General features: G+C 72.0%; 42 protein-coding genes and 2 pseudogenes. 18 read left to right on the top strand and 26 right to left on the bottom strand.

The features are described from left to right. Positions 1–100: 100 nt before the first annotated feature. Positions 101–853, bottom strand: coding sequence for an SDR family oxidoreductase (locus AB0F77_RS38160; protein ID WP_361957834.1), 753 nt, complete (start codon positions 851–853; stop codon positions 101–103). Between the two features lie 164 nt (positions 854–1,017). Here AB0F77_RS38160 and AB0F77_RS38155 point away from each other — a divergent pair, with 164 nt between their 5' ends. Continuing rightward, positions 1,018–1,608, top strand: coding sequence for a TetR/AcrR family transcriptional regulator (locus AB0F77_RS38155; protein ID WP_361957831.1), 591 nt, complete (start codon positions 1,018–1,020; stop codon positions 1,606–1,608). Positions 1,609–1,782: 174 nt separating this feature from the next. Next, complete coding sequence (locus AB0F77_RS38150) at positions 1,783–2,745, top strand: LysR family transcriptional regulator (RefSeq protein ID WP_361957828.1); 963 nt, start codon at positions 1,783–1,785, stop codon at positions 2,743–2,745. A 549-nt stretch (positions 2,746–3,294) separates the two neighbouring features. Here AB0F77_RS38150 and AB0F77_RS38145 read toward each other — a convergent pair. Further along, entirely contained in the window at positions 3,295–4,311 is a 1,017-nt protein-coding gene (locus tag AB0F77_RS38145) for an alcohol dehydrogenase catalytic domain-containing protein (protein WP_361957825.1), read from the bottom strand. 236 nt (positions 4,312–4,547) lie between these two features. Between AB0F77_RS38145 and AB0F77_RS38140 the strand changes: the two genes are divergently transcribed. The 4 genes from AB0F77_RS38140 (at position 4,548) to AB0F77_RS38125 (ending at position 10,740) form a co-directional block, all read left to right on the top strand. Beyond that, positions 4,548–6,794 carry an ATP-binding SpoIIE family protein phosphatase gene (locus AB0F77_RS38140; protein ID WP_361957822.1) on the top strand — a complete coding sequence of 749 codons (2,247 nt, stop codon included), beginning with the start codon at positions 4,548–4,550 and terminating at the stop codon, positions 6,792–6,794. Between the two features lie 110 nt (positions 6,795–6,904). Continuing rightward, complete coding sequence (locus tag AB0F77_RS38135; protein ID WP_361957819.1) at positions 6,905–7,465, top strand: TetR/AcrR family transcriptional regulator; 561 nt, start codon at positions 6,905–6,907, stop codon at positions 7,463–7,465. 217 nt (positions 7,466–7,682) lie between these two features. Further along, a complete protein-coding gene (locus tag AB0F77_RS38130; protein WP_361957816.1) occupies positions 7,683–9,605 on the top strand; it encodes an N-acetylmuramoyl-L-alanine amidase in 1,923 nt (640 codons plus the stop codon). A gap of 211 nt (positions 9,606–9,816) precedes the next feature. Then, positions 9,817–10,740, top strand: coding sequence for an NmrA family NAD(P)-binding protein (locus AB0F77_RS38125; protein WP_361957813.1), 924 nt, complete (start codon positions 9,817–9,819; stop codon positions 10,738–10,740). 54 nt (positions 10,741–10,794) lie between these two features. Here AB0F77_RS38125 and AB0F77_RS38120 read toward each other — a convergent pair whose 3' ends face one another. The 10 genes and pseudogenes from AB0F77_RS38120 to AB0F77_RS38075 form a co-directional block, all read right to left on the bottom strand. Beyond that, positions 10,795–12,186, bottom strand: coding sequence for an aldehyde dehydrogenase family protein (locus tag AB0F77_RS38120; protein WP_361957810.1), 1,392 nt, complete (start codon positions 12,184–12,186; stop codon positions 10,795–10,797). An 80-nt stretch (positions 12,187–12,266) separates the two neighbouring features. Beyond that, complete coding sequence (locus AB0F77_RS38115) at positions 12,267–14,045, bottom strand: asparagine synthase C-terminal domain-containing protein (protein WP_361957807.1); 1,779 nt, start codon at positions 14,043–14,045, stop codon at positions 12,267–12,269. A 226-nt stretch (positions 14,046–14,271) separates the two neighbouring features. Further along, positions 14,272–14,799, bottom strand: coding sequence for a hypothetical protein (locus AB0F77_RS38110; RefSeq protein WP_361957804.1), 528 nt, complete (start codon positions 14,797–14,799; stop codon positions 14,272–14,274). 88 nt (positions 14,800–14,887) lie between these two features. Continuing rightward, on the bottom strand, positions 14,888–15,802 hold the full coding sequence (locus AB0F77_RS38105) for a hypothetical protein (protein WP_361957801.1): 915 nt from the start codon (positions 15,800–15,802) through the stop codon (positions 14,888–14,890). A gap of 1 nt (position 15,803) precedes the next feature. Continuing rightward, entirely contained in the window at positions 15,804–16,889 is a 1,086-nt protein-coding gene (locus tag AB0F77_RS38100; protein WP_361957798.1) for a hypothetical protein, read from the bottom strand. Beyond that, the gene (locus AB0F77_RS38095) at positions 16,886–17,917 is read right to left on the bottom strand and encodes a hypothetical protein (protein ID WP_361957795.1); all 1,032 of its coding nucleotides are present in this window, start codon (positions 17,915–17,917) and stop codon (positions 16,886–16,888) included. Before AB0F77_RS38095 ends, AB0F77_RS38100 begins: the two co-directional genes overlap by 4 nt. Beyond that, positions 17,914–18,489 carry a cupin domain-containing protein gene (locus AB0F77_RS38090; RefSeq protein WP_361957840.1) on the bottom strand — a complete coding sequence of 192 codons (576 nt, stop codon included), beginning with the start codon at positions 18,487–18,489 and terminating at the stop codon, positions 17,914–17,916. Before AB0F77_RS38090 ends, AB0F77_RS38095 begins: the two co-directional genes overlap by 4 nt. Continuing rightward, a pseudogene (locus AB0F77_RS38085) lies at positions 18,393–19,571 on the bottom strand (SDR family NAD(P)-dependent oxidoreductase); the annotation flags it as partial. The pseudogene AB0F77_RS38085 and the gene AB0F77_RS38090, both read right to left, overlap by 97 nt. Before the next feature lie 25 nt (positions 19,572–19,596). After that, positions 19,597–21,228: an acyl-CoA dehydrogenase family protein gene (locus AB0F77_RS38080; RefSeq protein ID WP_361957792.1), complete on the bottom strand. Its 1,632-nt coding sequence runs from the start codon at positions 21,226–21,228 to the stop codon at positions 19,597–19,599. A 57-nt stretch (positions 21,229–21,285) separates the two neighbouring features. Then, positions 21,286–21,969 (bottom strand): helix-turn-helix domain-containing protein, encoded by a 684-nt coding sequence (locus AB0F77_RS38075; protein ID WP_361957789.1) that lies wholly within the window; start codon positions 21,967–21,969, stop codon positions 21,286–21,288. Between the two features lie 93 nt (positions 21,970–22,062). Here AB0F77_RS38075 and AB0F77_RS38070 point away from each other — a divergent pair, with 93 nt between their 5' ends. Then, on the top strand, positions 22,063–23,493 hold the full coding sequence (locus AB0F77_RS38070; protein WP_361957786.1) for an MFS transporter: 1,431 nt from the start codon (positions 22,063–22,065) through the stop codon (positions 23,491–23,493). Positions 23,494–23,622: 129 nt separating this feature from the next. Here AB0F77_RS38070 and AB0F77_RS38065 read toward each other — a convergent pair whose 3' ends face one another. Next, the gene (locus AB0F77_RS38065) at positions 23,623–25,002 is read right to left on the bottom strand and encodes an FAD-dependent oxidoreductase (RefSeq protein ID WP_361957783.1); all 1,380 of its coding nucleotides are present in this window, start codon (positions 25,000–25,002) and stop codon (positions 23,623–23,625) included. A 70-nt stretch (positions 25,003–25,072) separates the two neighbouring features. Between AB0F77_RS38065 and AB0F77_RS38060 the strand changes: the two genes are divergently transcribed. Then, positions 25,073–25,996 (top strand): AraC family transcriptional regulator, encoded by a 924-nt coding sequence (locus tag AB0F77_RS38060; protein WP_361957780.1) that lies wholly within the window; start codon positions 25,073–25,075, stop codon positions 25,994–25,996. Between the two features lie 42 nt (positions 25,997–26,038). On the opposite strand, the gene AB0F77_RS38055 is transcribed toward AB0F77_RS38060, so the two are convergent. Genes AB0F77_RS38055 through AB0F77_RS38035 form a run of 5 tightly spaced genes read right to left on the bottom strand, consistent with a single transcriptional unit; the run spans position 26,039 to position 29,861 of the window. Further along, on the bottom strand, positions 26,039–26,695 hold the full coding sequence (locus AB0F77_RS38055) for a helix-turn-helix domain-containing protein (protein ID WP_361957777.1): 657 nt from the start codon (positions 26,693–26,695) through the stop codon (positions 26,039–26,041). Beyond that, on the bottom strand, positions 26,692–27,000 hold the full coding sequence (locus tag AB0F77_RS38050) for a hypothetical protein (RefSeq protein ID WP_361957774.1): 309 nt from the start codon (positions 26,998–27,000) through the stop codon (positions 26,692–26,694). Before AB0F77_RS38050 ends, AB0F77_RS38055 begins: the two co-directional genes overlap by 4 nt. Before the next feature lie 56 nt (positions 27,001–27,056). Further along, positions 27,057–27,479 (bottom strand): tautomerase family protein, encoded by a 423-nt coding sequence (locus AB0F77_RS38045; RefSeq protein ID WP_361957837.1) that lies wholly within the window; start codon positions 27,477–27,479, stop codon positions 27,057–27,059. Further along, on the bottom strand, positions 27,419–28,282 hold the full coding sequence (locus tag AB0F77_RS38040; protein ID WP_361957771.1) for a hypothetical protein: 864 nt from the start codon (positions 28,280–28,282) through the stop codon (positions 27,419–27,421). Before AB0F77_RS38040 ends, AB0F77_RS38045 begins: the two co-directional genes overlap by 61 nt. Positions 28,283–28,307: 25 nt before the next feature. Beyond that, the gene (locus tag AB0F77_RS38035) at positions 28,308–29,861 is read right to left on the bottom strand and encodes a DHA2 family efflux MFS transporter permease subunit (RefSeq protein WP_361957768.1); all 1,554 of its coding nucleotides are present in this window, start codon (positions 29,859–29,861) and stop codon (positions 28,308–28,310) included. 116 nt (positions 29,862–29,977) lie between these two features. Between AB0F77_RS38035 and AB0F77_RS38030 the strand changes: the two genes are divergently transcribed. Then, the gene (locus AB0F77_RS38030; RefSeq protein ID WP_361957765.1) at positions 29,978–30,646 is read left to right on the top strand and encodes a helix-turn-helix domain-containing protein; all 669 of its coding nucleotides are present in this window, start codon (positions 29,978–29,980) and stop codon (positions 30,644–30,646) included. Between the two features lie 176 nt (positions 30,647–30,822). Here the strand turns inward: AB0F77_RS38030 and AB0F77_RS38025 are convergent, their stop codons facing one another. The 3 genes from AB0F77_RS38025 to AB0F77_RS38015 all read right to left on the bottom strand — a co-directional run bounded on the left by AB0F77_RS38025 (position 30,823) and on the right by AB0F77_RS38015 (position 33,421). After that, the gene (locus tag AB0F77_RS38025; RefSeq protein ID WP_361957762.1) at positions 30,823–31,458 is read right to left on the bottom strand and encodes a TetR/AcrR family transcriptional regulator; all 636 of its coding nucleotides are present in this window, start codon (positions 31,456–31,458) and stop codon (positions 30,823–30,825) included. A 36-nt stretch (positions 31,459–31,494) separates the two neighbouring features. Further along, positions 31,495–32,838: an MFS transporter gene (locus tag AB0F77_RS38020; protein WP_361957759.1), complete on the bottom strand. Its 1,344-nt coding sequence runs from the start codon at positions 32,836–32,838 to the stop codon at positions 31,495–31,497. A 232-nt stretch (positions 32,839–33,070) separates the two neighbouring features. Further along, positions 33,071–33,421, bottom strand: a complete 351-nt coding sequence (locus tag AB0F77_RS38015; protein WP_361957756.1) for a VOC family protein — start codon at positions 33,419–33,421, stop codon at positions 33,071–33,073. 242 nt (positions 33,422–33,663) lie between these two features. Here AB0F77_RS38015 and AB0F77_RS38010 point away from each other — a divergent pair, with 242 nt between their 5' ends. Continuing rightward, on the top strand, positions 33,664–34,026 hold the full coding sequence (locus tag AB0F77_RS38010) for a ferrous iron transport protein A (RefSeq protein ID WP_361957753.1): 363 nt from the start codon (positions 33,664–33,666) through the stop codon (positions 34,024–34,026). Between the two features lie 22 nt (positions 34,027–34,048). Here the strand turns inward: AB0F77_RS38010 and AB0F77_RS38005 are convergent, their stop codons facing one another. The 3 genes from AB0F77_RS38005 to AB0F77_RS37995 form a co-directional block, all read right to left on the bottom strand. Further along, a complete protein-coding gene (locus AB0F77_RS38005; protein ID WP_361957750.1) occupies positions 34,049–34,933 on the bottom strand; it encodes an SDR family oxidoreductase in 885 nt (294 codons plus the stop codon). 101 nt (positions 34,934–35,034) lie between these two features. Next, on the bottom strand, positions 35,035–35,775 hold the full coding sequence (locus AB0F77_RS38000) for an SDR family NAD(P)-dependent oxidoreductase (RefSeq protein ID WP_361957747.1): 741 nt from the start codon (positions 35,773–35,775) through the stop codon (positions 35,035–35,037). 149 nt (positions 35,776–35,924) lie between these two features. Continuing rightward, positions 35,925–36,767, bottom strand: a complete 843-nt coding sequence (locus tag AB0F77_RS37995) for an SDR family oxidoreductase (protein ID WP_361957744.1) — start codon at positions 36,765–36,767, stop codon at positions 35,925–35,927. Between the two features lie 131 nt (positions 36,768–36,898). On the opposite strand from AB0F77_RS37995, the gene AB0F77_RS37990 reads away from it, so the two are divergent. Continuing rightward, positions 36,899–37,492, top strand: coding sequence for a TetR family transcriptional regulator (locus tag AB0F77_RS37990; protein WP_361957741.1), 594 nt, complete (start codon positions 36,899–36,901; stop codon positions 37,490–37,492). Between the two features lie 200 nt (positions 37,493–37,692). Next, positions 37,693–38,889: a nucleoside hydrolase gene (locus tag AB0F77_RS37985; RefSeq protein WP_361957738.1), complete on the top strand. Its 1,197-nt coding sequence runs from the start codon at positions 37,693–37,695 to the stop codon at positions 38,887–38,889. Between the two features lie 74 nt (positions 38,890–38,963). Here AB0F77_RS37985 and AB0F77_RS37980 read toward each other — a convergent pair whose 3' ends face one another. Next, positions 38,964–40,778 carry an aminotransferase class I/II-fold pyridoxal phosphate-dependent enzyme gene (locus AB0F77_RS37980; protein WP_361957735.1) on the bottom strand — a complete coding sequence of 605 codons (1,815 nt, stop codon included), beginning with the start codon at positions 40,776–40,778 and terminating at the stop codon, positions 38,964–38,966. A 606-nt stretch (positions 40,779–41,384) separates the two neighbouring features. Here AB0F77_RS37980 and AB0F77_RS37975 point away from each other — a divergent pair. Continuing rightward, positions 41,385–42,680 (top strand): hypothetical protein, encoded by a 1,296-nt coding sequence (locus AB0F77_RS37975; protein WP_361957732.1) that lies wholly within the window; start codon positions 41,385–41,387, stop codon positions 42,678–42,680. A gap of 75 nt (positions 42,681–42,755) precedes the next feature. Here AB0F77_RS37975 and AB0F77_RS37970 read toward each other — a convergent pair whose 3' ends face one another. Then, entirely contained in the window at positions 42,756–44,177 is a 1,422-nt protein-coding gene (locus AB0F77_RS37970) for a cytochrome P450 (RefSeq protein WP_361957729.1), read from the bottom strand. 259 nt (positions 44,178–44,436) lie between these two features. Here AB0F77_RS37970 and AB0F77_RS37965 point away from each other — a divergent pair, with 259 nt between their 5' ends. From AB0F77_RS37965 to AB0F77_RS37945, 5 genes and pseudogenes are all read left to right on the top strand, one after another. Continuing rightward, positions 44,437–45,438: a 3-oxoacyl-[acyl-carrier-protein] synthase III C-terminal domain-containing protein gene (locus tag AB0F77_RS37965; RefSeq protein WP_361957726.1), complete on the top strand. Its 1,002-nt coding sequence runs from the start codon at positions 44,437–44,439 to the stop codon at positions 45,436–45,438. Positions 45,439–45,441: 3 nt separating this feature from the next. Beyond that, positions 45,442–46,356, top strand: a complete 915-nt coding sequence (locus tag AB0F77_RS37960; protein ID WP_361957723.1) for a hypothetical protein — start codon at positions 45,442–45,444, stop codon at positions 46,354–46,356. A gap of 7 nt (positions 46,357–46,363) precedes the next feature. Beyond that, positions 46,364–48,352, top strand: coding sequence for a fatty acid CoA ligase family protein (locus tag AB0F77_RS37955; protein WP_361957720.1), 1,989 nt, complete (start codon positions 46,364–46,366; stop codon positions 48,350–48,352). Next, positions 48,349–49,398 (top strand): NAD-dependent epimerase/dehydratase family protein, encoded by a 1,050-nt coding sequence (locus AB0F77_RS37950; protein WP_361957717.1) that lies wholly within the window; start codon positions 48,349–48,351, stop codon positions 49,396–49,398. The genes AB0F77_RS37955 and AB0F77_RS37950 overlap by 4 nt, the downstream gene beginning before the upstream one ends. Positions 49,399–49,473: 75 nt before the next feature. Beyond that, positions 49,474–49,567 (top strand): annotated as a pseudogene (locus AB0F77_RS37945) (ATP phosphoribosyltransferase); the annotation flags it as partial.

The raw sequence follows: 49,567 nt of genomic DNA, 5'->3' as shown, positions 1-49,567 counted from the left end.
ATCAACGTGCTGTTCGCGATGCTCCGCGACGGCACCTTCTACGAACCCAGAACCCCACGCCTCGCTTGACGAAAGACATAGAGGCACCCCCCCGGAGGACTCAGACCTGGAGCTGGCCGCCGTCCACGAAGTACTCCGCACCCGTGACGAACGTGCTGTCCGGGCCGGCGAGGAAGGCGGCCAGGCCGGCGACCTCCTCGGGGCGGCCCATGCGGTTCAGGGGGAGCTGCCGCGCGAGCACGCCGTGCAGCTCCTCCGTGCTCAGACCGCTCTGCTCGGCCATGCCCTCGATGCCGGGCGTGGCGATCGGCCCGGGTGTGATGACGTTGACGCGCACCCCGCGCGGCGCGAGTTCGGCGGCCCAGGTGCGGCCGAGGCTGCGGATCGCCGCCTTGGACGCGGCGTACAGCCCCATCCCCGCGTTGCCCTCGTGCGCGGTCGTCGAGCCGAGCAGGATCACCGACGCCCCCTCGGCCAGCAGCGGCAGCGCCTTCTGCACGGTCAGCAGCGTGCCCTTGGTGTTCACGCCGAACGTGTGGTCGAACTGTTCCTCCGTGGCGTCCGCGAGGCCGCTCAGCACGCCGAGACCGGCGTTGGCCACCACCACGTCCAGCGTGCGGCCGTCGCCGCGCACGGCGTCCACGACCCGGTCGAGGTCGTCGGCGCGCGACACGTCGCAGGGGACGGCGACCGCGCGCGGGCCGATCTCCGCCGCCACCGCCTCCAGTTCCTCCTTGCGCCGGCCGGTGAGGTACACCCGGGCGCCGTCGTCGGCGAATCGCCGGGCGATCGCCCGTCCGATGCCGCTGGAGGCACCGGTGACGAGCGCGGTCTTCGTGTCCATGGGAAGCATGTCGGGGTCCTTCGACGAGGGGGGACATCGGGGTCGGCATGCGCGCCCCCGGCGGCACAGAGCCATGGCCGCCGAGGAAAGTGCACGTCAGCGAGTTATTGACTCTCGCGTCCAGAACGTAACCCGTTCTGGACGCACCAGTCAAGAACCGATAGGGTGAGGGCATGGCACGACCCCGGAAATTCGACGAGGACGAGGTGCTGCGCGTCGCCAGGGACCGCTTCTGGACGACCGGCTACGCGGCGACGAGCCTGGACGACGTCCTGAAGGACACCGGTCTGGGCAAGGGCAGCCTCTACGCCGCGTTCGGCGACAAGCACGCGCTGTTCCTGCGCGCCTTCGACGGCTACTGCGCGGGCCTCGTCGAGGGCATCGGGGGGCGGCTCGACGGCCCGGACGAGGACGCCCTCGACCGGCTGCACGCCCTGGTCACCGCCGTCGCCGAGGCCACCGCGGCCGACACCTGCTTCCGGGGCTGCCTGCTGGCGAACGGCACCGCCGAACTCTCCGGGCGCGACCCCGAGGTACGGGCCGCCGCCCACCGCACCTACACCGCGCTGCGGGAACAGCTCGCCGAGGCCGTGGCCGCGGCCCAGCGGGCGGGCGCGATCGACCCCGCCGCCGCCCCGGACCGGCTGGCCCTGCTCCTGCTGGCGGTGCTCAGGGGCATCGAGGCGCTGGGCAAGGGCGCCGTCGGCGGCGACGCGCTGCGGTCGATCGCCGAGACCGCGCTGTCCCTGCTGCCGCGCCCTTGAGCACCCCCGCCCGACTGAGCACCGCCGCCCGACTGAGCACGGCCGCCCGGCGTCCCGTACCGGCCGGACTGTTTCGGCGGACGGAATTCGTACAGTTGTCTATGGACCGGGGGCGGGGACGGCCCGCCGACCGAACGTCGGCCCGGTCCGGTGACGACGGGACGGTGGCGCCCCATGGACATGCGGCAGATCGAGTTCTTCGTGGCGGTGGCCGAGGAACTGAACTTCACCCGGGCCGCCGAGATGAGCCATGTGTCGCAGTCGGGGCTCTCGGCGTCGATCCGCAGCCTGGAGCGCGAGCTGCGGCACCAGCTGTTCGACCGCTCGCCCCGCGCGGTGACGCTGACCGCGGCGGGACACGCCTTCCTGCCCCGGGCGCGGAGCATCCTGGCGGACTCCCGGGCCGCCGTGCGCGAGCTCGCGCGGGCGGACGACGAGGCGGCGGGCAGCCTGGCCCTGGGCAGCGAGCAGTGCCTCGGTGACCTGATCGACCTGCCGGACGTGCTCGCGGCGTTCCGGGCCCGGCATCCGGCGGTCGACGTCCGTGCCGAGCAGCTGGGGTCCCGGCTGGTCCTGGAGCGGGTGCGCCGGGGCGACCTGGACGCGGGCCTGGTCGCGGGGCCCGCCGGCCGGCTGTCCGGGGACGGCGGGATCGACGTGGTCGAGATCGCCCGGGACCGCTTCGAACTGCTCCTGCCGCCCGGCCATCCCCTCACGACGGAGGAGATCACCTGGTCCGCGCTGGAGGGCAGCGCGTTCGTGGACTTCGGCGAGGACTGGACGGCCCGCGCGCTGGTCGACGACGCCTTCCGCGAGCGCCGGCTGCCGCGCCGGACGGCGATCACCGCGGACGACGTCCACATGCTGCTCGACCTGGTACGGCGCGGTGCGGGACCCGCGCTGGTCCCGGCGTCGTACGCCGCGAAGCCCCAGGCCGACGGGCTGGTCCGCCGGTCCGTGCCGGACCCCGGCCCCACCTGGGCCGTACACCTCGTGACCGGAGCCGGGGCGGGCCGCCCGGCTCGCCTCTTCGCCGACCTGCTCCTCAGCGTGGACGCCCTGGACACGATGCGCACGATCATCGACCCGACTGCACCGCCCCGAACCCGATCGACCACGGGGTCCGGCCGTTCGTGACGGTGACGCGCCCGACCGACCGTGGCGACGGCGCGTGGCAGTCGGCCGTAACGGCGGGGCGCCGCAGTCGGCCGTAACGACGGCGCGTCACAGTCCGCCAAAAGGCGGGGCGCCGCGGCCGGCCGGAACGGAGAAGCTCCCCGGCCGACCGTGACAACAGGGCGCGCGGCCGGCCGCAACGGTGGCGCGCCCCGGCCGACGGTGACGGCGAGGCGCCGTGGTCGGCCGGGACGGCGGTACGGCCCTATCGGTGGTGGAGCGCCGTGTCCCGGTCCGCGGGCACGGAGCCCACCGGGGGAGGCGACGGGGGCTCACCCTCAGGTCCACTGGAACGCCCCCCCCGGGGCCGACCGAGGCTCACACCCGGGCCCACCGGAACGAACACCACCCGGGGCCGATCGGGGTTCACCCTCGGGTCTACCGGAACGGACCCCATCTAGGGCCGACCGGAGCCCACCCCGGGGCCACCGGAACGCCCCCCCGGGGTTCACAGGGGAGCCACCCGGGGCGCCACCGGGGCGGCGGACTGCCTGGGGCCCGTCGGGACGGCTACGCGTCGCGGTTTTCCAGGACGGCGCGGGAGCGGAGCGAACCCGCGGCGAGGAGGCCGAGGACCTCGGACGCCTGGGCGAGGGGGTAGCGGTCGACGACCGAGCGGACCTCGCCCTGGGCGGCGAGCCGCAGCACCTCGTTCATCTGGTCGCGGTTGCCGAGGATCGACGCCCTGATGGTCTGCGCCTTGTTGAACGGGAAGCCCGAGACCGACAGCGGGACCCCCGCGACGAGGGTGCCGCCCCAGGCCAGGGAGGCGAGGGCCTGCTCGGTGACGGTGTCGGACGGCGCGAAGGTGATCGCGGCGTCCACCGAGTCCGCGAGCACCCGGCCCGGGTCCTCGCGGGAGGCGTCCACGACCCGGGTGGCCCCGAGTTCGCGGGCGACACTCAGGTGGTCGGCGCTGCGGCCCACCGCGATCACGTCGGCGCCGGTCAGCCGCGCGAACTGCACGGCCATGTGGCCGACGCCGCCGAGCCCGAAGACGGCGACCGTGGCGCCGGGTCCGAGGTCGAGCTTCTGCACGGCCCCGTAGGCGGTGATGCCGGGGCAGAACAGCGGGGCCGCCTCGGTGAGGTCGAGCCCGTCGGGGACGTGGTAGGTGTGGGCCGCGTTGGACAGCATGTACTGGGCGTAACCGCCGTCGACGTGCTCACCGGTGATCCTGCGCAGGTGGCACAGCTGCTCGCGCCCGGAGGTGCAGTACTCGCACTCCTCGCACGTCCACCACAGCGGCTGCACGCCGACCCGGTCGCCCTCGGCGAAGCCCTCGACGCCCTCGCCGACGGCGGCCACCGTGCCGGTGACCTCGTGGCCGGGGACGATCGGGCTGATGCCGGGGACACCGCCGTCGACCCAGTCGCCCTCGATCATGTGCAGGTTGGAGCGGCACACACCGCAGGCGGCGACCTCGATCAGCAACTGGCCCGGTCCGGGGGCCGGGGTCGGGACCTCGCGCCACGACAGCGGGTTGTCGGTCAGGGGAGCGGGTTCGTCCAGAGTGATTGCGTACATGCAGCCATCGTCGGCGGCCCCCGGGCGGGCGTCCAACAGGGAATCCTCATGGCAGCGATCGAGAATCCCACTGGCACCCGCGGTACCCGCCCGGTCCCTGTCCACGGACGGCCGCTCCGCCTGTCCCGCCCCCGTGCCCTGATGTTCAATGGGACATGGGGCGACATACCGTCCCCCACCGAGCCGACAGGGCGACCCTTCGCCGGGCGTCACCACGGCGAACAGGCGGCCGCGAGATGACTGAAACCGATGGGATCGTCACCGGTCCCGTGGCAGGCGCGCACCGGGCCGCGGACGACGGCAGGCTCGCCGCGGTGCAGCGCAGTGCCGCGCTGACCAGGCTCGCCACCCGGACCCTGCGCGACCTGAACGCCTCGTCCGTCACCGTGTATCTGAGCGTGCCGGAGACCGGGACCCTGAACGCCGCCGTGGTCGTCGTGTCCCCGCTGGGCGTGTCCACGCTGGACAAGGTGCCGATCGACGACGACGTCTACTCCACGTCCGCGTCGTACCGCTCGGGCGCGGTGGTCACCCGGCACTCGATAGACATTCTGAGCAGGCATCCCGAGCTGGCCGTGTCCATGTCGTTCCCGTGGACCGTCTCCTCGGCCCCCCTGCTGTCGGCGACCCGCAGGTTCGGGGCGATCACGGCGTACTGGCCGGAAACGCTGCGCACGCTCTCCGAGGAGGAGCGGACCTATCTGCTCGGCGTGGCGGACGCGATCTCCCGCCGGCTGGACCGGCTCGCGGAGGCGGGCACCCCCGTGACGCCGGGTGCCATCCCGCTCGTCGTACCGGGCGACACCCCCGACGACGCGACGCCCGAGAAGGCAGCGGAGCTGTCCGCCTCGCTGACCGCCCCGCTGGTCTACCAACTGCACAAGCTGGCCGTGCTGTTGACGACCGTGGAGCACACGCGGGACGCGGCCGTCCTCGCACTCGAACGGATCATGCCCGTCTTCCACGCCGAGGCCATGGCCATGAGCCTGGTCGAGGCCGACCGGCTGCACGTGGTGGGCTCGGCCGGCTGCTCGCGGGAGTTCCTGCGCACGCTGGACGGACTGCCGCTGAGCGAGCGGACCCCGGAGACCCGGGCCGTCGCCGTCAAACGGCAGCTCACGTTCGCCGGGACCGACGAGCGGACCCGGGGCAGGCTGCGGGAGCCGCGCCCGGGACTCACGGACGCCGACACGACCTGGGTGGTGCTGCCGCTGATGAGCAGCGGCCGGGCGGTGGGCACGTGTTCCCTCGCGTTCACCGGTTCGAGTCCCACGACGGTCGCGGCCCATGTGGTGCTGACCGCGCTGACGAACCTGCTCGGGCAGGCGTTCGCCCGCACCCGGGCCCACGACGCGCAGCACACCCTGGCCGAGAAGCTCCAGCAGGCGCTGCTGCCGAAGATGCTGCCCCGGCCGCCCGGCATCCTCGCCACCAGCCGGTACGTCCCGGCCACGGCCGGTCTCGAACTCGGCGGCGACTGGTACGACTTGGTGCAGCAGCCCGACGGCAGCGCGGTCGCGGTCGTGGGGGACGTCCAGGGCCACGACACCACGGCGACGGTGGTGATGGGCCAACTGCGCAGCGCGGTACGGGCGTACGTCGCCGAGGGCCACGATCCGGTGACCGTGCTGAGCCGCACCAACCATCTTCTGCTGGGCCTTGACACCGGTCTGTTCGCGACCTGCTGCTGCGTCTGGATCGACCCCGCCACCGGCGTCGCGCACATCGCCACGGCCGGAAGTCCCGCGCCCTTCCTGCGGAGTCCGGGCGGGGCCGTCCGGCGCACCGTGCTGGACGTCGGCGTACCGCTCGGGGTGGAGCCGGACCCCGTCTACCGGGTCACCGAAGTGGTCCTGGAGGCGGGCACGTTCATCGCCCTGTACACGGACGGGCTGACCGACCCCGACGACCGGGCGGCCGGGGCGGTGGAGGCGGTCCTGCGCACGGCGCGGGACACCGAGCTGGAGAGCCTGGCGGACCGGATCGTCGAGGCGCCGGGCCGGACGCGGCCGCACTTCGACGACGCGGCCCTGCTGCTCCTGTGCTACGAGGGCTCGCCGGAGACGACCCGCCCCAACACCCGGCAGTACGCCGTCCAGCGCCGCGATCTTCAGGGGGTGGGCCGGGTGCGGGCGCGGCTGCGCGACTGGCTGGACGCCTGGGACCTGGGGCCGATGACCGACGCCGCGGAGCTGCTGGCCTCCGAGGTGGTGACCAACGCGCTGGTCCACGGCGACAGCGATGTGCATGTGTACGTGCGCAAGTACGCGGACCGGCTGCGGGTGGAGGTGCGGGACAGCGACCCGCGTCCGGCGCGCCCGGTCGACCTGCCGCGCATGGAGGACCAGGCGGAGGGCGGGCGCGGACTGCTGATCGTGTCCGCGCTGGCCTCGCAGTGGGGCAACTCCCCGAGCGGGCGCGGCAAGACGGTGTGGTTCGAACTTCCCGTGCCCGTGCTGTCGGAGGTGCTGCAGCCCCGGTGAGACGACCGTCCGGCCACCCGGCCGGGTGACGCCCGACAATATGGCCGGGCCACATGTGTGCGTCGCCTACACTGCGGAGGGCCCCGCCCTGACGATCAGCGAGGTGACACATGGCCGCCCAGCGTGCGGACGCCCGGCGCAACTACCTCCGCATCCTGTCCGTGGCACAGGAGGAGGTCGCCGCGCACGGCGCCGGGGCGTCCCTGGAGCAGATCGCCCGTACCGCCGGGGTGGGCTCCGCGACCGTCCGCCGGCACTTCCCCACCAGGAACGCCCTGCTGAGGGCGGTCTTCCGGGAGCGGCTTGAAGGGCTGGCCGCCCTGGCCCGCGAGGCCGCCGGACGCACGGACACCGACGCGGCGCTGCTGGACTGGCTGACCGCACTCACCTCGTACGCGGTCTCGGCCCGGGGCCTGGCCGCGGCGCTGGCCTCGGACCCCGCCACGGAGGCCGGCCACACGGACGCCTGCTCCGCCGTCGTCACCGACGCGGCCGGACCGCTGCTGCGCCGGGCCGCGAGCGAGGGCCTGGTGCCCGCGGACCTGACCGTCACCGACGTCCTCACCCTCGTCGCCGGGATCGCCCTCGCGACGGAACACCGGCCGGATCCGGCCACGGCCGCCGACCGACTGCTGCGTCTGGTGGTCCGGGGCATCGGCCCGCGCGGCTGACCGCGGCACAACACGGGACATGTGCCTCTTCTGTCAAGGAAGCGACCGCGTACGGGAGTTGAGCGAGGGGCAGCAGTAGAGTCGGGCTCGCACACGGGTACGGCCGGTTCGCCGTCGCCGTGTGCCCCGTCGCGGCACCGGCCTGACCGACCGGCCGCCCCGTTCCATTCGGAGCGACAACTGCCGCGTCATCACGTCCACTTCGAAGAGGTACACGTTGCACATGCGTCGTTCCAAGAGATGGCTGACCGCCGGCGCCGCGGGGGGTGTGCTGGCCGCGAGCGTCTACGCGCTCCTGCCGTCCACGGCCCAGGCCACCGACGGGGGACCCCGGCAGACCGGCCTCCAGGCCGACTTCACGGCCGCCGCGGCCACTTACCACGTTCCGCAGAGCGTCCTCATGGGCGTCGTGCACGAGGTGTCGGGCTGGCGGACCCATCAGGGACACAACGACAGCGGCGGCTTCGGCATCGCGGGACTCACGGACGTCACCCCACGGATGATGGCGGACGGGGCGGCGGGCGCGGGCGGGCGCGCCGACCTGGCGGCGATGGCCGACCGGCCCGAACTGCACACGCTGCGCACGGCGTCCGAGCTGACCGGCATCCCCGCACAGAAGCTGAGGACCGACACCCGGTCCAACATCGAGGGCGCCGCCGCGCTGCTCGCCTCGTACCAGAAGCGGCTCACCGGCGGCCTGTCGGCGGACCCGGCGGACTGGACGGCGGCCGTCGCCGAGTTCAGCCAGATCAAGACCGAGAAGGCCGCGACCGCCTACGTCGACCGCGTCTTCGGCACCATCCGCTCCGGCGCCCGTGCCGAGTCGGACGGCGGGACGGTCCGGCTGACGGCGGACCCGGCGGCGCAGCCCGACCACGGCCAACTGGCCGCGCTGCGGCTGAAGGACGAGCCGGCGTCGTCGTCCGGGGCCGAGTGCCCGGCGTCGATGGACTGCGCGTTCGAGCCGGTGACCATCACCCGCAGCAACGGCCAGGTCTCCGACCGGCCGGCGGACGGCATCCAGATCGACCGCATCGTCATCCACACCGCGGAGGGCTCCTACGAGCAGGCCCTGGAGACCCTCCAGGCCGCCGGCGCCACCGCGTCCGCGCACTACCTGATGGCGACGGACGGCCGGACCACCCAGCTCATGGCGAACAAGGACCTCGCGTTCGCCGTCGGCAACTACCACTACAACATGCACTCGATCTCGATCGAGCACGAGGGCTTCACCGCCCAGGGCGCCACCTGGTACACGGACACCACCTACCGGCAGACGGCCCGGCTGGTGAAGTATCTGGCGCAGCGCTACGGCGTGCCGCTCGACCGGCAGCACGTCCTCGGCCACGACAACATACCGGGCTCGCTGGACTCCAACCTCGCGGCGCAGCACTGGGATCCGGGCACGGCCTGGGACTGGAACCGCTTCATGCGGCTGCTCGGCGCCCCCACGGACACGGGCCGGCACGGCGTCGGCGCGGTGGGCTCCGTCGTGACGATCGCCCCGGACTTCAGGACCAACGAGCAGACCTACACCGTCTGCCCGGTGGACGACCCGACCCTGCCGGCCGGTACCCCGTGCTCCGCGTCGACCCAGCGGTCCAACTCCCTCTTCGTGCGCAGCGCGCCGGACGAGACGGCTCCGCTGCTGCTCGACCCGGTGGTGCACCCGGGCGACACCGAGGGCACGGACGGCATCAGCGACTGGTCCGACCACGTCCAGGCCGGGCAGCAGTTCGTGGTCGCCGACGTCCGGGGCGACTGGACGGCCATCTGGTACGACGGGCAGGAGGGCTGGATCCACAACCCGGGCGGCTGCAACACCGTACCGGCGCACGGCGTGACCGTGCTCAAGACCGCGGGCACCACGGCCGCCCCGGTGTACGGGCAGGCGTACCCGGCCGCGTCGGAGTACCCAGCCGGGCTGTCGCCGTCGACGCAGAAGCCGCTCACGGCCGCCAACTACCGCATCCCGCCGGGCCAGGCGTACGTCGCGACCCAGCCGCCCGCCGCGGCGGACGACTTCTTTCCGTCCAACGGGGCGGTCGTCAAGGGCGGTGCGACCTACTACCAGGCGCAGTTCAACCACCGCACGATCTATGTGAACGCGGCGGACGTCACGGCCACCGAGGCCCCCTGACGCAGACAGGCGCACACGTCCGAGGGGCCCGGGTCGTACGACCCGGGCCCCTCGCTCGTGCCGCCTCCGCACGCGGCGGAATGGGCGCGGATTCAGGGCTTTGCCAAACGGCGGGCCCCGCCGTATCGTGCGGGACAGGAAAGCGGTGGGCCCCGCCGTTTCTGCGGATCCCCTCCCACCCCGCCGTCCCGCCCCCTCCCCGAGGAGCAGCATGTCCACAGACTCCGCGCCCGTCCTGGTCACCGGCGCCACCGGCCGGCAGGGCGGCGCGACCGCCCGTGCCCTGGTCGCTGCCGGGATACCCGTGCGGGCCCTGGTGCGCGACCCGGACTCCGAGCGGGCCGGTGCCGTCGCGGCGCTCGGTGTCGAGCTGGTCACCGGCGATCTCTACGACCGCGACTCCCTGGTGCGGGCCGCCGAGGGCGCCCGCGCCGTGTTCTCGGTGCAGATGCCCGATCCGACCGCGGACGGCTTCGACTTCGCCGGGGAGATCACCCAGGGCGTCAACCTCATCGAGGGCGCGCGGGCCGCCGGAGTGCCGCAGTTCGTGCACACCTCCGTGACCGGCGCCGGGCAGCACACCCGGGTTCCCGGCTGGGCCGAGGGCCGCTGGGCGTCGATGGAGCCGACGCTGGGCGCCAAGAGCGCGATCCAGGAACGGCTGCGGGAGGCCGGTTTCCCCCGCTGGACGCTGCTCAAGCCGGGCTTCTTCATGGACAACTTCCTGCCGTCCACGGCGTTCCTGTTCCCGCGCGGCGTCGCGGGCGGCCTGGTGAGCGTCCTCAAGCCGGACACCCGTCTCTCCCTCGTCGCGGTGGACGACATCGGCGCGGCGGCGGTCGCGGCCGTCACCGGACCCGACCGGTTCCACCGGGTCGAACTGGAGCTGGCGAGCGACCACTTGTCGATGCGTCAGATCGCCGAGGTGCTGTCCCGCGCCCTGGACACCCCGCTGGCCGCCCCCGACATGACGGCGGAGCAGGCGCTGGCCGCGGGCATGCACCCGATGGGCACCGCCCACGAGTGGCTGAACGCCCACGGCCAGCCGGCCCGCCCCGAGTTCGCCCGCGCCCTCGGCATCCCCCTCACGAGCTTCGAGGAGTGGGCACGCGCCCACCTGCACCCCGCGGCCTGACCCCCGGCGGCCCCGTGTCGTCCGGCGCACCCCCAGCGGCGCGGGGGCCGTCGGTCAACTGTCGTGAGCCAGGCGGGCGGTGATCGTCTTGGGGCGCTGGTACTCGTGCAGCGCCAGTGTGCTCAGGTCGGTGCCGTGGCCCGAGGCTCCCCGGCCGCCGTGCGGGAGTTCGGCGGTCTGGACGAGGTGGCAGTTGAGCCAGGTCTCCCCCGCGTTCAGCCGGCCGGCGAGTTCGAGGCCCGTGCTCAGGTCGCGGGTCCACACGCTCGCCGCCAGCGCCTGCGGGACCGAGTCGGCCAGCGCCACGGCCGCGTCCGGGTCCTCGGCCCACTGGACCGTGAGCAGCGGCCCGAACACCTCCTCCACCACCGCCGGGTCGTCGTCGGGGAGGTCGGCCAGGATGCGGGCCGGCCGCCAGAAGCCGTTCTCCTCGCCGGGGCCCGGGGCGATGTCGGCGGCGAAGTTCCGCCCGGCCGCGGACGCCTTGACGATGCCGTCGTAACGGGCCAGCTGGTCCGGGTTGTTGAGCGGCCCGAAGTCCCGTCCCGCGACGCATGCGCGTGCCGCGGCGGCCAGTCGCTCCACCGTGTGCTCGTAGTTCTCGCGCAGGGTGATGACCCGGGCGGGCGCGGCGCAGCTCTGTCCTGCGTTGTAGGTGCAGGCGCGGGCGAGCCGGTCCCAGGTGTCGCCGGGTGCGTCGGGCAGGACGAGCGCGGGCGCGTTGCCGCCGAGTTCGAGGCTGACCCGGCGCCCCGCCGCCCGCGCCGCCACGTCCGCGCCGGCCGTCGCGCTGCCGGTGAACGCGACCATGTCGACGTCGGCCCCGACCAGCAGCCGGCCGGTGTGCCGGTCGCCGGGCAGCGTGGTGAGGACACCGGGGCCGAGCGCCTCGGCGGCGTGCTCGGCCAGGAGCCGCAGGGTGTCGGGGGTGGTCTCGGCGGGTTTGGCGACCACCGTGTTGCCGGCGGCGAGGGCGGGGGCGCACCGCCAGGCGGCCATCATCAGCGGGTAGTTCCAGGGCACGACGACCCCGATGACGCCGAGGGGTTCCCAGCGCACCCAGCTCTCGTGGCCGTCGACCAGCCGTCCGGCGGCCGGGGCCGACTGGGCGCGGACGGCGGAGGCGTAGAACCGGAAGAGATCGGCGACCTGTTCGACCTCGCCGGACGTCTCCCCGTCCGGCTTCCCGGTCCCGGCGGCCTCCCGCGCGACGTAGGCGTCGGCGTGCTCCTCCACCAGCGCGGCCAGCCGCTCCAGTCGGCGTGAGCGCTCCCTCGGGGTGAGACCGCGCCAGCCGGGCAGGGCCGTGCGGGCGGCGGCGACGGCGGAGCGCACCTCGCCCTCGCGGGCGACGGGGACGGTGCCGCGCGCCCGGCCGGTGCGGGGGTCGACCAGCGTGGTGGTGAGTCCGGCTTCGGGGGTGGTTGTCTCGGCGGTGGTGTTCACGGTGCGGTTGCCTCCATGGTGTGCGTTCACAGGAGATCGGCCGGATCGGCCTTCACACGGCCCCTTCGCATGAACTCGGTTCACAGGCCGTACGCCCGCAGCCAGAGCTCCAGTGTGAGCACCAGCCACAGCTTGCCGCCCTGCCGCGGCAGCAACGTGCCCTCACCGCGCATCCAGGTCCGTACGGTGTCGGGCCGGAACAGCCCCCGCTGCCGCGCGGCCCGCCCGAGCAGCAGATCACCGCCCAGTTCCCGCAGCGGCCCGCTCAGCCACTGCTGCACCGGCACCCGCATCCCGCTCTTGGGCCGGTCCACGACGGTGGCGGGCAGCAGGTCCCGTACGGCCTCCTTCAGCACCCATTTCTCGGCGGTGCCCCGGAGTTTCAGCGCGGGCGGGGTGGCGAAGGCGTGGTCCACCACCCTCCGGTCGAACAGCGGGGCGCGGCCCTGGAGCCCATGGGACGCGGTCAGCCGTTCGACCTTGGTGAGGATGTGGTGGGCGCCCTTGGTCCGCAGGTTGCAGTGGAGCAGCTGGTTGAGGAGGTGGGTCATCCGGTCGGGGCCCGTCAGATAGGGCTCGACGAAGCGCTGCGGGGCCGGCGCGGACTCCAGCGCGGACAGCGCGTCGGCGGTCAGCAGATCGGGCAGGTCGGTCCAGCACTTGCGGTAGGAGCGCAGATAGGCGGTGGCCCGGTCCTCGTACCAGGGCGCCCCGGCCGCTCCCGGGGCGCCGGCGTGCATCTCCTGCACCAGCATCGGGAGGTTCTTCGGGCCGCCGAACACCGGGTCTCCGCCCTCCCCGTTGAGCACGGTCCGCAGTCCGTCCCCGGCGACCGCCTCGGCGAGCATCAGGTTGGGCACCGTCAGCGGGTCGCCGACCGGGCTGTCGAGCAGGGCTGCCGTGTCGGCGAGCCGTGCGGCGACGGCCGCGCCGGAGACCGTCAGCACCCGGTGCCGGGTGTGGCAGTGGGTGGCGACGAGGCCCGAGTAGCCGAGTTCGTTGGGGAGTTCGTCGCCGAAGCTGATGGAGTAGGTGTGCACGGGGTGGCCGTGCAGCTTGGCGGCGAGCGCGGTGACGAGCGAGCTGTCGATCCCGCCCGACAGCAGTACCCCGACCGCCTCGGCCTCGGGCAGCCGCCGCGCGGTGGCCTCTTCGAGCAGCGCGCGCAGGGCGAGGACGTGGTCCTGACCCCCACCGGGCCCGTACGCGGGCGCGGGCGGTTCGTCGAGCCGTTCCCGGGGTTCCCAGTGGACGGTCTCGGTCACCGTGCCGTCGGCGGCCAGCCGCAGCACCCGGCCGGGCAGCACCTCCCGCACGCCCTCCAACAGGGTCTCGTCGCCCGGCAGATAGGCGAAGGTGAGGAAGGACCGTACGGCGGACAGGTTCATCCGGGTGGCGAGCGCGGGCCAGCGGCGCAGGGCGCGCAGCGAGGTGGCGGCCGCCCAGGCGCCGGCGGCACGGGCGTAGAAGAGGGTGCGGGCGCCGACGTGGTCGCGGATCAGCACGAGGTCGTCGCCGTCGAGGACGGCGAGCGCGAACATGCCCTCGGCCGCGGCGACGCCCCGGACGCCGAGCCGGGTCCAGCAGCGCAGCAGGAGTTCGCCGTCCTCGCAGCCGGGCGGGGCGGGGGCGCCGTCGGTGGCGAGGGCGGCGAGGAGTTCGGCGCGGTTGTGCAGGGTGACCTCGCCGACCGCACGTGCCCCGTACGCCTCGAACGGGCCCCGGGCGTGGCCGGGTTCGTCGTGCACGAGGCCGAGTCCGGGCGCCACGGCCGGGACTCCCATCGCGGCGAGATGCGTGTCGGACGGGCCGCCGGAGTGGTCGGTTCCCGCCGCGAGGCAGACGCAGAAGCGCGCCATCGGAATGTCCTTTCGTGGTGCCGCGTGCCCACGCGCGCACGAGTCCGCGCACACGTGTCCGTCCGGTGGCCGCCGGACCCGGCCTGCCCCGTCGAACCGGTCGAACCGGCCGGACCGCCGGTCCACCCGGTGAGCCGAACCGCCGGTCCGCCCGGTGGCCCGGACCGCCGAGTCGGACCGGCCGACCCGGCCGGCATGGTCCGCCCGGTGAGCATGGTCCGCCCGGTCAGCCGAAGTCGTCGTCGCTCCAGCCTCCGCCGTCGTCGCCCCAGTCCCCGCCGTCCCAGTCGTCGTCGCCTCCGTCGGCGCCCCCGTCGTAGCCGGCCTCGCCGCTTCCGGAGGCCGAGTTCTGGGCCTGCCGGCGCAGTTCGTCTTCCTCCTCGGGGGTGAGGGAGAGCGGCGGGAGCTGGGAGGCGGTGACGGCGAGTCCGGCGACGCCGATCGCCGCGAGGATCACGCCCATCCGGCCGCCGAACGAGGTCCGGTTGACCATGAGGGTCTCGCCGCGCTCCCAGAGGGTGCGGCCGTAGCCGATGTCACGGCCGTAGGTCACCGTGCCGTCGGTGAGCACGCGTTTGACGATCCTCCGGCCCAGCGGTTCGTCGGTGCCGGAGCCCCCTCGGTCGTCGCGCCAGTGCACACGCCCGTCCGGGCCGCGGCGGCGCCACTCCTGCCGGCCGTCCTCGTAGGTGCGGTGGACGCTGCCGTCGGCGAGCAGTTCGTCCGTGTAGCCGATTTCACGTGGGCGGATCATGCTCTTCGGTCCTCGGGTCCGGGGTGCTCGGGCAAGGGGGCCTCGGGTCGGCGGGGCGTGGACACACGGTCCTCGGGTCGCGGTCGGGTCATGCGTCGGGCCAGGTCAGGAACCCGGCGGTGCGCAGATCGCGCAGCTCGTCCCGGACGGAGTGGCGGACGGACCGGGGCCCGCGCGCGAGGCGCAGCACGGCGCGCAGGAGCCGCGCGGGCGGTACGGCGGCGACCTCGGCGAAGCGGCCCGCGGCGAGCCAGTCCACCTCGTCGGGCCGCAGCCCGTGCGGCAGCGGGCCGAGCGCGGGCGGCGGGCCGGGCCTGCGCCCCGACACCAGGTGCAGTGCCCGGGCGTGCCGGGGCACAAGGCCGAGCGAGGCGACGCGGACGGCCATCGGGCCCAACTGCGCGCGCACTCGGGCGGGCAAGGCGATCCCGGCGGGGCTCGCGTCGTGCAGGACGTGCACGGTGGCGCCCTCGGTCCGTTCCAGTGCGGCCGCCAACCGGGGGTCGAGCGGCAGGTCGTCCGGTGCGCTCAGCACGGGGCAGGCCGCTTCCAGGTGCACGTGGTTGGCCAGCAGCATCCGGGCGATGGAGCGGTCCTGGCAGATCAGCAGCCGGGGCAGCCCGTACGCGTACAGGTCGGGCTCCCGCGCCTCCCCACCGATCGTCGCAACGGCGACGCCCCCGGCGGCCCCCGCGACCTCGGCGGCTGCGGCAGCTTCACCGCCCTCGGCAGCCTCACCGGTCCCGGCAGCCTCGTCGGCGAGCATCCCCGCCGGTTCACGGCCGCGCAGCACCTCGGTGAACCGGGACAGCCGCAGCGGCGGGGCCGGGCTGTACGGGACGCGCCGCACCGGCGCGGGCCTCGGGCGCAGGACGCGGCAGGTCTCGTAGTAGAGCTGCCGTTCGGTGAAGCGCAGGTTCCCGGGGGAGGCCGCGCGTCGGGCGGCGAGGTCGACGGCCCGCTCCAGCAGCAGCCGGCGGGCCGTGTCCATGGGCGTCCGCACGTCAGTCACCGTCCTTCGCCGCCGACTCGGAGGGCCAGCTCATGAAGCCGACGGCGGCGGCCTCGCGCCGTTCCGGGTCCGCGTCGTGGGCCTGCCGTACGGCCCGTTCGACGGCGGCCTCCACGAGGGCCGGCGGCGCCGCGGCGACGGGGCTGTACCAGCCCTGGCGCAGCCACGCGGCTTCCCTCGGGGCGAGCCGGGTCGTGCGGCGCAGCCACTCCGGTTCGTTCTCCAGCATGCGCACGGGCAGGGTCTCGTGCAGGGTGACGGCGCGTCGGTTGCCGAGGACCGCGCACACCGGGAGCCCCGCGTCCACCACCACCCGCCGGGGCCGGACGGCCCGTGCGTCCTCGACGAGTTGCAGTCCGCGGGCGCCCGCGTCGTGGAGCACCACCACGGGTCCGGTGCCGGACAGGTCACCGAGTCCGGCGGCGAGCCTCAGGCCGAGACGGCGTGGGAACCCGTTGAGTGCCAGGAAGACGCGAACGGCACGGTCGGGGCAGAGGAGTTCGACCGTCTCCTCCGACGGGCCGCCGTCCAGGCCCCCCGCTTCCCCGGGGTGCTGCTCGTCGTCCACGATCCCGGGCGGCAGGCTTCCGTACACCTGCGTCCACCGCGTGCTCATCATCGACCGGAAGGTCGCCTGCGCGGGTGTCACGGAGGCGCCGGCGCTTCGTGCGGGCCGTCGTGGTTCGCCCTTGGAGACCGCGTACACCAGGAGGGCGACGATCGCGGCGGCCCACCAGATGAGACCGGCCGGCGGGACGTCCCGCAGCCGGAAGCCGAGTGCGACGAGCCCGGCGACGAGGACGACGGCCACCGTGCGTCCGATCCACTGCGGGCGTCCGCTCCGCGGGGTCGCGGGCCAGGTGCGGTTGGCGGTCCTGGCCAGGTACCGGAGCTGGGTGACGGTGACCTGCCGGCGCCCTCCGCCGGTGGCCTTGTCGGCGATGCGCAGGATCCGGGTGTCGTGCATGCCGCGGCCCTGCGTCCGGGGATCGAGGGCGTAGGGGCGTCCGCACCGCGAACACACGTTGCCCCGGCGTTCCTTGAGCAGCAGGGAGGCCCGGCAGTGGGGGCAGGTCATCCGTGCTCCTCGGGCCAGGTCAGGAATCCGACGGAGGCGGCCCGCCGGCGCTGCGGATCGTCCGCCGTGCCGGCTCTCTCGACGGCGCGGGAGACGACGGCCAGCAGTCTGGCGGGCGGTACGCCGACGAGCGGGAACCCCCATCCCGCGGCCAGCCACTTGAGCTGGTCGGGGCTCAACTCACCGTTCTTCTCCAGTGCCTTGATGACGTTCTCGCCCGGTGCCTCGCCGCGCACGGGTACGGCGCGCGCGAGCCCGTGCACGGCGCTCAGCGGCAGTCCGATGTCGACGACCGGGCGGCCGGGCTGTGCGGCGCGGACGTGCCGGGCCAGCGACAGGCCCTGGGCGTCGGCGTCGTGGAGCACCAGTACGGGGCCCCGGCCGGGTGCGGCGGAGACGGCGGCCACGTCGGGGGCGAGGGTGACCCCGTGGCGGGCGGGCAGTCCGGCGGCGTCGAGGAAGACGGCGACGGAGCGGTCGGGGCAGAGCAGGACGGGCCCGTCGGGCCGGACGGCCGGGTCCGGTGCGGCGGGCTCCGGGTAGCGGCTGTCGTCGAGCACCCCGGACGGCAGCGAGCCGTAGACGCTCCGCCACTCCGCCATCGGTCCGGTGCCGAAGTCGGCGCGGGGGAGCCGGGGCCGGCCCCGGCCCACGCCGCGTGCCTCCGCGACCACGAAGCCGAGCGCGCCGAGCAGCAGCAGGCCGCCGACGACGGCGATGGCGACGGTGCCCGAGCCGAGGCCGACGAGTCCCACGATGAAGCCGATGACGGCCAGGGTCCCGGCGCAGCCCATCTCGACCCGGGTGTCCCGCAGCGACCTGCGGGACAGGGCGTACCACAACTGGCCGGTGGTGCACGGCACCTGGCCGTCCTGGGTGAGGGCGCCGACGACCCGGCGGACCCGGAGGTCGCTGAGCCGGAGCGGGTTGGTCTTCGGGTCGAGGGCGTACCGGCGCCCGCACTTGCCGCAGACGTTGCCGGGGCGTTCCTTGCGCAGCAGGGACTGTTCGCAGTGCGGGCAGATCATCGCCTGCCCTCCAGTGCCTGCGCGAGCCGGCGCAGCCGGGCGGCCAGCCGTTCCCGCACGGTGGTGGTGCCCGGCCCCCGCAGCCGCTGCGCCCGTTCGATGTCCCGCAGGGCGGCGGCGAGCCGGAGGTAGTCGGTGACGGCGAGGGTGTCCGTGCGGACGCCGCCGGTGGTGGCGGGGTCCGCCGCGTCGGTGCCCCGGCGTTCGGCCTCGGGGGCGGTGACGGCGTAGTCCTCGTGGTCGATGCCGTAGCCGGTGTTGGCGGCCAGGATGGTCAGCGGGGTGGTGGCGCGGTTGGCGAAGGAGTGCGGCATCATCTGCGGAATCCGGATCAACTCGCCGGGTACCAGGGGGACTTCGACGACCGTGTCGCGCTCGCCGTCGTACAGTCCGCAGGCCGCGTGGCCGAGGCTGAGGACGAAGTGCTCGCCGCCGTGGGCGTGCGGGGTGAAGGCGCTGCGCGGGCCGACGATGCCTAGTTTGACGGTGGCGTTGGAGGGCCGCTCGGGAGACGTGGCGGCGTCCCCGACGAGGTAGTGCGCGAACTGTCCGTCGTCGATGAACCGGAGCAGGTCCCGCTCGGGTCCGAGGTCCCGGGCGCCGTCGCGGTCGGCGAGGCCCACGGATCCGTCCGCCCGTATCCGGTACAGCCGCACACCGCGCGGCAGTCGCTCCGTCCTGCGGCGGCGGTCCGCCGCGTCCGATGCCTCCGGCTCCCCCGCGCCGGACGCGTCGTCACGTGTGCTGCCGAACAAGCGCGCCTCCCCCAAGTGCCGCTCATGTACGCGTTCGTATGGTAGGCCGCGGGTCCGGAACACGCCCGGGTCGCGCGGGGACCAACATACGGCCCGGGGACGAACGGTGGGTGAACGGACCCGGTTCGGCCGACGGTCGGGCCGAGGAGTTCCTCGCTGCGCTCCCACAGCCCCCGGGCGAGGTCCGCGTCGAGCGCCTGGGGGTTGGTGCGGCGGGCGGGCCTGCGCTTCTCGTAGTGGACGCCCGACTGCCAGTCCGTCCCTGGGCGTGTCGTGGCCGGCCGGACGAGCCGGTCCGCGCCCTGCTCGGGGGTCGCCATGACGAGTCCGCGCAGCCTGCTGTTGTAGATGTGCTTCCAGAAGGTGTCGCTCTCGGTGGCGAAGTTCGTCGCGACGAAGCCGGGGTGGAAGGCCGCGGTCGCGATGCCCCGATCCCGGTAGCGGCGGTGCAGCTCCCGGGTGAACAGGATGTTCGCCGACTTGCCGTTGCCGTAGGCGTGTTGGGCGGTGAAGTCGAGGTCGAGGTCGAGGTCGTCGAGGTCGAGGCCGCCGAACCGGCGCGCCCCGGTGCTCGCGGTCTGGATCACGGTGGCGCGGGCGTCGAGCAGCCGGTCCATGAGGAGCGCGGTCAGCAGGAAGGGCGCCAGACGGTTGACCTGGAAGGTCTTCTCGAAGCCGTCCGCCGTGCGGGCGCGGTCGCCGAAGACGCCGCCGGCGTTGTTCGCGAGCACGTCGATGCGCGGCAGGGAGGCGTCGAGGTCGGCCGCGAGTCTGCGGACGTCGTCGAGCCGGGCGAAGTCGGCGAGGTGGTGCTCGACACCGAGTTCACCGGCGAGGACGCGGGTCCGCTCGGGCGAGCGGCCCACGACGACCACCCGGTGGCCCTCGGAGTGCAGCCGGCGCGCGGCGGTCCGGGGCCGTGGATCAGTCCACGAGGGCCGCCCGGCCGAGGATCGTGTCGGTGTCGAGCCCCCTGGGCAGGGTGCCGTAGACCGCTCCCCCGCGTCCGTCGAGGCGGGTGGCGACGAACGCCTCGGCCACGGACGGGTCGCCGTGCCGCAGGAGTTGGGCGGCCTGGAGGAGCACGGCCGCGTCCTCGACGAGCGACCGCGCCCGGTATTCGAGGAAGTCGCCGTCGGCGAACTCCTTCACCAGGCGCGCGGCCCGGTCGTCGAAGCGGGCGTCGGCGCCCTTCGCGCGGTCCAGTTCGGCGAAGAAGGCGTCCACGGTCTCCGGTTCACGCCGCATCGCGCGCAGCGCGTCCAGCGCCGCCACGTTGCCGGAGCCCTCCCAGATCGACACGAGCGGTGCCTCGCGATAGAGCCGGGGCATGCCCGACTCCTCGATGTAGCCGTTGCCGCCGAGGCATTCCAGCGCCTCCGCGGTGTGGGCGGACCAGCGCTTGCACAGCCAGTACTTGGTCACGGCGAGCGCGAACCTGCGGAAGGCGGCCTCGTCCGTGTCACCGCGCGCGGCCCGGTCGACCGCCCCGGCCAGCCGCAGGGTGACGGCGGTGGCGGCCTCGGACTCCACGGCGAGGTCGGCGAGGACGTTGACCATGGCGGGCTTCCGGATCAGCGGGCCGCCGAACGCCGCGCGGTGGGTGGCGTGGTGGACGGCCTGCGCGGTGCCGGTCCGCATGCCGGCCGCCGCCCACAGGGAGCAGTCGAGGCGGGTCATGTTGACCATCTCGATGATGGTGCGCACCCCTCGCCCCTCCTCGCCGACGAGGTGCGCACAGGCGCCCTCGTACTCGATCTCCGCGGAGGCGTTGGACCGGTTGCCGAGCTTGTCCTTGAGGCGCTGGAGCAGGACCGCGTTGCGGGTGCCGTCGGGCAGGACGCGGGGGACGAGGAAGCAGGACAGGCCGCCCGGCGCCTGCGCCAGGGTGAGGAAGAAGTCGGACATCGGCGCCGAGGTGAACCACTTGTGGCCGGTGAGGCGGTAGGAGCCGTCCGCCCGGGGGGTGGCGGTGGTCGTGTTGGCGCGGACGTCCGAGCCGCCCTGCTTCTCGGTCATCGACATCCCGGCGATGAGCGCCGCCTTGGACTCGGGGGCGCGCAGCTCCGGGTCGTAGCCGGTGGTGGTGAGCAACGGCTCGTAGCGGGCGGAGAGTCCGGGCGCGGCCCGCAGCGCGGGGACGACGGCGTAGACCATGGCGACGGGGCAGAGGTGGCCGTAGTCCGACGTGCTCCAGGCCATCATCTTGGCGGCCCGTGCCACATGGGCGCCGGGCCTGTCCGACGCCCAGGCCGTGCCGCCGAGCCCTTCGGCGAGCGCGACGCGCATGAGGTCGTGGTACGAGCGGTCGTACTCGACCTCGTCGACACGGAAGCCGTAGCGGTCGTGCGTGCGCAGCACGGGCGGGTGCTCGTTCGCGATCCGGCTCCAGTCCTGGACCTGCTCGCTCCCGGCGAGCCGGCCCAGCTCGCGCACCTCCCCCTCGGCCCAGCTCGCGCCCTCGCGGTGCAGCCCCTCCAGCAGTGCCGGGAAGGTCGACAGGTCCCTCCCGAGCACGGGCGGGACCTGGTTGACGACCTCGTGGGTGACGGACATGGCGGGCCTCCTCACACCTTCACAGTCACTCCTGACTGCAACGGGAGAGTTTCACGGTCACTCATGACTGTCAACGGTGGGCCCCTGTGACGCCTGCGGCACGCGCGCCGTCGGGAACACCTGGAGGAACACGTCCAGGAGCTCGCGCGGACCGTCCAGTTCGACCAGACCGCACCGGGCGGCCTGCATCAGCGCGACGAAGGAGGGCAGGTCGTCCGCCTTGAAGGTGATCACGAGATCGGGCTCGTCCGGGGCCGGACCGGTCCCGGCGTCGAGCCGGCCGTCCCTGACCGCGGCGTGTACCACGATGTCGTCGGCGCGGATCTCCCAGGACGCGGTCAGCCCGACCGCCCGGCCGGCGTCGAAGACGGCCCGCAGGGCCACGACGAGCACCGAGGGCGTGACCACCTCACCCGGCCGGGGCTCGCCGAGCCGGGCGGTTCCCCAGCGCCCGAGGGCGTGGACGGCGGGTTCGAGTTCCCGGCCGGCGTCCGTCAGGGCATAGACGACACCGCGCTGCGGGGCGGGCGCGATGCGGCGCTCGGCGATGCCCGCCTCCTCCAGCTCCTTGAGCCGGGTGGAGAGCACATTGGTGGGGATGCCCGGCAGGCCGTCGAGCAGATCGCTGTAGCGCTGCGGCCGCACCGTGAGATCACGAATGATCAGCAGCGCCCACCGCTCGCCCACCAGTTCCAGTGCGCGTGCCAGACCGCAGTATTGCCCGAAGTTACGACGTTTCATGTAGCAACCATAGCCGACTTCCCATAGACCTATTTACTTCGAATCGACAATCAAGCTTGCAAAACTGAAGTATCGCTGCCTATCGTCGCCGCCATGAACAAACACAGCCAGGAGGCCGCCCCCGTCCGGGCGGCGGAGCGGGCCGACACGCGCGGTCCGCGGGCGGTCCTCGCGGTCCTGTCGCTCGCCGCGTTCATGGCGAGCCTGGACGTCTTCATCGTCAACGTCGCCTTCGACAGGATCGGCGAGAGCTTCGCCGGCTCGTCGATCGGCGACGTGAGCTGGGTGCTCAACGGGTACGCGATCTTCTACGCGGCGCTGCTCGTACCCCTGGGCCGGCTGGCGGACAAGGTCGGCCGCAAGCGGATGTTCCTGCTGGGCCTGGGGCTGTTCACCGCGGCGAGCGTCGCGTGCGCGGCGGCTCCCGGACTGTGGTGGCTGGTGGTGTTCCGGGTCCTCCAGGCCGCGGGCGCCGCCGCCCTGACGCCGACGTCGCTGGGGCTGCTGCTGGCGGCGGTGCCCGCGGAGAAGCGGATGCCCTACGTCCGGCTCTGGTCCGCCGTGGCGGGCGTCGCGGCGGCGGCCGGACCCGTGCTGGGCGGTCTGCTGGTCACCGCGAGCTGGCGCTGGGTGTTCCTGGTGAACCTGCCGGTCGGTGTCGTCGCGCTGGTCGCGGCCGCCCGGATCGTCCCCGACTCGCGCGACACGGCCGTCTCCGAGGTGCCGGACGTCCTGGGCTCCGGGCTGCTGACGGTGGGCATCGGCGCCCTCGCGCTGGCCCTCGTGAAGGGCGGCGACTGGGGTTGGGGCGACGCCGGCACGGTCGCCTCGTTCGTCGTCGCGGCCGTGCTCCTGGGGTGGTTCGTCCGGCGCGCCGAGCACCACCCGGTGCCGCTGGTCGAGCCCGACCTCTACCGGGTGCGCAGCTTCGCCGCGGCCAACGTCGCGATGATCACCTTCAGCATCGGCTTCGCCGGCTATCTGCTGATGGTGGTGCTCTGGATGCAGAACGTCTGGCACTGGGGGACGATCACGACCGGGCTCGCCGTCGCGCCCGGCCCCGCCATGGTCCCCGTCGTCACGGTGCTCGTCCAGCGCTTCGGCCGCCGGGTACGGCCCGGTGTGCTCACCGCGCTCGGCTGCGCCGCCTTCGCGGCCGGCAACGTCCTCACGCTCGTGGCCGTCGGCCCGCACGGTGCGGACTACGCGGGCGGGATGCTGCCGGGGCAGCTGGTCTCCGGTCTCGGCATCGGGCTGGCGCTGCCGACGCTGCTGTCCTCCGCGACCGCCGGGCTGCCGGCGCACCGTACGTCGACCGGCAGCGGTGTCATCAACATGACGCGGCAGATCGGCTTCGTGCTCGGCGTCGGTGTCGTCGTCGCGGTCCTCGGCACACCCGGCACGTACACCGCCGCGCACACGGCGTTCGTGCACGGCTGGTGGACCATGGCGGCCGTCGAACTGGTCGCCGCGGTCGCCTGTCTGGGCCTGCTCCCCCGCCGGGCACGGCCGGCCGGGGTGTGAGCCGGGGCCGGGCGCGGCAGCGGAGCGCGGCGGAGGGGCGCGCGGCTCACGACCGCGTGCCCGTCGCCCCGTACGGCGGGCGCCCCGGTCAAGTCCTACGGCGCCCTCGGCGCAAGTCCTACGGCACCCTCAGCGGACGAGGGTGGCCAGGACCTCGTTGAACGCCTCCGTGGAGCTCGGGTGGGTCCAGATCGAGTCCCGCAGCGTGCTCGCCGTCACCCCGCTGCGCATCGCCAGCGCCACGGTGTTCACCAGTTCCTGCGCGTCCACGCTGAGCAGCGCCGCCCCGAGGACGTGGTCGGTCTCGGCGTCGACGACGAACTTCATCATCCCGCGCGTGTCGTCGACGATGCCCGCGCGCGGCATGGCCATCATCGCGGCGACCGCCTTGGCGTACACCCGTACGGACCGGCCCGCGGCCCGTGCCTCCCGCTCGGTCAGCCCCACCCGGGCCAGCGGCGGCGTCATGAACAGCGTGAAGGGGACGGCCACCCGGTCCGCCGTGGAGCGCTTCCCGTCGCCCATCAGCTGGTCCTTGACGATCCGGTGGTCGTCGAGGGAGATGTACGTGAACTGGGGGCCGCCGTTGACGTCGCCCAGCGCGAAGATGTGCGGCCGGCTGGTGCGCAGGTACTGGTCCACCTCGATGGCACCGCGGTCGGTGGTGCGCACCCCCGCGGCCTCCAGCCGCAGCCCCCGGGTGCGCGGCGCGCGCCCGGCCGCGGCGAGCACCGCGTCGGCCTCGACGGTGCCCGGTGTGCCGTCGCCCGTCTCGTAGTGGACGACGGCCGCGCCGTTCTCGTCGGTGACCTTGAGGACGCGGGCACCGGTGACGAAGGTGATGCCGTCCTCCCGGAGGATCTCCTGCGCCGCGCGGGCCACGTCCTCGTCCTCGCGGGACAGGATGCGGTCGGACCGCTCCAGCACGGTGACCTCGACCCCGTACTGCCGCAGCAGCGCCGCGAACTCGATGCCCTGGTAGCCGCCGCCGATCACGGCCAGGCGGCGGGGCATGTCGGGCGAGCCGATCAGATCGGTACCGGTGACCAGGTGGCCGCTCTCGCGCAGGCCGGGGATGTCCGGCACCACCGTCTCGGCGCCGGTGTTGACGGCGATGGCGTCCGCGGTGATCTCCAGCCGGTCGGAGCCCGCCACGACCTCCACCCGCTTCTCGTCGAGGAAGGCCGCGGTGCCGGTCACGACGGTCACCGAGTCGAGGGAGTCGAGCATGTCGAAGTTCTTGTCGCGCATGTCGGAGGTCAGCGACGCCGTCCAGGCCACGGACGCGGCGTACCACGCCTCGGGATCCGCGCCCTCGGGCCGGGCGGACGCCCGGTGGATGAGCGCCTTGGTCGGTACGCAGCCGATGTTGATGCAGGTGCCGCCGTACATCAGGGCGGACTGCTCCACCATCACCACCCGCCGCCCCGCACGGCCCATGGCCGCCGCGAGCGTCTTGCCTCCCTTGCCGAAGCCGATGACCAGCAGATCCGCGTGCAACGTGTCCATGGAGCTAGACTCGGCCGAACCGCTCGATCCGACAAGACGACAAAGGATCAATTGTCGTCGAGATGGGCTCATGGACGCGATCAGCACCCTCATCCGCATGGCCCGCCTGGAAGCGACCGTCGACGTCCGCTGCCTCCTCACCGGCGCCCATGTCCTGGACAACCCGCCGCGCCCGCCCGGGGAGGTGCCGTTCCACGTCCTGCTGGACGGCCGCTGTGTCGCCGAGACCGACGACCGCACGGTCGAACTGCGCGCGGGCGACGTCCTCGTGCTCCCCCGCGGGGGACACCATCGTGTGCGCGTGGTCGGTGACGACCCTCCGGTGGCCGCCGAGCGGTACGAGGGCGTGTCGACCGCCGTGCTGCGCAGCGCCGGCCCGCCCGCCGTGGACCTCTTCTGCGGGCACTACGCGTACCGGCCGGGGGCCGGGGAGCTGCTGTTCGACGGACTGCCCGACATCGTGCACGCCTCCTTCGGCACCGGCGCGCGGTCGCCGCTGCGTCTGCTGGGTGAACTGATGCGCGGCGAGGCGGGTTTCGACGGCCCCGGCGCGGGCGCCCTGCTGGCCTCGCTCTGCGAGGCGCTGCTCGCGCTCGTCCTGCGGGGAGCGGGTCCTGGCCGCGGGGAGGACGTCCCGGGGCCGGTGCCGTGGACCGCCGTGCTGGACCCCGGTCTGCGGGCCGTGGTGAGCGCCGTGGTCCATGAACCGGACCGGCCCTGGACCATCACCGGCCTCGCCCGCGTCGCGGGGGTGTCCCGGGCCACGCTGATACGGCACTTCTCCGCGGCGACCGGGATGGGGGTCGCCGACTTCCTGACCAGGACCCGGATGACGGTCGCGGCCGATCTGCTCACCACGACGGCACGCAGCCTCGACGGCATCGCCACGAGCGTGGGTTACCGGTCGTCGTCCGCCTTCGGCCGGGCCTTCCGGACGGCCACGGGTGTCAGTCCGGCCCGCTTCCGGAGATCCGCGGCGCTGCGTGACCGCTGAGCGGCGCCCGCGGCCGTCCTCGTCGGCCGCCCGGCGGACCGCTCAGCCGCCCGGCAGGCTGAACGTCTCGAAGAACAGCCGCGCCGTGTCCGGTTCCCCGTCCACCACGAGGTCCCCGGCCGCCACCTCGCGGTCCACGGTGGTGCGGCCCCTGGCGAGTGAAGTGAAGGTGTCCGTACCGCACTTCAGGCGCAGGTCGGGCTTCATCGGGGCCGCGCCGACCCGTACCTGCACCTGTCCGCCGTCCCCGCGCAGCCAGAACTGCTCGTCGTCCACGTCGAGTTGGGTGAGCGTGTCGAAGCGCACCGCCTCGTCCGGCGCCGTCAGGCGCATCGCCACCAGTCGCCAGGCGACCCGGTCGGTGTACGTCGGCGGGGGTGCCTCCAGGCCGGCTCCCCACTCGGCGAGTCCCGTCAGGACCGGCAGCAACGCCTGCCCGCGGTCCGCGAGTTCGTAGGCTCCGGCGACACCCGTGCGGCCCGCTCCGGTGAGCATGGTGCGCCGTACCACCCGGTGCTTCTCCAGGTGTTTGAGCCGCGCCGCCAGGAGGCTCGTGCCCAGGCCCGGGAGGGCGTCGAGGATCTCGCCGTAGCGGCGTGGGCCGAGGGTGAGTTCCCGCAGGATCAGCAGGGTCCACCGCTCGCCCAGCACGTCGAGCGAGCGGGCGATGAAGCAGCGCTGTTCGTAGGACCGGGTCACGGGGTCCTCACCGCGTCGGTGCGGTCGGCCGGGCTCGCGGAGGTGTGTACGACGACCGCCGACGGCGTGGAATGGACGACGCCCCGCAGCGGGTCGTGGACGATCGCCTGCACCTGGACCCGGCGGGTGTACGCCTCGGCGCACTGCTCGGCCCGGCGTTCGCACTCGGCGTCGGCTCCCGCCCGGACGGCGGCGTAGGCCTGGTCGGAGCTGCTGATGCCGTCGACCACGTAGAACAGGCGCACGAAGCGTCCCTCGTCGCAGGTGAACCGGACTTCGACGAGCCACCTGATCACATCACTCATGAGGCTCCCCTCCCGAGGAGGGCGCTGGAGGGCACTTCTGTTTCAGACAGCCCACGCTACTCCTTTTCGAACCAGCCGCCACCCCTCGGGGAATCGGACGTGCCGAGGGCGGGTGACGCGTAGGCGACCGGACGGTTCTCCCGCACCCAGAGCGCATGGGCTTCGCTGCCGAGGGGCGGGGGCGCGAGTCCGTCCGTCCGCCAGAGGTCGCGGGGCGTCTCGTCGATGTGGAACTCGCAGTAGAGGCCGCGGTCGGTGGTGTGGGGGGCGAGGAGGCGTGCGAAGGACTCGCACATCCATGCGCGCCGGGCCGGGTCCCGGGGGTGCAGCGCGATGTGCTCGATCACGACGCGCACGGCGTTCTCCTCGGCCTTCCCTCCGACGTAGAAGGAGTCCTTCTCGATCTCGTGGAAGAGGGTCATGACGTAGAACTCGGGAAGTCCGACGACGCTGTAGTAGGCGGTGATGTCGGCGGCCAGTCTTTGTTTCTGCTGCGGGGTGTAGGTGTCGGGCGAGTGATGGACGTGCCAGAGCGGCATGGTTCTCCCTTGTCGTGCTGGTCGTGGGCGCGGCCGGCGGCCAGTCGCCGCAGGGACGTGATGTGGAGGGTGAAGAGGAGGGGGACGGCGGCCGTGGGGATCAGGGCGAGCGGGAGTTGGGTGATCGCCTGGGTGGAGGGGGTCACGTCGATGACCTGGTTGCCGATGAGGACGGCGAGGGTCAGCGCCGTGACGAGATCGGTCATGCCCAGCACGTTGAACCACACCGCGGTCCGCCGGCCGGTGCCCTTCGCGACGCGGCGTGCGACGAAGGGCGCCGCGATGCCGGTCGCGATGTCGCCCAGACCCGCGGGCACGGCGAACAGCGCCGGCAGGTGGCCGAGGGCCATCATGATCAGGAAGGCCGCCCCGACCACGCGGAGCGTGTGCGGCAGTTCGAGGCGGCTGAGCATCCCGGGGGCGGCGAGGGCTCGGGCCACCACGGGGACCTGGGTGGCGGCCGGCATGACGGTCAGCGCGGCGGCGAAGGCGATCGGCAGGACGGGCGGCCGGCCGGGTTGATTGAGGTACCCGCCGTTCGCGGCGACGACCCCGCTGGTCGTGAACCATCCGCCGAGCAGCACCGCGCAGGCCGCGCCGAGCCCCGCGGCACGCCGTCGGCCGCGACCCGACAGCCGCGCACCGCGGTACAGCACGAAGCCGGTCAGCCCCACCGCCCCGGCCATCGCGGCGAGGACGAACACCCACAGGTAGAGGGGCACGTCGTGGACCGTTCCCGTCACCGTCGCCTCCGGGTCTCCTGGTGGGTCATCGGACCGTGACCTCCCGGCCGTCGGTGGTGTCGGCCGGCTCGCCGGTGTCGACCGGACCGGGCCGCCCCGGGGGCTGGGCCGGCAGGAAGGCGGCGGCGAGCAGCGCGCCGGCGACCGCGACGAGTCCGGCGACGACGCACCCGAGGCTCAGGCCGTCGTGGAAGGCGCCGCTCGCGGCCTGGTGGACGGCGTCGGCCAGGGCCGGCCGGCCCTGGGCGGCGAGTCGGCGGGAGATCCCGAACGCCGCACCGACCGACTGGTGGGCGAGGTCCGTCAGCCCGGAGGGCAGCGCCGGGAGGGCGCCGTCGAGCCGGGAGTCGTACAGGGTGGCGTAGACGCTGCCGATGACCGCGACGCCGAGGGTTCCGCCGAGCAGGCGGGTGGAGTCGTTGACCGCCGACCCGACGCCGGCCTTGTCGGCCGCGACCGCCCCCATGATGGACTCGGTCGCGGGCGCGGAGGTCAGGCCCATGCCGAGGCCGTAGACGACCATCTGGACGGCGATGATCCGGTAGTCGAACGTCGGGCTGATGGTGGCGGCGACCCAGAAGTAGAAGGCCGCCTGGAGGGCGAGCCCCGTCGTGACGATCGCCTTGGTGCCGACCCGGACCGCCAGCCGTGTCCCGAGGGTCGAGCCCACGGCGACGGAGGTCGCGACCGGCAGCAGGTGGACGCCGGTGGACAGGGCGCTGTATCCGCGGATGAACTGGAAGTACTGCGTGATCAGGAAGATGAAGCCGAGCAGGGTGAAGAAGGCGATGGTGACCGCGGCGCTGGCGGCGCTGAAGCGCATGTCCTTGAAGAGCCGTACGTCGAGCATCGGTTCGGCCGCGCGGCGCTCGCCGACGACGAATGCGATCAGCAGGAGCGCGGACCCGGCGAACCCGGCGAGTGACGCCGCGGACGTCCAGCCGCGGTTCGGGGCCTCGATGACGGTGTAGACGAGGAGTCCCATGAAGCCGCCGGACAGCACGAGGCCCAGGTGGTCGAGGCGGTGCTGGACGAGGTTCCGTTCCCTGGGGACGAACAGGGCGACCAGGGCGATGACGGCCAGCGACACGGGGCCGAGGACGTAGAAGGCGCTCGCCCAGGTGTAGTGCTGGAGCAGGAAGCCGCCGACGATCGGCCCCAGCGCGATGGCGACGCCGGCCGTGGCACCCCACAGGCCGATGGACAGCGCCCGCTCCTTGCGGCTGGTGAAGGCGCCGGTGAGCAGCGCGAGGGTGCCGGGGAAGGTCATCGCGGCGCCCAGGCCCATCACGGCCCGGGCCGTGATCAGTTCCGCCGGGGAGTCGGCGTACCCACCGGCGAAGCTGGCCGCGCCGAACACCAGCAGACCGGCCATGAGCATGCCCTTGCGGCCGAAGCGGTCGGACAGGCTCCCCGAGGTGAGCAGCAGGGCGGCGAACACGAGGTTGTAGGCGTCCACGACCCATTGCAGTTCCGCGGTGGAGGTGCCGAGCTCGATCGAGAGGGTCGGCAGCGCCACGTTGACCAGCGTGGTGTCGAGGTTGATCACGAACGAGGCCGTGAGGAGGGCAACGAGCATGAGTGTTTTCGATGGCGCACGAGTCGGGCTTGTCATGGTGGAAGATTACACACAGCTGGTTGATTTTTTCTACCAACCGATTTAGCTCCACCACTCAGGTGCCGTACGCTGGGCACATGCGGAGTTATGGTCAGTACTGCTCGATCGCCCGGGCCCTCGATGTCGTGGGGGACCGCTGGACGCTGCTGATCGCCCGGGAGCTGCTGCTGCAGGGCCCGTGCCGGTTCACGGACCTCAGGAACGGGCTGCCGGGCATCGCGGGGAACCTGCTGTCGGCCCGCCTCAAGGAGCTCGAGGCCGCCGGTCTGATCACCCGCGAGGACGCGCCGCCGCCGATCGCCACCGTCCTGTACGCGCTGAGCGAGAGCGGTCGGGAACTGGAACCGGTGCTGAAGGCGCTCGGGTTGTGGGGGCTGCGGTTCATGGTCGACGAACGGCCGGACGACGCGTTCCAGGCACAGTGGCTGGCCTACGCCCCGCCATGGTTCACCATCGATGCCGATCCGGACGCCCCGCCGGCGGTCATCCAGCTCGTCGCCGCGGGCGAAGCGGCCGTCGTGGAGCTGCGGGACGGCGAGGTCCACACCCGCCTCGGCCGCGCCACCGACCCGGACCTCACCCTGGAGGGACCTCCCCGCGCGGTCCTCGGACTGCTCGGCGGCCTGATCGACCTGGGGATCGCCACCCGGCTGGGCCTCTCGGCCACGGGCCGACGCGACCTGCTCACCCGCCTGCGCCCGACCACCGGGTACCGGACCCGCACGCAGACCGGGACGGACCAGTAGCCGGGACATGACGACGGGCCGGCGCCATCAGCACCGGCCACGTCGCGCAACCACCGACGGCGAGGAACCCGATTCGGCGGTCGCCCCGCTTCCCGGACAACGCACCCGGAGCCCGCGCTGGACGGGCTCCGGGACTCTCTACGGCCAAGGCGCCGTACGACTAAGGCGCCGTACGACTAAGCGGCGGGGTTCCTCGGCGCGGGGGCGGGTGTGGTCTTCGGGGCCGCGTCGTAGAGGGCGATCGCCGCGTCGCGGGCTGCGGTGGCTCCCGAGGGGTCGTGGTCCATCCGGCCCGCGAGCACGGCGCCGTCGTACAGCATGTGCAGCTGGTGGGCCAGGTTCTCGGGGTCGGCCACGCCCGCCTCCGCGGCCAGCTCGGTGAGGAAGCCGCGCATCCAGCCGCGGTGGTGGTCGGAGGCCGCCTGGACCACTCCGCCGGGAAGGGACTCGGCGCTGGCGGCCACGAAGGCACAGCCGTTGAAGCCGGGGCTGGTGACCCGCTCCCCCACCTCGTCGAACACACCGATCAACCGCTCCCGGGGGGTACGGAACCGGGTCATCGTCCGCTCGACGCGCTCCCGGACGAGCTGGTGCCGGCCGTCGAGGTAGGCACTGACGAGTCCGTCCTTGTTGCCGAAGGTGCTGTAGAGGGACGCCTTGGCGACATCCGCCCGTTCGATGATCCGGTCGATGCCGACGGTGTGCACGCCCTCGGCGTAGAAGAGCTCGCTCGCGGCGGTGAGCAGCCGCTCCCGTGCGGACGGCCTGGCAGGGCGGGTGGAACGGGTTGTCTTGGCGTTCTTCGTCGGCATGGCACTCATCCCCAGCATCTGCTCAGACAGGTCTGACTAGTCTAGGTCGCCGCGCCGCCGCTCGGCCGCGGCGGCGACCGGGGCGTGCGAGGCCCGCCCGGCTTCGGCGGTGCCACGGCCCGCGCCCGCGCTCCGGTCCTGTCGCCCGGAGGAGCCCTCGATCACGACCCGCGGGCCGGCCGGCTGGAGCCGGCCACCGCCGAGCAGCAGTCCGGCGAGGGCGAGCAGGGCCAGCACGATGACGGCGACGCCGTACTCCCGCGCCGTGGTGACGAGACCGCCGCCATGGACGACCAGCACACCGCCGATGACCGCCGGGATGCCCATGCCGAGGTAGGTCACCACATAGAGCAGCGACAGCACACCGCCCCGTTCATGTGCCTCGACCACGGGTACGACCAGCCGGATGCCGACCTGGAAGCCGGCTCCGAAGCCGATGCCCGCCAGGGCGGTGCCCACGAAGAACCCGCTCACCGACGCCGCACCGCCCCCGCCGTCGCCGACGGACACCAGGACGACGGCGACCCCGACCACCAGGGCGGGGACACCGACCAGCATCACCGTGCGGGCCGGGGCCTTGCGCAGCAGCAGTACGGCGATCGCCCCGGCTCCCGCGAGGGTGGTCAGACCCAGCCCGCCGTACACCGCGTCGTGGGAACCGACCAGGACGCCGGTGAGCGCCGGGGCGAGGGCGCCGTAGAAGCCGGCCAGTGCCCACACCGCGAAGATCACGGGCGCCACGACGGCGAACGGTCCGCGCGCGGGGCGCGGCAGCTTGACGTCCGGCCTCAGACTGGCGAGGGCGCCGGGCTTGCGGGTGACCGTCTCGGGCATCCGGGTCAGCGCCAGGCCCTGGAGGACGAAGACACAGATCAGCACCACATAGATCAGGTGTGTCGGCCAGGACAGGTACTGCACGGCCAGGCCGGACATCAGGGCGCCCAACGATGTACCGAGGACGGGCGCGAACGAGTTGGCGAGCGCGCCGCGCGTCCGGTCGAGGTCCAGCATGCCGGCGCCGATCGCACCGACGGCGGACCCGGTGGCGACGCCCTGGACGATCCGGGCGGTGAGCAGGGCACCCACGCTGCCCGCGGAGGTGAAGACCACCATCGCGACGATCTGCAGGGCCAGTGCGGCGAAGAGCATGGGGCGGCGGCCTATGTGGTCGGAGACCCTGCCGACGATCAGCAGCGACACGAGGACGGCGATGGCGTACGCGGCGAAGACGACCGTGGTGGTGATCGGGGAGAAACCCCATTCCCGCTGGTAGACCGCGTACAGCGGGGTCGGCGCGGTGGACGCGGAGAGGAACGCCAGGACGATGGAGACCAGTAGGGCGAAGGAGGCCGTGGGGCCGAGACGGAGACGGTGGGGCATGGGTGGCTCCTGATCACGGGGAACGGGATGGAGGGCGCGAGGATCGGAGCAGAGGCTATACAGACCAGTCTGTCTAGGTCAAACATGACTGCATTTCAACAGTGCACATGACTTTCAGCACCTGAACAGACCTGTCTGTTTCTGCGCATACGACGGCCGGGGTCCCCACTCTCGAAGGGGACCCCGGCCGCGAAAGGCACGAGAAGGCGCGATAAGGCGCGAAGAGGAAGGATCAGCGGGCGATCACGTCGAACTCGTTGCCCTCCGGGTCCGCGAACGTGGCGTAGTGGATGCCCGCGTCGACCTCGTTGAGCTTCTTGGCGCCCAGATCGACCAGCCGGGCCACGTCGGCGTCGAAGTCCCCGGTGACGAAGTCGAAGTGCATGCGGTTCTTGACCGTCTTGTCCTCCGGCACCTGGCGGAAGCCGATGCTGGATCCCGGGACGGCCGGGTCGGGGGCGACGGTCGCACTGGCCGCGTCCGCACCGTCGAGGACGCTCCGGCCGAGCACCTCGGCCCAGAAGGTCGCGACGGTCTCGGCATCACGAGCGTCGAAGGTGACAGCAAACGGGGAGAGGGACATAGCGCTCCACTTTCTGTGTTTTCCACGGCGAGACCCGCCCAGGGAGCACTGGTGCCGACCGGCCCGGTCCGCCGAACCGGCACGGTCACCCGCTCCGGCGGGTCATGGAGACGACCGTAAACAGAGAGCTTCATTTTTGCAAGTGAAGTTGTGCATGCAGCGAGCGCATCGGAACGGCAAGCGGTCTGACCTTGTTCTTTATCTTCTGGCGCTCCTGAAGTGGTGGGGGCAGAGTGGGCGGCATGACAGACAGTTCCGGTTCGGCCCCCGTGGGCGTCGATGACCGTCAGGCTATGGAGCACATCCTCCGTCGCCCCTTGAGCCAGACGTGGCCGGCGGGTGCGCCGGCGCCGGGGAGCCGCGTCACGGTCGTCCGCGACCAGGACTGGGACGGTCCTTGGCAGGTCGAGTTTGCCGGAACGATCGATGCCATGGGTGCGCCCGAACCCAACGAGCATGCCCAGGCGCTCGATGGAGAGTTGCTGTACTGGGTCGCCTTCGACACGCCGCAGTACGACAGCAGCGGGGGTGGCCCCTATCGCAAGGCCCAGATCTGGGGTCGTTATCTACGCCCGTATGAGCGGGCGCCGGACCAGGTCATGTGAGGCAGGCCGTCAGGGGCGTTGTTCAGGCCGGGCGGTCGGTGGTGGATGCGTGGGGTTCTTGGGGTTCGACGCCGGCGAGGCGTTTGCGCAGGGCGGTCACCACGTGGTGGTAGCTGTCGCTGCCGAGGATCACCCTCAGGGGTGCCGGGTGGGTCCCGGCCGTGGTGATGATGGCGGCGGCGACCAGTTCCGGGTCCCCGGGCGACGGTGCGGAGTCGTCGGTGAGTCCGCGTACGGCTGCGGCCGGCGTGGTGTCGTAGGCCGCGAGCGGCGAGGCGAAGACCGCGCCGCGGCGGAAGCCGGTGCGGGTACCGCCCGGTTCGACGATGGTGACTCCGATGCCGAAGGGCGCGACCTCGTTGGCGAGGGCCTCCATGAAGCCCTCGATGCCGAACTTGCCCGCGCTGTAGAGCGAGCCGCCCGGGTACGCGGCCTGGCCGCCGTACGTGGAGACCTGGACGATCCTGCCTCCGCCGCGGGCCCGCAGATGCGGCAGGGCCGCGCGGGCGACACGGATGGAGCCGGTGAGGTTGGTGGCGATCTGGTGCTCGATCTGGGCGTCGGTGGCTTCCTCGGCGGCGCCGAACAGGCCGTATCCGGCGTTGTTCACGACCACGTCGAGCCCGCCGAGCTCCGCCGCCGCCCGGTCGACGACGCGCTGGATCGCGGCGGGGTCGGTGACGTCGAGCAGGTCGCCGTGGAACAGGTCGGGGTGTTCGGCCCGTAGCTCGTCCAGCACTCGGGGGTCGCGGGCGGTGCCGACGACGCGGGTGCCGCGGGCGAGCAGTTGGCGGGCCATCTCCCGGCCGAGCCCGCTGCTCACTCCGGTGATGAGCCAGACCTTGTCGGTGTCGGCGCCGTCGGCCGTCCCGGCCGTGGCGGCGGTGTGTGTGGTGTCGCTGTCCATGGTGTGCTCTTTCCTGGTTGTGCTGCACACAGCGGTCGGTGGTGAGGGCGGCGGTGCCGGGGAACGGTTCTGCCCGTGAAGGAGGCCGGCGCGGGCCGCGGTCAGGCGCTCTGCGGGAGGTTGATCTCGGGGAAGCGGTACTCGACCCGGTCGCGCTCGGTGTAGAGCTGCCAGTACGTCTCGGCCAGCGCGTCGGGGTCGAGGACGTTCAGACCGGTCACCCCGCCCGTCACGGCGGCCAGTTGCTCCGGCGTCATCGCGGCGTAGGACTCACTGTCCTTGATCAGCGCGGCGAGGGTGGAGACACCCGCGTACACACCGGCGCCGGCGACCTCGCCGTGCAGCGAGTGGACGAAGTTGCGGACGGCCGACATGGCCGGGCCGATGCCACTGATGTACGGCTGCGGATCGGCGGCGGTGAACCCGCCGGTCACGATGAAGGCACCGTCGCCGCGCTCGGTCATCTCCGGCAGGACGGCGTGGGCGATCTCGACCGGGGTGAGCAGGAAGAGGTTGACCAGCGGCGCGAGCCGGGCGGCGTCGAGCTCGGCGGCCGGGATGAAGGCGGTGCCGCCGGGCAGGGGCTGGTACGACACGACGTCGATGCGGCCGAAGCGCTCGCGGACGGCGTCGACGACCCGGCGGGCGTTGGCCGGGTCGGACAGGTCGGCGGGGAACGCCGCCGCCTCGATCCCCTCCGCGGCCAGGCCCTGGACCAGGGACTCGAGGCGCTCCGGGCGACGGGCGATCAGCGCGACGCGGAAGCCCTCCTTGCCGAAGCGACGGCCGAGGGCGGCACCGAGACCGCTACCGGCACCGAAGATGGCGACAACCTTGGACATGGGAATTCCTCGATCCGTGATGAAGGGGCGTCGACCGACCGACGATCGACGCGGAAAGAGCAGAAAAGAAAGAGCAGAAAAAAATGGGCTCCACCTCAGGGGTCCAGCTCAGGGGATCCACCTCGGCGGGCCCGCCCCCTACCCGGGCCTCAGGCCGGGAAGTCGATCGAGCGGGCCACCTCTCGACCCGCGTCGACCTCCTCCAGACGGCCGGTGAGCGCGGCGCGAATCGCCCCGTAGGCGTCACTACCCAGCGCGACACGCCGCGGCGCGGGTGTGACGTCGGCCGAGCCGATGACGGCGGCGGCCACCTTGACCGGGTCGCCGGGAGCGTTGCCGGTGATGTTGCCCGCGGTCGCGAGGTACTGGTGCAGTTGCCCGACCGGGGTGGAGGCGTACACGGGCAGCGGGTCGGCCACGCTCAGGGAGGAGCCGAAACCGGTGCGGATCGCCCCGGGCTCGATCATGGTGACGCCGATGCCGAACGAGGCGACCTCGCCGATCACGGACTCCAGGAAGCCCTCGACGCCCCACTTCGACGCGTGGTACATGCTGGCACCCGCGCCGGAGATGTGCGCACCCATGGTGGAGGTCTGGATGAACCGTCCGCCGCCCTGGGCCCGAAGGTGCGGGACGACCGCGCGGAACAGCTGGATCGGCGCGGTCATGTTCAGCGCGATCTGCTCGTCGATCGCCTCGTCCGACAGCTCCTCGGCCGCGCCGACCGCACCGCGGCCGGCGTTGGAGAACACCACGTCCACGTGGCCCAGTTCGGTGAACGCGCGCCGCACGACCAGGCGGAGCGCCTCCGTGTCGGTGACGTCCAGCGCCGCGGTCCACAGCAGCTCCGGGTACTTCTCCGCCAGGTCCGACAGTGCTTCCGGCTTCCGCGCCGTCGCGGCGACCCGATGCCCCGCCTCCAGCAGCTGCTCGACCACGAGCCGCCCGATGCCGGCCGACGCGCCGGTGACGAACCAAGTCTTCGTTGTCATGTCTCATCCTTAATCCAACTTGTTGGTTGGGTTGAGACGAACGTACACCGAGCCCGGATCGCCTGTCAAACCATCCGGTTGGCTTACTCGCCTCCTGACTCACAACCGGCCGGTTGGTTTATTCTCCTGGAATGAGACACGACTCCACCGCCACCCGCGTGCGGCTGCTCGACGCGGCGTTCGACGAGTTCGTCCGCGTGGGCTTCGCCGGCGCCCGCGTCGACCGCATCGCCGCCGCCGCTTCGGCGAACAAGCAGGCCATCTACGCGTACTTCGGCTCCAAGGAAGCCCTGTTCGACGCCGTGCTCGCCGACCGCATGACCTTCCTCGCGGACCTGGCACCGTTCACCCCGCAGGACCTGCCGGGATACACCGGCGCCCTGTTCGACGCGCTGACCGCGGAACCGGGGCTGCTGAGGCTCACCCAGTGGAAGGCACTGGAACGGCCCGAGGTCTCCCAGCTGGAGCGGGAGGCCCACATCACCAAGGCGGCCGAGATCACCCACGCCTACGGGGCCGGCGCCGAGGCCGGGATGGACGTCTTCATGCTGGTCGTCGCGGCGGCCCAGGCATGGGCCACGACCGCCCCCGAGATCCGCAACCCGGGCGGCGCCGACGAGGTCGCCCGCCTCACCCAGCACCGGGCGGCGATGACCACGGCCGTCGAGGCGGCAATAGGCGCCCTGCTGCCCTCGACCCGGAGGGACCAGGAACGGCACCCCTGAAGGTCCCGCCCCACAGCCACCGTCGCCCCACCGTCACCGTCACCGTCACCATGCCCGCCGCAACGCCCGCCGCCCCTGGATCGAGATCGACAAGGCCACCATAACGATCTGTTAAGTGACACTTGACACAGCTGTCGGTCACTTCCAAGATGCGGCGTTAAGCATCACTTCATGCACGACCTCCGTCGCCGAGGAGACCCATGTCCGACCCGTCACACGCCACCCGACGTGCCGTCCCGCACGGCAGAAGCAAGGCCGTCGTCATGGCGGCCTGCGCCACACTGATCCTCACCGCGAGCGCCTGCGGCACCGAGCAGGCCGCACGGGACTCGGCCGCCCCGGCCGCCCCGCACGCTCTCGCCGCCGACGGCCTTTCCCTGTCCGGGAGTTCGAGCTCGGACGGCAGGAACCTGGTCGTCTACGACAACGACTGGACCTCGTCGGGGGCGACCTCGATCCTGCCCCTGCTGGCCGACCCCAAGGTCAAGGTCCTGGGCACCACCGTGGTCACCGGCGACGGTTGGGCCTCCCAGGGCACCGCCGACGCCCTCTCGTTCTTCGAGAAGATCGGTCGCCGGGACGTCCCGGTCGCCGAGGGCTTCACCTACCCGCTCATCAACTCGCCCCAGCGGGCCTATGCCTTCCAGAAGATGTACGGCGGACGCAAGTCCTGGCTCGGGGCGTTCAACCGGCCAGACTCCGGCGCCGACCGACCCGCCACCGAACCCGGCACGTTGACGAAGCCGCCGTTCGGCTGGGCCAAGTCCCTCAAGCCCAGCAAGGAACACGCCGTCGACTTCCTCATCGACCAGGTGCGCGCCCATCCCCACCAGGTCACCGTCGTGACCGCGGGACCGCTGACCAACGTGGCCGGAGCGATACGCAAGGACCCCGAGTTCGCCTCCCTCGCCAAGGGCATCGTCATCGGCGGCGGCAACCTGTACCAGCTCAGCCCCGGCGAGAAGGACCCCGGCTTCAACTCCAGCGAGGGCTTCAACTTCCGCTTCGACCCGGAGGCGGCGCACATCGTGCTCACCGCCGGCTGGAAGAAGGTCACCGCCCTCGGCGACGTGACGTCGTCCGTCGTGTTCGACGACGCGATGCTCGCCCGGATCAAGGCCGACAAGACCCCGATCAGCGACTACGTGGCCAAGGCGGGATACGTCGGCTACCCGATCTGGGACGAGACGACCACCGAGGTCGCCGTCGACCCCGGTCTGATCCGGCAGAGCATCCCGCTCCGCATGGACGTCGACATCAGCGAGGGCCCGGACTACGGCGCCACCCGTGTGTGGGCCGACGGCGACTCGCCCGGTCTCGGCGAGGTCGAGGTGCGGTACGTCCAGGCCGTCGACACCAAGCGCGTCGCCGACGCCTTCGTGAACTCCACCCGCTGACGGCACTCCCCTGCTGCGGCCCCTGCCCCGTGCGGACACCGGTACGTACCGCACGAGGGCAGGCGCAGCCGGCCCTAGCTGTGCGCCGGTGCGCCGGTCGTCAGCACGTGTGCGAGGGCTTCCGTCAGCCGGGTGTTCTCCTCGGGTGTGCGGCAGGCCACGCGCAGGTACCGATCCCCGTCGGTCATGGACTTGCCCTCGCAGCCCTTGATCAGAATCCCATGGGCGCTGAACATGCGCCGTACGGTCGTGCTCGCCGAGACCCCGTCGGGGAGGCGGAGCATCACGAAGTTGGCCGCCGCGGGGAGAACCGTCACTCCCGGCAGTTCCGCCAACCGCCGGGCCAGTTCGTCCCGGTCACGAGCGACCCGCTCACAGCTCTCCCTGAACGCCTGCCGGTGGCGCGGCAGGAGGCGCAGGAAGCCTTCGGCGACACCGTTGACGTTCCAGATGGGGAGCGCGTCGCGCACACGTGAGACGAAGTCCAGGTCGGCGGAGTTCAGATAGCCCAGCCGCAGGCCCGCTATGCCGTACGCCTTGCTCATGCTCTTCACCACCACCACGTTGGGCATCTCCCGCAGATCGGGCTCCAGGCTCTGCTCCGGGGAGCAGAAGTCCGCGAAGGATTCGTCGACCACCAGACGGACGTCGAGTTCCGCGAGCAGCTTCGCGAGGAGCACCAGATCGGTGCGCGGCACGGCCATCGAGGTGGGGTTGTTGGGTGAGGTCACGACGACCGCGGACAGGTTCGCGCGCCGTGCCTCGTCCGCCACGAAGTGGGGATCGACGGTGAAACCGGGATGCGGAAGGCTGATGCGGTGGAGCCGCTGGGCGGAGTAGGCCGCCTCGTACTCGTTGAAGCCGGGTACGACCACGCCGGTGCGGCCGGTCGTCCTGCCGAGGATCTTGATCAGCTCGGAAGCCCCGTTGGCCACCGCCAGTTGCTCGGACGGCTGCCCGAGGGCGGCGCCCAGCAACCGGTCGAGGTTCCGCTGCCCGACCGGATAGTGCACGAGCGACTCGCGGAATTCCCGGGCGAGGCCGTCGAGCATCTCGGGCGGGGGGAAGTAGAGGTTGTAGAGCAGGCAGTGATCGGTGACTTCGTGGCGCCAGTAGCCACCGTGCATGTCGTGCAGCATGCTCAGGCGCTCGTCCGCGTCGCGGAACAGGTACTCCGCGGCTTCGAGATCGGTGAGCGTGTCGACCTCGTACCAGCGCGCGTCCCGGCAGTCCACGGCCCGCACCGCGACCGACCCCGCCGTCACCGTGTCCGCCACGACCTGCTCGAAGTACGACATGGAGCCGCCGCCGTCGATCAGCTTCTCCAGGGCCGGCACGAACTCCTCTCGCAGGTAACGCTCCCGCAGCAGATACGCGTTGACGGTCTTGAAGGTGCCCGTCAGGTCCATGGCGGGATCCTGGTCCTTGGAGAGCATCATGCCGGTGACCGTTCCCTCGGCGTCCAGCATGACGACCGTCCCGTCCATCGACGGCTGGTAGGGGGCGACAGCCATGACGATCTGCTCGGCGGGCTCACGAAGTCGTTCGACGACGCTCAGATCGAAGAGTATGTCGCCCTCGATCAGGAGAACGTCCTGGTCGAGGTGTTCGCGGGCCAGCCACAGGGAGTACGCGTTGTTGGTCCGGTCGTCGATGCCGTTCTCGACGTAGTGGATCCGCATGCCGGCGAACGTGTCGCCGATCGCCGCGCGCACGTCGTCCGCGAAGTGCCCGGTGGCCACGACCACTTCGCGGACCTGAGCCGCTGCCAGGTTCTCGAGCGCGCGGGCCAGGATGGACTTCCCCGCCACCTCGGTGAGCGACTTCGCCCGACCGAGGCCCAGCCTGCGCCCCATTCCGGCCGCCAGGATCACAGCCTTAGCCGTCATATTCGTGAGTTCTCCCTGCATGACCAACCACCTTGAGACCGGGATCACCAGCGTGCCGCGCTCGTACCAGCAAAAATCACCGCCCACGCTACGCAGCCGGCATCGCGCGGCGACACCGATAAACGTCGCGCACCGGCACCGAGAGACCTCGGCGGCGCACCGAGAGACCCTGCCACGCGATTCTCCCGATCTCCCTCACCAATACCGAGAGATATATGGACCGTTGATTCCTTCGGTCGTTTTTCCTTCCCCTCGCACCGTCCCCGTGACAGTGTTCTCGGCAGCACAACAAGTGCCGAATGCAAGGAGATTGAAATGACCGAGCAGAACCTTCGGACCACCGCCTCCGACGAGGTCTCCGACGTCGAGCTGGACTCCGAGGAGCTGGAGGACGTGACCGGCGGTCTGTCGGCGCTCAAGGAGATCTGATGACGGTGCCATCGGCCGTCCACCGCCATGAGGCGGTGGACGGCCGATGGCCTTTTTCATGAAGGAGGGTGAAAGATGTCACACGCTGCTGTATCGGTCCTGGCCGCGATGCGGGAGGAACTGAATCACAAAGAGAAGTCGAAAGCCGTGCAGGCCACACGGGAGAAAATCCGAAGCATGGTGGAGTTCGATTCCGCGGCCGGCGCCGTGCGGCTCGACAAGCTCCTTCGACGTGCGGTCGAGCAGGTTCCCTACTATCGCGGACTGTCCCCCGACGTCCGACACGGCCTGAACGATTTCCCCCTGGTTCACAAGGCCCAGTTGCGCGACTGTTTCACCGACTTCATCGCCCGCACGGGCGACGGACGGATGGAACGCGGCACGTACTTCATGAACCAGACGAGCGGCAGCACCGGCCAGCCGGTCCGGGTCCTGTCCACCGCGGAGTCCACCGGCGTGACCAACGCGGTCGTCCAGGAGCGCATCAACGTCTTTCGCGACGTCCCGGCGAGCGGTGTCGTGCTGCACGTCGGACTGATGTACGCGGGCATGAAGCAGATGGAGGCGATCTCCCTGCCGCGCCCTTACGTAAAGATCAATCTTCCCGGGTTCGATCCCGCGTCGTCCGAGTCGAGGGAGCAGTACGAGGCCGTCGTCGGCAGTTTCCCGATCGACAAGATCACCGGTTCGTCGAGCCGCATCATCAGCCTGGCCCGCTACTGCGACGACCGCGGCATCACGCTGCGTCCCCGGGCCGTCGTCGCCTCCCACGAGCACATGCCCGAAAGCGGACGGCGCCTGGTGGAGGCGGTCTTCGCGTGTTCCGTGACCATGCTGTACATGACGTCCGAGACAGGTCCCTCGGCCTGGGAATGCCCTCGGCACAGAATGCACTTCCAGGACGACTTCGTGGTCCCCGAGATGATCGCGCGCGACGGGCAGGACGGCTCCGACATCGTGCTCACCGACCTCTCCTCCACGGTCATGCCCATCATCAGATATGTGAGCGGCGACATGTCGACCGGGGTCACCGAGTGCGATTGCGGTCTGCCCGGCACGGTCGTCGACGGTTTCATCGGACGCGCGCGGGTGAGCCTCCTGGGCCGCGACGGTGAGTTGTACTCGCCCTACACGCTTCTCGGCGCCCTGGCGGAATCCCGGATCACCGACTTCCAGCTCGTGCAGGAGGAAGAGGGAGTCGTCCAGTTGATCGTTCCGGCGGACGACGGATCGTGCGGGGCCGTGGCCCGTGTCCTCAATGACGCGCTCGACGAATCCCTCGGTGCTCGCCGGGGGTTCCGCCTCGTCGCGCGCCCCGACGAGCCCTTCGTCCTGACGGCGGCCGGGAAGAGGAACCCGGTGGTCCAGCGGCTCGACCTTCCCCTCGGACCCGAACGCCAGGGCTACATCCTGCCCGAGTTCATGTACATTCCCGCGCGCGCCGCCCATGTCTCCGGCGGCGTCGGTCACTGACCTTGAAGCGTGATGTCGTCAGGGGCTGACGACATCACGCTTCAAGGTCAGTAGGCGCTGTTTTCGCTGAGAGGGTCAGCCGGCGGCGTTCGCTGTGGAGAGGACCGGTGTGCGCGAGGTGACACGGCACATGATCGGGCCGAATTCCTGGAGAGTCACCCTGGTGCCGAGTGGGACTTCCGTGTCCACGGGTGCGAGTTCATAACGCTGGAGCAGCACGGCAAGACAAAGTACCGACTCCAGCATCGAGAAGTGCTGCCCGATACAGGCTCGCGGACCACCGCCGAAGGGATACCACGCATAGCGCGGGCGGCCTGCCTCGGCCTCCGGTGAAAAGCGCTCGGGGTCGAACCGCTCCGGGTCCGGCCAGTATTCGGGCTTGCGGTGAGTCACCCCTGGGCAGATGAGCACATCGGCTCCGGCCGGGATACGGTACCCGTCGACCACGGTGTCGGCGACGGCCCGGCGGCCGACGAACATGATAGGCGCGTGGACACGCATGGCTTCCTTCAACACCATGGTGAGGTAGGGCAGCGAGTCCAGGTCGGCGGCTCCCGGCCGACGGCCTGCAAGCACCTGGTCGACCTCCGCACGGGCACGGGCCTGAGCCTCGGGATGCTTGGCGAGCAGGTGCAGCGTGACGGCCAGCGAGGTCGCGGTGGTCTCATGGCCGGCGAGCAGAAAGATCAGCACCTGGTCGCGGAGTTCGTCCCCGTCGAGCGCCTCGCCGTGCTCACCGCGGGCGCGGATGAGCACACTCAGCAGGTCGTCGCCCTCCTCGTCCCCGCCGGCACTCCAGGCCGCGGCCCCTGCCTCGGTCTGCCCGGTCCGGCGCTCGGCGATGATGCGGTCGCAGAGCGCGTACAACTCGCGCCGGGCGGCGGCGCCGCGGCGGTTGCCCGGGGTGGGCCAGTGGCGGGGCAGCCTGAGCAGGGAGTAGCCGCGCTGCAGGGTGTAGTCCAGGAGTGTGGGCCAGTAGCGGCGCATCACCTCGACGGCCGCGTCGGCGTCGGCTCCGAACAGGATGCGGGACAAGGCGTGGAGTGAGAACGACGGCATCTCGCTGCTCAGGTCGACGGTGCCGCCGGGAGCGCTCTGCCATCGCTCGGCGAGCAACTCCGCGTCGGTGCACGCGGCGTCGGCGTAGCCGTCGACCCGGCGACGGGTGAAGAGCGGCTGGATCAGTCGCCTTTGCCTCCGGTACTCGTCGTCCTGGCTGGTGACCAGACCGTTGCCGATGGACTCCCGGATCTCGCCGTACAAGACGTTGTCCTTGCGGAAGTTCGCCGCCTGGGTGCCCAGCACCTGCTGGGCGCCTTCGGCGGAGAAGACCAGGTAGAGCTTCTGCCGCAGGCCCGGGGGTCCGGCGGTGAGCCGGACGACATCCCCGTAGTCACGTTGGGCGCGCAGGAAGGCGGTCATCGGATTCTTGCGCAGTTCCAGTAAGGACCCGATCAGCGGCAGACCGGCCGGCCCGGGGATATGAGTGTCAGTCACGCGTTTCCGCTTCCCATCCGTGGTCTGTGGTTGCTGCCGAGACTGGCAGGGACGTCCTCCCCGCGGGACTACGTGGATACGTAGTCCCGGTCCTACGTATCCACGCGGTGTCCGTGCGGCGGGACCCGCGAACAATCAGGTGTGGCCGGGTGTCAGACCGTGTCGCAATGCCGGGGAAGAGCAGGAGCAGAAGGACATCATGACGACGATTTCGCGATACAGCCGCTTCGAAGCACTGGGGGCTTACTTACCCGCCGCGGTGCAGTCGACATCCGAACTGGTCGCCCAGGTCACCGGAGTACCGAGGCTGCCCGTGGAGCGCATCACGGGGGTCGCGGAGCGCCGGGTCGCCGACCCGGACCCGGCGGCCGGAGAGGACTCCTTCGGCCTGGCCTTGCGGGCGGCCCGGGACGCACTGAGCAACTCCACATACGAAGCCGCCCAGTTGGACGTGGTGATCTGCGGTTCGATCAGCCGTGACAAGGGCGGCGGCCGCTACTATTTCGAGCCGTCGTTCGCTCGCATGCTCGCCGAGGAACTGGGCGCCCACTCGGCGATCCACTTCGACGTGTCCAACGCCTGCGCCGGGATGATCACCGGTGTCCACATCCTGGACCGGATGATCCGGCAGGGCATCGTCCGCAACGGCATGGTGGTGAGCGGCGAGCGCGTCACTCCGCTGGCGCAGACGGCGGCGGCCGAGATGGACAGTGTCCGCGACCCTCAGTTCGCCTCCCTCACTGTGGGGGACTCCGGCGCCGCGGTGATCCTCGACGAGTCCGCGGACGAGGCGGACCGCATCCACTACGTCGAGCTGATGACCGCTTCCGCATACTCCCACCTGTGCCTGGCCATGCCCAGTGACCGTACGGGAGGCCTCGCCATGTACTCGGACCAGAAGCGCATGCACGCCAAGGAGCGGCGCAGCCTCTGGTCAAGCTTCTACGGCGACTTCCTGGCCAAGAACGGCGCGGACTTCGCCGACGAGAAGTTCGACTACATCATCCTTCACCAGGTCGCCACGCGCTTCATAGAGTCCTCGATCGAGCACGCGGAGGCGGCGTTCGGTACCGCCGTGCCCGAGTCCCTGTCCGTGGTGGAGCAGTTGGGGAATACCGGCAGTACCTCGCACTTCATGGCGCTCAGCCGGCATCTGCGGGCCGGAACCGCCCGTCAGGGAGCCAAGTTCCTCCTGGTGCCCGCCGCCTCCGGCATGGTCCTCGGCTCCCTGTCCGCGACGATCTCCAATCTGGGAGTCTGACCCATGAGTACGGTGATCACAGCCGCCTCGACCACCGCGCCGCAGGCCGCCCGCGCTTCCGACACCTCCGTGCGGCTCGCCGCCCAGGCCGCCCAGGACTGCCTGGCGCAGGCCGGGCTGTCGCCCCACTCGGTGGGCGTTCTGGTGAACGTCGGCGTCTACCGGGAGAACAACGTCATAGAACCCGCCCTCGCGGCGATGGTGCAGAAGGAGGTGGGCATCGGCCTGGATTACCTGGTCGACCCGGTGGCCGGCTTCTCCTTCGACTTGATGAACGGCGCCTGCGGCGTGCTCAACGCCGTCCAGGTCGCCCAGGCCCTGCTGGGCAGCGGCAGCACCGACCGGGTGCTGATCACCGCTGCCGACGTGCACCCCGGCGGGCACGCCGGCGCGGACCCCGGGTACCCGTACGCCGACCTCGGCGCGGCCCTGCTGCTGGAGCACTGCACCGACGACGACAGCGGTTTCGGCCCGGTACGGACCTACAGCGCGCGGGGGACCGAAGGGACGGTCGGCTACGCGGACCTGTCCGGCGCGAGTGGCGACGAACGGAGGCTGATCACCGTACGCCGTGACGGGGACTGGGCAGACCGGCTGCTGGACCTCACCACGGACAGTGTCCTCGGGTACCTGCTGGAGGAGGGGCGGGCACCGGACCGTACGCTTCTGGTCTGCAACCGGCCCACCACCGACTTCGCCGCCCGGCTGGCCCGGCGGCTGGACCTGGACGCGGCGGCCGTCGTGGCTTCCGGGGCGCCGGCTGCGCAGGACGGCGAGCCGCACACCGCCGCGCCGGTGCTCAGCTACCTCCAGGCGGTCCGGGACGGACTCCCCGAGGGGTACGACCAGTTGCTGTTCGTGGCCGCCGGCGCCGGTCCGAGCGTCGTCTGCGCGAGCTACCGTCCACTGGACCGGTGACGGAGCGATGTCACCGACAGCGGTCTCCGTCGGCCTCGGGGAAGGCCCGGCCGACATCCTGGAGCGTTATGCCCGCGCCTTCCCCGCCAAGGCCGCGATCATTCACCCGGACGGTCACCGGGCCGGTGGGGCGATCCGCTACGGCGAGCTGACCTACGGCGAACTCCAGGACCGGGTGGAGCGACTGGCAGCCGGCTTCCACCGGGCCGGCATCACCCGGGGGACCAGGACCATCCTGATGACGCCGCCGGGCCCCGACCTGTTCGCCATCGCCTTCGCCCTGTTCCGGATCGGCGCGATCCCGGTCGTGGTGGACCCCGGCATGGGCGTCAAGCGGATGCTGCACTGCTACCGGACGGTGGGCGCGGAGGCGTTCATCGGGCCACCCGTCGCCCATGTCGTACGGGTCCTCGGCCGTCGTACCTTCCGGGGTGTCCGCACCCGGATCACCCTGGGCCGCCGCTGGTTCTGGGGCGGCGAGACGCTGGAGCGGCTGGGCGACGGCCCCCGTGCCGAAGACCTCCCCCGGCCCTCCGGCGACGACCTGCTGATGATCGCCTTCACCACGGGCAGCACCGGCCCTGCCAAGGGGGTGAAGTACACCCAGCGGATGACCGCGCCCATGGTCCGGCAGATGCTCGCGCTCCACGACCGCGACCGCGACGCCGTGTCCCTGGTCACTCTGCCGGTGTACGGCATCCTCGATCTGCTCTGCGGCTCCACTCTGGTGCTCGCGCCGCTGTCGCCGGCGAAGGTCGCGAACGCCCGGCCCGAACTGCTGACCGAGGCCCTGACCCGCTTCGAGGTGACGAGCATGATCGCCTCTCCGGCCCTGCTGCGGGTGCTGGGGCGGTACCTGACGCAGCGTCGGACCACGCTGCCGGAGCTGAGGTTCGTCGCTTCCGGCGGGGCTCCCGTTCCACCGGACGTCGTCGAGACCGTACGCGGTGTACTCAGCGAGAAGGCGGAGCTCCATGTGACCTACGGGGCCACGGAGGCACTGCCGGTCTCCTCCATCGAGTCGGCCGAGGTACTGCTTGAGACAGCCGCGCTCTCCGCGTCCGGCGCGGGCACATGCGTCGGACGCCCGCTGGAGGGCATGGCGGCAAGGATCATCCAGGTCTCCGACGCGCCGCTGGCCCGGTGGGACCCGGAGCTGGCCGTACCGGAGGGTGAGATCGGCGAAATCGTGCTGGCAGGCGAGTCGGTGAGCCCGGGCTACTACGCCGACCCCGTCGCCGACGCCCAGCACAAGATCCGTGAGGAGACCGGCGACGGCACCACCCGGCTGTGGCATCGCACCGGTGACCTCGGCTATCTGGACGCATCGGGACGGCTGTGGTTCTGTGGCCGGCGCACCCAGCGGGTGCGCACCCCCGGCGGGGATCTGTACACGGTGCAGTGCGAGGGCGTGTTCAACGCCCACCCGGCGGTCCGGCGCACTGCCCTCGTCGGGGTCGGAGAGCCCGCCGCCCAGCGGCCGGTGGTCTGTGTGGAGACCGAACCGGGCGCCGGTGATGTCGAGTGGCGGCAGCTCGTCTCCGAGCTGCGGCACTTGGCGGCCGGTCAACCGGTGACCCAGGGCCTGGGGGAATTCCTGCGGCATCCGGCCTTTCCGGTGGACATCCGGCACAACGCAAAGATCGGAAGAGAGCAGCTCGCCCGCTGGGCCACCCGCCGGCTCGCATCGAGTGCCGCGGCCACCCGGCGCGTCCGGGCGCTGCGCGCGATACCGCTGCTCGGCTGGGTCTACGTGGCGGCCGGGCCGGCCCTCCCCACGGACCAGCCGGTACTGCGGGCCCTGTGGTGGGTCGACGTCTTCCTCAGCGTCGTGGTCCACGCCGCCCAGATCCCCAAGGCCCTGCCGCGTGGCCGCGCCGCCGGGTACAGCGGCGCGGCGACCGCCGGCCTGACCATGCTCTACGGCGCGACCTGGTGGCGCACCCTGCCCCCGGCCACCGGCCCGGTACGGCACGAGAACCCGGGAGCGTCATGAAGGTCCTGATCACCGGCGCGTCCGGATTCCTCGGCGGACATCTCGTGGACGGCGCACTGAGTGAGGGCCACGACGTCCGGGTGCTCGTCCGCAGGAGCAGTGACCTCACGCGACTGCGCGGCGTCTCCGGCCTCGAACTGGCTTACGGCGACCTCGGCGACGCCGCCTCGCTGCGGCGCGCTGCCGAGGGCGTCGACGTCGTCCACCACAGCGCCGCGCGGGTCGTCGAGCACGGGACCCGGAAACAGTTCTGGGACGCCAACGTCCTCGGCACCGAGCGGCTGATGAACGCCGCTCGTGACGCCGGAGCCGAGCGTTTCGTGTTCATCAGCAGCCCCAGCGCCCTGATGCAGGTGGGGCAGGGAGACTGCCTGGACATCGATGAGAGCACCCCCTACCCCACCCGCTACCACAACCTCTACTCCGAGACGAAGGCCGTCTCCGAACGCATGGTGCTGGCCGCGAACCGCCCGGGCTTCACCACGGTCGCACTGCGCCCGCGCGGCATCTGGGGACCACGCGACCACTCCGGGTTCCTGCCCCGGCTGGCCGCGAAGATGGCCCGGGGAAAGCTGCCTGATCTGCTGGGCGGCCGGAAGGTACTGGTCTCGCTGTGCCACTGCGACAACGCGGTCGCCGCGTCGCTGCTGGCCGCGAAGGCCCCGGCGGAACGGATCGGCGGCAAGGCGTACTTCGTCGCCGACCGGGAGCACACCGACCTCCAGGTCCTGATCGGACGGCTGGCGGAGCTGTTCGGTCTGCGGCCGCCCACCCGCCGGATCCCTCCGCTCCTCCTGGACGCCCTCGTCGAGGCCGTCGAGCTGGTGTGGCGGGTGCCCGCGCTCGCCGCCCGCCGCGAACCCCCGCTCAGCCGCTACGCGGTGGCAATTCTCACCCACTCCACCACGTACAACACGGACGCCGCCGCACGGGACTTCGGCTACGTGCCCGTGATCGGCCAGGAGGACGGGCTGAAGCAGCTCGTCACCTGGGTCGAATCGATCGGCGGTGTCCAGCAGTTCGTCCGCGCCGTGCTCCGACCGTGAAAAGGACAACGGCGTCAGCGATCAGGCGGTGACGGTGCGGTCGGAGGAGTGTCGTGACGGTTCGTTCCGCACAGGGTCGCCGTGCGCGCCATGGTCCCCGCCAAGGACGCGCAGCGCATCATGGACGACCTCTACGCCATCGGCGCCCGCGCCATCCTGACCACGGCCA

The sequence above is a fragment of the Streptomyces sp. NPDC026672 genome, assembly GCF_040638185.1.
GTDB lineage: Bacteria > Actinomycetota > Actinomycetes > Streptomycetales > Streptomycetaceae > Streptomyces.
The sequence above is the reverse complement of the archived record's forward strand: the minus strand, read 5'-3'. Positions and strand labels throughout refer to the sequence as shown.

Bases quoted from the DNA above. Each gene is read 5' to 3' on its own strand.
- AB0F77_RS38025 (WP_361957762.1), bottom strand. From the start codon at position 31,458: ATGCCGACGAAGAACGCCAAGACAACCCGTTCCACCCGCCCTGCCAGG.
- AB0F77_RS38070 (WP_361957786.1), top strand. From the start codon at position 22,063: ATGAACAAACACAGCCAGGAGGCCGCCCCCGTCCGGGCGGCGGAGCGG.
- AB0F77_RS38135 (WP_361957819.1), top strand. From the start codon at position 6,905: ATGGCCGCCCAGCGTGCGGACGCCCGGCGCAACTACCTCCGCATCCTG.
- AB0F77_RS38010 (WP_361957753.1), top strand. From the start codon at position 33,664: ATGACAGACAGTTCCGGTTCGGCCCCCGTGGGCGTCGATGACCGTCAG.
- AB0F77_RS38015 (WP_361957756.1), bottom strand. From the start codon at position 33,421: ATGTCCCTCTCCCCGTTTGCTGTCACCTTCGACGCTCGTGATGCCGAG.
- AB0F77_RS38065 (WP_361957783.1), bottom strand. From the start codon at position 25,002: ATGGACACGTTGCACGCGGATCTGCTGGTCATCGGCTTCGGCAAGGGA.
- AB0F77_RS38030 (WP_361957765.1), top strand. From the start codon at position 29,978: ATGCGGAGTTATGGTCAGTACTGCTCGATCGCCCGGGCCCTCGATGTC.
- AB0F77_RS38035 (WP_361957768.1), bottom strand. From the start codon at position 29,861: ATGCTCGTTGCCCTCCTCACGGCCTCGTTCGTGATCAACCTCGACACC.
- AB0F77_RS37995 (WP_361957744.1), bottom strand. From the start codon at position 36,767: ATGACAACGAAGACTTGGTTCGTCACCGGCGCGTCGGCCGGCATCGGG.
- AB0F77_RS38140 (WP_361957822.1), top strand. From the start codon at position 4,548: ATGACTGAAACCGATGGGATCGTCACCGGTCCCGTGGCAGGCGCGCAC.
- AB0F77_RS38115 (WP_361957807.1), bottom strand. From the start codon at position 14,045: ATGGCGCGCTTCTGCGTCTGCCTCGCGGCGGGAACCGACCACTCCGGC.
- AB0F77_RS37990 (WP_361957741.1), top strand. From the start codon at position 36,899: ATGAGACACGACTCCACCGCCACCCGCGTGCGGCTGCTCGACGCGGCG.
- AB0F77_RS38155 (WP_361957831.1), top strand. From the start codon at position 1,018: ATGGCACGACCCCGGAAATTCGACGAGGACGAGGTGCTGCGCGTCGCC.
- AB0F77_RS38075 (WP_361957789.1), bottom strand. From the start codon at position 21,969: ATGAAACGTCGTAACTTCGGGCAATACTGCGGTCTGGCACGCGCACTG.
- AB0F77_RS38060 (WP_361957780.1), top strand. From the start codon at position 25,073: ATGGACGCGATCAGCACCCTCATCCGCATGGCCCGCCTGGAAGCGACC.
- AB0F77_RS38020 (WP_361957759.1), bottom strand. From the start codon at position 32,838: ATGCCCCACCGTCTCCGTCTCGGCCCCACGGCCTCCTTCGCCCTACTG.
- AB0F77_RS37985 (WP_361957738.1), top strand. From the start codon at position 37,693: ATGTCCGACCCGTCACACGCCACCCGACGTGCCGTCCCGCACGGCAGA.
- AB0F77_RS38145 (WP_361957825.1), bottom strand. From the start codon at position 4,311: ATGTACGCAATCACTCTGGACGAACCCGCTCCCCTGACCGACAACCCG.
- AB0F77_RS38150 (WP_361957828.1), top strand. From the start codon at position 1,783: ATGGACATGCGGCAGATCGAGTTCTTCGTGGCGGTGGCCGAGGAACTG.
- AB0F77_RS38000 (WP_361957747.1), bottom strand. From the start codon at position 35,775: ATGTCCAAGGTTGTCGCCATCTTCGGTGCCGGTAGCGGTCTCGGTGCC.
- AB0F77_RS37955 (WP_361957720.1), top strand. From the start codon at position 46,364: ATGTCACCGACAGCGGTCTCCGTCGGCCTCGGGGAAGGCCCGGCCGAC.
- AB0F77_RS38050 (WP_361957774.1), bottom strand. From the start codon at position 27,000: ATGAGTGATGTGATCAGGTGGCTCGTCGAAGTCCGGTTCACCTGCGAC.
- AB0F77_RS38095 (WP_361957795.1), bottom strand. From the start codon at position 17,917: ATGATCTGCCCGCACTGCGAACAGTCCCTGCTGCGCAAGGAACGCCCC.
- AB0F77_RS37980 (WP_361957735.1), bottom strand. From the start codon at position 40,778: ATGACGGCTAAGGCTGTGATCCTGGCGGCCGGAATGGGGCGCAGGCTG.
- AB0F77_RS38125 (WP_361957813.1), top strand. From the start codon at position 9,817: ATGTCCACAGACTCCGCGCCCGTCCTGGTCACCGGCGCCACCGGCCGG.
- AB0F77_RS37950 (WP_361957717.1), top strand. From the start codon at position 48,349: ATGAAGGTCCTGATCACCGGCGCGTCCGGATTCCTCGGCGGACATCTC.
- AB0F77_RS38080 (WP_361957792.1), bottom strand. From the start codon at position 21,228: ATGTCCGTCACCCACGAGGTCGTCAACCAGGTCCCGCCCGTGCTCGGG.
- AB0F77_RS38005 (WP_361957750.1), bottom strand. From the start codon at position 34,933: ATGGACAGCGACACCACACACACCGCCGCCACGGCCGGGACGGCCGAC.
- AB0F77_RS38160 (WP_361957834.1), bottom strand. From the start codon at position 853: ATGCTTCCCATGGACACGAAGACCGCGCTCGTCACCGGTGCCTCCAGC.
- AB0F77_RS37960 (WP_361957723.1), top strand. From the start codon at position 45,442: ATGAGTACGGTGATCACAGCCGCCTCGACCACCGCGCCGCAGGCCGCC.
- AB0F77_RS38100 (WP_361957798.1), bottom strand. From the start codon at position 16,889: ATGACCTGCCCCCACTGCCGGGCCTCCCTGCTGCTCAAGGAACGCCGG.
- AB0F77_RS38110 (WP_361957804.1), bottom strand. From the start codon at position 14,799: ATGATCCGCCCACGTGAAATCGGCTACACGGACGAACTGCTCGCCGAC.
- AB0F77_RS37975 (WP_361957732.1), top strand. From the start codon at position 41,385: ATGGTGGAGTTCGATTCCGCGGCCGGCGCCGTGCGGCTCGACAAGCTC.